Below are 57,671 nucleotides of genomic sequence, written 5' to 3'. Positions count from 1 at the left end.
CCTGGCCTCATCTCACCGAGGTGGCGAATATTTTGGGATCCCAAGATTCTCGAAAGCGCGTTACCCCGGTATTGCGCCGAGCTTTCCGCCGGTATCCGGATCGAGAAGATCATGTTGCGGGCCCGGTCCGCTGTCGGCTCGGCCGCGACGATGATCGACTCCGATTAGGATGGTGGCGTGGGGTTCACCGGATTCGGTCCAGGCGATGTGGTGTATTTCCCGGAGGGGCCGTTCAGCGGCGTCTGCGGAGTCGTACGGGAGGTGGATGATCGACAATCCCGGCTACGCCTGGATTTCGGGGAGGGAATCGTCCATCGCGAGGGGGGTGTGCTGCGGCAACGCTGGCACAGTCTGATCGTCGGATTCGACGAGGTCGAACTGGCATAGCGGCCGATGGCTCACTTCGCGTCGCCGTAGTTCTCGACCACCGCGGTGGTGAACGGGAACCGCACCGGCGTCGGCCCGAAGGCCAGCCGGCCCGCGGTGTCCGCCGCCTCGGTGATCGTCGCGGCGACGGTCGCGGCCTCCTCTGCCGGGCAGTGCACGATCACCTCGTCGTGCTGGAAGAAGACCATTTCGGCGCGCAGTCCGGCGCCGTACATGGCCTGCCGCAGCCCGGCCAGTACCAGCAGCGCCCATTCGGCGGCGCTGCCCTGGACGACGAAGTTACGGGTGAAACGGCCGCGCGCCCTGGCCTTCGGCGAACTGCCGGCCCGCGGTTCCTCGTCGTCGGCGCGTTCGAAGGCGGCGGCCGGTGGACAGGTGCGGCCCAGCCAGGTGCGCACGAGCCGGCCCTCCTCACCCGCGGCGGCGGCATCGTCGACGTAGGCGATCGCGGCGGGGTAGCGGCGGCGCAGTTCCGCCATATGGGTGAGCGCGTCCCCGGAGGTCTGGCCGTAGACGGCGCCCAGCAGTGCCACTTTGGCGCGGTCGCGGTCGCCACCGAAGGCGCGGGCCGCCAGATCGGCGTACAGATCCTCGGCGCGGCCGGCCACCTCCATCAGGCCCGGATCGCGGGAGATGGCCGCGAGCACCCGGGGTTCCATCTGATCCGCGTCGGCGACCACCAGCCGCCAGCCCGGATCCGCGCGGACCGCCTGCCGGACGATCTTCGGAATCTGCAGGGCGCCACCGCCGTTGGTGGTCCAGCGGCCGGTGACCGTGCCGCCGGGCAGGTATTCGGGCCGGAAACGGCCCTCGTGCACCCACTGGTCGATCCAGGCCCAGCCGTTGGCGGTGTGCAGACGATACAGCGATTTGTAGGCCAGCAGCGGCGCCACCGCGGGGTGATCGATCTTCTGCAGTTCCCATTTCCTGGTGGAGGACAACGCGATTCCGGCGCGCGCGAACGCCTTGACGATGTCCTGGGGCAGATCGGGCCGCACCCGGATGCCCGGCCCGAACGCGCGCGACACCTCGTCCGCCAGTTCGGCCATCCGGCGCGGTTCGCCGCCGCCGGGAATGCGTTCGCCCAGAAGGGAATCGAGCAGTTCGCGATGGATGTCGGCGCGCCACGGCACTCCCGCGCGCGACATCTCGGCGGCGACCAGCATGCCCGCCGACTCGGCCGCGATCAGCATCCGCATGCGTTCGGGATGCGCGGTGGCGGCGGTGCGGGCCACCTGTCCGGCGTAGACCTCCAGCAGCGCGGTCAACTCGTCGGTGCCGGGTGGCAGCGGCACCGGGCCCGAATCGAACAGGGCCGGCTCGGTGTCGGCGGCGCGCAGGGGAGCGTCCGGCGGGACGGGACGGCCGTGCAGCCGGGCCCAGGCGGCGGGCAGGGACCGCGCCTGCCCGGACTGGCCCTCCTCGTGCCCGATCAGCAACGCCTCGGCGGCCTCCACGTCGTAACAGCGTTCCACCCGCACCCCGGCCGCGAGAAGCCGCCGATAGACGGCGGTGGACCGCCAGACCCACCGCTCGACCTCCGGCCGCGACCGCACCGCCTCCTCGAACGAGGATTCGCGGACCACCGGCCCCGCGGCACGGCCGTCGCCGCCGAGCGGGCACAACCGCGCTCCGCCCTGCCCTGCCTCCGCCACCGCCCATCGCATACCCGTCAGTCTGGCAGTGGGGACCGACAGGATCCGCGAGGACCGCCCCGGCCGCGGGTCAGGGTGCCGCCGCGTCCGGCGGAGTCAGCGACAGTCGGCGGCACTCGTCGCCGCAGCGCTGGCCGGGTGGCCGTAACGGGTTGTCGCGGTGCAGGATTGCCGCCGTCGGCGTCACCGTCACGGTGTCGCCGTGATATTCGGCCTTGCCGTCGATGATGAGGCTGCGGGCGCCGGCGCGCGGCGGTGGGCACAGCAGTGTGACGGCCGGATTGACGTCGATGTTGCGGCGCGTGGTGGGGCCGGTGTGGTCGATACGCAGCGCGTATCCGTCCGGCACGACGACGGCCCCGACCACGTGCGGCTGTGCGTCCGGATTCGTGGTGATCAGGTAGGTGAACGCGAAGGTGGTCAGCAGGTCACCGAGTTCGGTGTGTGGCTCCCCACTCATGTGATCCAGGCTACAACCCCGTCGCGCGACGGGACCGCGAATCCGTACTGCCCGATCGCCGGAGCGCGGGGTCGCCGGAAGTGGTTGTCCCCGTTCAGAGCTTCTTGCCGACGGCGCCGTACAGCGAGACGCGCTTGTCGTGGCTCGGCGGATGCTCGATGCCCTCGTTGCGCCAGCGGTGGATGACCTCGACACCCGGGGGGAGCAGTTCCAGGTCGTCGAAGAACCGGGAAACCTGTTCGCGGGTGCGGGGAGTGACCGGGATGCCGCGGTCCACGTAGACCTGCAGCAGGCGGGCCATCCCGTCGGGATCGTCTGCGCCGTCGTCGAATTCGGTGGTGACGTGTGACATCGCCAGATACGAGCCCGGGACCAGCGGCTGCATCAGCCGCTGCACGATGTCGTAGACGTCGCCGGGTACGAAGTGCAGCAGCGCCATCATCGACACCGCCACCGGCCGACTCAGGTCCAGAGTGCTCGTCAATTCCGGGGAGGCGAGGATCTCTTCGGGATCGCCCGCATTCGCCTGCACGTAGGAGGTGCGGCCTTCCGGCGTGCTGACCAGCAACGCCCGCGCGTGTGCGTACACGATCGGGTCGTTGTCGACGTACACCACCCGCGCGTCCGGCGCGAGTTCCTGCGCCACCTGGTGCAGATTCGGCTCGGTGGGAATGCCGGTGCCGATGTCGAGGAACTGCCGGATACCTTGGCCCACCAGATATTTGGTGGCGTGGTGCATGAATTCACGATTGGTGCGCGCGGTCAGCCGGACCGACGGGAAATCGTGCAACGCCTGCTCGGCGGCCGCCCGGTCGGCTTCGTACGAGTCCTTCCCACCGAGGAAGTAGTCGTACATCCGAGCCGGGTGCGCCACATCGGTATGCAGGTCGATAGGGCCGTCGAACACGGCAACGTCTCCTTGCGACGTGGGGATCTGTACTACGCAGATATACCGTATCCGGACGTGCGGCCCGATCAAATCCGGCAGACTGCCCGGTTCCGGCGCATTCGGGCCCGGATTGTCCGAACCGGGTTCGGGACCAGGCGATTTCGCCGTTCCGGCCGGCGAGGCGACCGCGGCCGGCGCCGGTGGATTCGGTGACCGGGCCGACGATCGCGTCCGTACCCGGTGGCCGCCGCGCCGGTTCCGGGGTGTTCAGTCGTCGATTCCGGCCCGGCCGAGCAGCAGTGCGCGTTCGGCCGCGTTGGCGGTGAGCGCTGCGGCCGTGGCGAATTCGGTGCGGGCCTCGTCGGCGCGGCCGAGGCGGGTCAGCAGGTCGGCGCGGACGGCGTGCAGGAGATGGTAGCCGTCGAGCGTGCCGGACTTCGCGAGCACGTCCACCACCTCCAGTCCGGCGGCCGGGCCGTGCACCATCGAAACCGCCACGGCCCGATTGAGTTCCACCACCGGCGACGGAAACCGTTCGGCCAGAATCGCGTACAGGCCGGCGATGCGCCGCCAATCCGTCTCGGCCGCGGTCGGGGCCATCGCGTGCGCGGCGGCGATCGCGGCCTGGAGGGTGTAGCGGCCCGGTAGCCGGGCCTGTGCGGTGTCGAGTGATCGCGCCCGGCCCAGCGCGGCGAAACCGCGGCGGATGTACAGCCGGCTCCAGCGGGTGCGATCCTGATCGGCCAGCAGGACCGGATGCGGGCCGGCGCCGCGGGCGCGCAGCCGCGACGCCTGGAGTTCCAGCAGCGCCGCGAGGCCGTGCACCTCCGGTTCGCGTGGCAGCAGTCCGGCCAGGATCCGGGCCAGGCGCACGGCGTCCTCGCACAGTTCGGTGCGCATCCACGCCGCACCCGAGGTCGCGGTGTACCCCTCGTTGAAGATCAGGTAGAGCACCTCGAGGACGGCATCCAGCCGCACCGCCAGTTCCGGTCCCGCCGGCACCTCGTAGGGCACCCGTTTCGCCGCGATGGTGCGCTTGGCGCGCACGATCCGTTGTGCCACAGTCGATTCCGACACCAGATAGGCGCGGGCGATCTCGTCGGTGCTCAGGCCGCCGACCATCCGCAGCGTGAGCGCCACCTGGGCCGGACGCGACAGCACCGGATGGCAGGCGGTGAACATCATCCGCAGCAGATCGTCCTGGGGCGGCTGCTCGGGTGGCGTGCGCTGGTCGATCACCAGATCGTGGCCGAGCAGCGCCAGTTTGCGATCGAGGGTGCCGCGGCGGCGGATCCGGTCGATACCCCGATGTTTGGCGGTCAGCATCAGCCAGCCACCCGGATTCGGCGGAACCCCCTCGCGCGGCCACTGTTCCAGGGCCGCGACGAGGGCGTCCTGCGCGAGTTCCTCGGCGGTGCCGATATCGCCCACGATCCGGGTCAGACCCGCCACCAGGCGCGGCCATTCGATCCGCCACGCGGTCTCGACCGCGCGCCGGGCCGCGGCGTCGCCGGATCCCGATCCGTTCACCGAATTCCGCTCACTCCGGCTCGACGACCTGCCGGACCTCGACCTCGATATCCCACTCCGGGCCGTGGACGCGCAGGAAACGCCGCGACCACTCCACCGCCTCCTCCTGGGACCGGGTCTGCAACAGGCAATAACCGCCGATGATCTCCTTCGACTCGGTATAGGGGCCGTCCAGGACGGTCTGCACACCGTTGGTCTGCCGGATCCGGGTGGCCTCCTCGATCGGCCGCAGCCCGGCGGTGTCGAGCAGCACGCCCGCCTTCGTCATCTCCTCCAGCAGCGTGCCCATGTCCGCCATCAGTTTCTCGTCCGGCCCGTCGGAGGGGGCGGCGGTGGGATCGAGGCGAATCAGGGTCAGGTAGCGCATGTGCGGCATCCTCTCGTGTCGATGTGGCGGGCCGGGTATCGGCTCACCCATCCACACCTCGAACGGGAGGCGACCCGGATCGACACCGCGTCGGTGTGATGCCGGTCACCATACTCACACCATTCGGTGCAGGAGTTCCTCGGTGAGGTCGGCGAGGCGGCGGGCGTCGCCGGGATCGAGGGTCGGCAGCGCGGGATCGACCGGATCACCGCGGTCGATCGCGGTGAGCGGTTGCGCCGGCGGATGGTCGATGAAGCCGTCGATCGGCGCGATCGACTCCGCGATCGGCCGCGCCTTCAGCGCGGCGGCCACGCGCAGCAGGATCCGCACCGGCAGCGGCAGGGGCGAACTGTCCCCGCTGCGGGTGAAACCGGGGTGGTACATGACGAACCGGGCCCGCCCGGCCCGCTGTTGTGCGAAGCCGACGCCGAGCAGGTCGTTGGCCCGCGCGCCCTGGATCATCGCCCGGACCGGCCGGTAGCCGCGGGTGGACTGCGGGTCGTCCCAGTCGATCGCACCGGCGGTGGTGCCGACGCCGGCGACCGTCACGATCACCGGATTCGCCGCCGCGTCCAGCTGCGGGCCCAGCCCGCGCGACAGCAGATAGCGGCTCAGGTAGTAGAGCGCGAAGGTGTACTCGAGGCCGTCGACGGTCTCGCGGCGGCGCGGACTGTGCCGGTTCGCGAACAGCAGCAGCGCGTCGACGGCCGGGTACCGCGCGGCGATCTCATCGATCACCCGCCGGTTCTCGGCGATGGAACTGAGGTCCGCGCGCACGGTGTGCAGCCGGTCGGCCGCGCCGAGCCGCTCGGCCTCGGCGATCAGCGCGGTGAACTTCGCCGGATTGCTGCCGACGGCGACGAGCCGGTCGCCGCGGGCCAGCCGGGACAGGGTCACCGCCTTACCCATGCCGTCGGTGGCGCCACTGACGACAATGGTCTTGCCCGGATCGGATGTGGAATCTGCCATGTGCCGATCATCGATTCCCGCGCGGATCAGCGAAAGAAGGCAGTTCGATGTCAGGTACGCACACCGATGTGCCCTCGATGCTCGCATTCCGGCTGCCGGTGCCGATACCGGCGGCCGAGCACGAGCAGTGCCCGGTGACCGAGGTACTGCGCCGGGTCGGCGACAAATGGTCGGTGCTGGTACTGGTGCAATTGGGCAGTCGCCGGCACCGTTTCAACGAACTGCATCGTTCGATCGAGAACATCAGCCAGCGCATGCTCACCCGCACGCTGCGAATCCTGGAGCAGGACGGCCTGATCGAGCGTGAGGTGTATCCGACCGTGCCGCCCAGCGTCGAATACGGGCTCACACCGCTGGGCCGCGGGCTGCTGGTACCGCTGTCCGCGCTGGCGGACTGGGCGGTCGAGAATCATCGGCACATCGCCGCCGCCCGCGACCGGACCGATCGGCGGTGGGACGGGGAACGGTGACGGTTCAGTCGTGCAGCAGGTCGAACAGCGCGGTCTCGTCGAGTTCGCCGCGGCCCGCGTCGACCGGGCGGGCGAGCAGGTCGCGGGCGGCCCGGCCCAGTGCGGCCGGACCACCCACGCTGTCGGCCAATTCGACCCCGACGCGGGTGTCCTTCAGCCGGAGGGCGGCGGTGAAGGCGATGTTGCGGTCGTAGTGCCCGTCGAGCATCCGGCGGCTCGCGCGGATCACGCTGGGGCTGGCGGCGCCACCGCGGCCGAGGGTGTCGACGACCGTCGCGAGGTCCAGGCCCGCGAGTTCGGCGGTGCGCAATGCCTCGGCGGTGGCCGCGATCTGGATCGATCCCATGAGGTTCTGGATCAGTTTGTAGCTGGTGCCCGCGCCGATCCCACCGAAGTGGACGATGTTGTCGCACAACGGTTCCAGCAGCGGCCGCAGTTGCTCGAGCCGGTCCGCGCCGGCGCCGACGAACAGGGTGAGCCGGCCCGCCGCGGCGGCGTCCGGCAGTCCGGTCACCGGGCAATCGACGTAGCGGAAGCCCTGTGCGGCAGCATGTTCCGCGAGCTCCAGCACCCAGGAGCGGGACAGCGTGGAACATTCCACGGCGAAGGCGCCGGGCGCGGCGGCGGCCAGTGCGCCGGTGTCGCCGAGCCAGACGGCGTGCGAGGCGGCGTCGTCGGCGACCATCGAGAACACCGCTTCGGCGCCCTCGGCGGCGGCGCGCGGTGAGTCGGCGAGGACGGCGCCGGCGGCGACCGCCTTCGCGGCCTTCGCCGCGGACCGGTTGAACACCCGCACTTCGTGTCCCGCGGCCAGCAACCGCGCCGCCATCCCGGAACCCATCCGGCTGCCCGCACCGAGGAATGCAATCGTCGCCATTACCCGGACCCTACCTGCGGGCTCCGAGGCGGGCCGAAAGCGGGAGCGGGGTGGTGCGAGTTGGGGAGCGGCGGCCCTGAACCTGAGAGCGGGGTGGCCGAACTGGGGTGCGCCAGCCCCGAATCTGGGCGTGGGACGCCCCGAATCTGGGAGCGGGCAGCCCAAGTCTGAATGTGGGACTGCCCGAGTCCGGGTGCGGGCAGCCTGAAGGACGGCCTGAGTCTGGGGGCGGGCAGCCCAAGTCTGAATGTGGGACTGCCCGAGTCCGGGTGCGGGCAGCCTGAAGGACGGCCTGAGTCTGGGGGCGGGCAGCCCAAGTCTGAATGTGGGACTGCCCGAGTCCGGGTGCGGGGCAGCCTGAAACTGGGGGCGGGACGGCCTGAAACTGGGTGCGGAGCGGTCTGAACCCAGGAGCGGGGTGGCCCGAGTCGTGGAAGGGGCGGCTGGAATCCGAGTGCGGGGACATGGGCGTGGGGCGGCTCGAACTTGGGAGCAGGTGGCCCGAATCTGGGAGGGGGCGGCCCGAACCTGGGAGCGGGGTGGCTCGAAACGCTGTTTCTCCCAGTCGGTTTTGAGAAACCTGGCATTTCCGTCACAGTTACGCCCGGTTCGATTCCAGTAGGCCACGTGGACGTGGCCGGGAACCGATAGAAAGGCTTCACAGTGGGTTCCACAACACACGCCAGGCGCCGGCGCGGCGCGGTGGGAGTCGCAGCGGTCGGCGTCATGCTGGCCGCTCCGCTCACCGCGCTCGCGAGCCCGGCGTTCGCAAGCCCTGTGTTCATCGGGAACAGTTGCGCCAGCGGATCCGGTTGCGGCGGACCGGGAATCCTCCCGAGCGACCCCGATCAGCCGCCGGGTCCGCCTGCCGGCGATCCGAATTGGCCGGGTGACAACGACGGTATGCCCAACCCCGGTGCGCCGGGATGGCCGGGAGGCCCGGGTGGTCCCGGGGGACCTGGTGGTGGCATTGGGAATCCGGGCGGTCCGGGTGGTTGGCCCGGCGGGGGCGGTCCGGGCGACCCGGGACATGGACCCGGTGGTCCGGGCGGCGGACCTGGTGGCGGTGGTCCGGGTGGTTGGCCCGGCGGGGGCGGCCCAGGACATGGACCCGGTGATCCGGGTGGTGGACCCGGCGGTCCAGGTGGCGGTCCGGGTGGTTGGCCCGGCGGCGGTGGGCCCGGCGGCGGTCCGGCCGGCGGCGGTCCTGGTGGGGGACAGGGCAGTCCGGGTGGACCCGGTGGTCCGGGAGGCGGACCCGGTGGGGGACAGGGCAACCCGGGTGGGCCGGGTGATTCCGGACCTAGCGGTCCCGGTGGCGGATTCGGCAATCCCGGTGGCGGCATGGGTGGCGGCCCAGGTGGACCCGGCGGCGGTATGGGCGGTCCCGGTGATCCAGGTGGACCCGGCGGCGGTGGTATGGGAGGTCCTGGTGGGCCGGGCAACTCCGGTGGCCCGGGTGGAACTTGCACTACTGGTCCGACCTGCTGATCCGGCGCAGCGCAACGGTCACATCGCGAAAGGCGTTGTGGCCGTGTGGATGACGGACGAGGCAGCACACGCACGAGGGGTCGTGTGCTGCCCGCCGGTTACCGTTCGACCCAACGCGGAGCCCGCGCTACGGTTCGCTGTCGCTGTCGCTGTCGCTGTCGCTGTCGCTGTCGCTGTCGCTGTCGCTGTCGCTGTCGCTGTCGCTGTCGCTGTCGCTGTCGCTGCCGCTGCCGCTGCCGCTGCCGTGAGCGGCGTGGCGGGCTTGGTGCGCGCGGCCGAATGCGGGCCATTGTGGATGTGGTGCCGCAGGCGGGAGAGAGACGGGGGGAGGAATCCACGGCCAGTGCGGATGTGTACTGTCGCAGGTGGGGGAGAGACGGGGGAGGGGCCTGCGGCCATTGCGGATGTGTGCTGCCGCAGGCGATTTCGGTGGCTCTAGTTGTGGTCGGCGGCCAGGTGTTCGTGGAGGGTGACGGGTGGGTGGCCGGTGAAGCGTTCGATCGAGTCCGTGACCTGGTACAGGTCGTGTCCGGAGCCGATGTCGCGGAACAGTTTCCAGAGGTTCGTGAGGTGTTCCACGGTGACGGGGTCGCGGTAGAGGGTGGTGGCGGTCTGCTGCCATCGGTCCGGATCCACGTCTACGTAGCGGACGCCGAATGCCTCGGCTGCTTGTGCCGCGGTGAGGATTTCGCCTGCCAGCCAGTGGATCGGTTCGATGGGGTCGGGGTTGAGCAGGATGCCGGTGGCGACGTCGGCGACATCGGTGGCGGCGATCAACGGGAGGACCGTGTCCGGGGATCCGAGGGGGAGGGCCAGTTCGCCGCTGTGTGCGATGACGACGCGCAGGTTTTCGAAGAAGACGGCGGCGCGCAGGTGGACGGCGCCGATGCCGGCACGGTCGAGGGCCTGTTCGGCCACCCAGTGCCGGCGCATGTGTGGGGTGCCCGCGTGCGGATCGGAACCCAGTTGTGAGACCGCCACCACTCGTTCGAGGCCCTCGTCGTGTGCGGCGGCGGCGAAAACCGCTGCGGCGTCGAGCATTCCGGCGGTGACCGGATAGGTGAAATAGGCGCGGCGGACGCCTCGGACGGCGGGTAGTACGGTGGTGATCTCGCGCAGGTCGCCCACGATCACGTCCGCGCCGAGATCCTTCAGTTCGGCGGCGCGCGCGTCGTCGGCGCGGACGAATGCCCGGACCGGGTGGTCGTCGTCGCGCAGGGTCTCGGTGACGCGGCGGCCGGTGGCGCCCTGCAGTCCACCGGCGGCGCCGGTGACCAGGATCGGTTCCATGGTGGTTGTCTCCTCAGGGCCGGGTGGGCAGTTCGAGGGTGAAGACGTCGCGATCGGCAAGGGCGGTCAGGAATTCCACGGGGTCGAACGCCTCGCCGGGGCTCACCACGCCGCTCTTGACGCCGCCTTCGGCGATGCGGATCGCCGCTTCGGCCGCGATGAGCGCGCTGACCCGCCACAGGTCGCGGCCGCGCACATGTCCGGCCGCCGACCCGTGTGCGCCGAGAACCTGGACGGCGACGGTGTATTCGCTGTCGGCCCGCTCCTCGGCGGGCAGGTGTTCGCTGGTGAAGGCCCGTTCCTCCTCGAAGGTGCGGGCGGTCAGTTGCGCCTCGACCGCGCGGGTGCGGACGTGCCGGGGCACCGTGAGCGGCTCCGGGAACGGCACCGGGGCGATCATCGTCCGCGGGCCGACCGGCGGCGGGAACGCGAAGACCGCGTTGCGTGGCTCGACGAATCCGAATTGCAGTGCGCCGTCGGCGAATCCGATGCGTTCGGTGTCGGCGAACAGCAGCCGGGCGGTGGCCATCGCGCCGGTGGTCAGTTTCCAGTTGGCGACCGAGTAGGCGACGGTCACGCGCTCGATGTCGGCCATCCCGCGCGCGACGGCGCCGGCCAGGAGGTCGCCGAGTCCGCCGTAGAAGCTGGCGTCGGGCAGCATCGTGAAACCGCCGCGTTCCGCCGGGCCGCCGAAGTCGTCGAAAAGCTTTCGGACGTGGTGTATTTCGAGTGCGTGGTCGACGTAGTGCCGGCCGGCGGCGGCCGCCGCGGCGGCGACGGGCAGGCCGGTGGTGGCGAACGGGCCCGCGCAGTTCACGACGATGTCCGCCGAATCGGCAAGTGCGCGTAACGATTCCGGATCGTCGACGGTGGCGGGCAGGATCCGCGGATGGCCGAGTGCCGCGAGCCGATCCGGGTCGCGGCCGGACAGGAGGACGTCCTTGCCGCGGGAGAGGAGTTCGGAGGTGACGAGGCGGCCGGTATGGCCAGAGGCCCCGTAAATGGCGTAGATCGTCATGGTGATCAACTTCCATACTGTGGGTATGTAAGAGATTTACATACCCACAGTATGGAAGTCAAGGCGCACAACCGGTTACATTTGGCTGGTGAGTACCCGCCGCACCCAGGCCGAGCGGACCGACTCGACCACGGGCCGGCTCGTCGACGCGGGGCGCGCGCTGTTCGGCCGCAACGGCTACGCGGCCACCTCCATCGAGGCGATCACCACCGAGGCGGGCCTCACCAAAGGGGCCGTCTACCACCACTTCGGCGACAAGGCCGCGCTGTTCCGCGCCGTCTTCGTGGCCGAACAACAATGGATGGCCAGCGAACTGGAACAGGTCGCGCAGCGCGCGCCGGATACCTGGACCGCCCTGTTGCAGGGCTGCGCCACCTTCCTGAACCTGTGCCTGAATCCGCGGTGCAACCGCATCGTCATGCTCGACGGGCCCGCGGTGCTCGGCTGGGACGCCGTGCGCGAGATCGAGGCCGACCACGTCCTGCGGGTGCTGTCGGACGGGCTCGCCCGAGCCGCCGCCGACGGCGAACTGTCCGAGGGCGACCTGCGCATCCGCTGCCACCTGCTGTTCGGCGCGCTCTGCGAAGCCGGAATGTTGCTGGCGCGCACCGGCGATCCCGCCGCCGCACTGCCCACGGTGGTCGTGGAGGCGACCCGCATGCTGGAGGCACTGCGGGCCTGAGCGTCAGGGCCGGAGGCGGTGGTGGAGTGTCACCACGTGGCCCGTTCCTACCCGGATCATCGCAGCCTCAGCCTCAGCCTCAGCCTCAGCGTCGGCGTCGGGGCCGGAGGCGGTGAACCGCGGGTCCCCGGGTTCATGCCGGGGTCGTCGATGCGTGCGCGGACTCAGGCCGGGCGGGGCCGGGTCTCGGGTACAGCGCCGTGGTAGAAGTACCGGCCGAGCCCGACGGTGAAGACCAGGATCCCGTAGACCGAATGTTCGACCGAGGCGGTGAACAGGGATCGAGTGCGCGCGTAGCGGGTCGCGAAGATCCACCCGCCTGCTCCGCTGGCCGCCACCGAGAACCAGCTGCCGAACAGGATGTGCGCGTAGCCGAATGCGGCCGCACTGGCCGCGACCAGTCCGCGTCCCTCACCGAAGACCGGCGCGTACCGGTGGAACAGGAACGATCGGTAGATCAGTTCCTGCGGGTACACGCTCAGCGCCGGATACAGGACCATCACCGCGAGCCAGATCAGCGGATTGCGCCGGGGCAGATCGAACAGATCCTCGCGGTGCCGGGCCGCCACCATGGCGGTCAGCGCCAGCGCGCTGGACCCGGCGAGCGCCGCCATCGGACGCGCCTGTCCGGGCAGTGCCTCACTGCGCCACAGCGCGTCCCGATCGAAATCCGGTGAGCGCCGCAGGTACCAGGCGGCCCCCGAGGCGAGTGCGAGCAGCGCCGGAATCGGCGACTTTCCGCGCAGCAGTGCGTTGTAGGCCGTGGTGCCACCGAAGAACAGCGCCGCGTACTCGGCACCCAGATACAGCCGCCGCCACGGTCGAACTCGCATGCGCACCACCCTAGCCGGTCGGCGCGCGGTCGGCCGGTGTGCCCGTGCGCCGATGACGGCCCTCCGGCCCGCGGTCGGCGCGGCTGTGCCCGGTCACGCGACTGGGATCTGTGCCACGCGATCCGGCCGGCGCGGGGGCGGATTCAGCCGCGCCACCCCCGCGCCGGTGCGGTGACCAGCTTCACCCGGACGGGAGCGGGCACGGTGGTGAACAGGTCGCGCATGGTCGCGGCGATCGCGAACAGGTTGCGGCGATCGGAGAGGTAGGCGCGCTGGCGCTCCGGCGAGAGGGTGAAGAAGCCGTCGAAGAACAGCGGAATCTCGGTGGGGGACAGGGTGAGCAGAGCGCGCAGTCCGGTGTTGCGCAGTGCGTGGACGGCTCGGGCCTGCCACGGCCAGATCGACGCGCCGGTGGCGACCGCGTCGGCCTCGGCCAGTGCGGTGGCGACGCTGTAACCCGTTGCGGGATGCAGTAATCCGCCGGCGGCGCCGAAATGCTCGTCGCCGGGGCGGCCGCCCTCCACCGGGAACCGGACCCGCTCGGTCGGCTCGGTGCCGTCGAGTTCGATACCGCGGCCGCGCAATCGGGTGTGCAGCCGATCCCGCAGCACCGCGAGATCGAGTGCGGGCCGGCCGGCCAGGCAGGTCTCCTCCAACAGGACGGTGTCGTCGTTCAGCGGGATCGCGTACAGGAACGAGCGTGGTTCCGCCGGTCCGGCACCGTTGTCCGGCCGCCAGTCCATGAAAAGCGGCTCGTCCCAGCGCTGCCGGGGCACCATGACGCCGAAGGCGGTCTGCTCGGCCAACTCCGGCGCTCGGCGCACGCCCCGGGCGTCGACGACCCGGCGCGCGGTGTACGTCTCGCCGGATTCCAGCCGCACGGTGGCGGGACCGCCGTCGGCGCGGCGGATCTCGGCCACCGTGCCCGCGACCACGCGCACGCCGTCCAGGTCCAGCGAATCCCGCAGGGCCGCATTGTCGAAGACCACGTACCGCCGGTCGATCTCGAACCGCCGGGTGCCCCAGGCGACCGGCCGCGGAAGCTGCGCCGCGAGGGTCCGCGGCGCGATCCACGGCGGAAGCTCGTCGGCCCATGCGGCATACGTGGCGGTCCAGTGCCGGTCCGGATGCGGATCGATCGCCAGCACCGATATACCGTGTGCCCGCGCGCGATGCGCGAGCGCTCGCCCGGCCGGGCCGAGCCCGCAGACGATGAGATCGGTCACGATGAAGATTGCAGCAGACGAGTCCACCATGGGTGGTCACCGGCCCGGACGGGTGCGGTACTGTCGAAAACACAGCCCGGGGGGACGACCGCTCGAGGGCGCCACGGCGACCCCGGCTGCGGAAGGTTGGCAGCGATGACGAATCCCCCCGGTCCCTCCGGCTCCGAGCCGAGCGACGAGGCCGAATGGTGGTCGCAGCCCGACGCCAATCAGTCCGGTTGGAATGCGCCGCAACCCGGTTGGGGTTCCAACCAGCCGACCCCCGCTCAGACGGTACCGGCATCGTCCCCGGCGCCGCCGACCCAGGCCTGGGCCGCCCCGCCTCCGCCGCCGCCACCCACCCAGCCGCCGACCTGGCAGCCGGCCCCGCCGCCGTATCAGGGTGGCTACCCCACTCCGCCGCCGCGTAAATCCAATGGCGGCATCGTGATCGGGGTCGTCGTGGGTGTGGTGCTGTTGCTGATCGTCGGGATCGGCGTGGCCGCGCTGATCGCCAACAGCGGTGGCGGTACGAACAACAACGCCGTGTCGACCTCGACGGTCACCTCGTCGGCGGTCGCGCGCAGCAGCGCGAGTTCGTCGGTGGCCCGGCCGACCACGAGCAGTGTCGCGACCTCCCGGCGCTTCAGCTACAACGAGGCGGCCAAGGACTGGAACTTCAAGCTGGGCAACATCTCCTTCCACGCGGACTGGGTCGAGGGCCGGGACCACACCACGTGCGCCGACTTCGAGGCCGACGGTGCGCTCACCGACGCGGGCTGCAAATACGCCGCGGAGATGGTGTACAAGTCCGAGGGCGGCGCGCTGATGCTGACCGAGTACGTGCTCGGCATGCAGGACGCCGACCACGCCACCACCGCCGCCGAGACGATCAGCGACAGCGACTTCAAGCTGCGTCCCGGTAGCTACATCAGCAACTTCGCGGTCGGCAAGTGGGTGGCCGACGCCGAGAAGGACTTCGTGGTCGTCACCTTCGTGACCACCACGCCGGCGGTCACCGAGGACCGGGCGAAGGATTATCTGCACTACAAGCAGACCGATATGACCGGCGCCCTGAGCTTCCGCTGATCCGATCAGACGCCGCCGGTGGCGAGCAGGCCACCGTCGACCCGGACCACCTCGCCGGTGATCCAGGCCGCCCGGTCGGAGACCAGGAAGCCGACCAGCGCGGCCACGTCCTCGGGAGTGCCCAGGCGCTTCATCGGGTACGCGGCCGCCGCGGTCTCCTCGCCGGCGGAGTAGAGCGGACCGGCGAACGTGGTCTTCACCACACCCGGCGCGACCGCGTTGACCCGGATCGACGGGCCCAGCTGCCAGGCCAGTTCCTCGGTGAGGCGGATCAGCGCCGCCTTGGAGGCGCCGTAGGCGGCGATCACCCCGGTGGACCGCAGCCCGGCCACGCTGGCGATGTTGACGATCGCGCCGCCGTGGGTCTGCATCCAGGACCGGTACGCCTCCTGGATGTAGCCGAGGGTGGCGACGACGTTGACGTCGAAGATCTTGCGGACCGCGTCCAGGTCGGCGTCCATCAGCGCGCCGAACACCGGATTGATCCCGGTGTTGTTGATCAGGATGTCCAGCGAGCCGAACTCGGCCACCGCCGTCATCACGGCGTCGCCGCGGGCGGTGGCGTCGCCGGCGTTGCCCGCCTGGGTGAGCACCCGGCCCGGATGGCCGAGGGATCGCAGTTCCTCGGCGGCCGCCGCGAGCGGTTCGGGCTTGCGCGCGGTGATCAGTACGTGCGCGCCGCGGGCCAGCAGTTCCGCCGCGATGGCCTTGCCGATGCCCCGGCTCGCGCCGGTGACCAGTGCGCCCCTGCCCGCCACGTCGTCGGTCATGGCAGGGACGCTACCGGAGCCCGAGGCCGCCTCGGGAGGCTCGTCACGGCCTCGTTACCGGCGCGATGCGGTCGTTGCGCGGGACACCGGTAAACTGAGTGGTCGGCGTGCGGGTATCGGGAGCACACTCTGCACGAGCCGCCATCCCGTACACATCAGCTCGAGGAGACCTTTGTGATCACCGCGACCGACCTGGAGGTCCGGGCCGGAGTCCGCACCCTGCTGACGGCGCCCGGCTCGGCGCTGCGGGTGCAGGCCGGCGACCGGATCGGACTGGTGGGCCGCAACGGCGCCGGCAAGACCACCACCCTGCGCATCCTGGCCGGTGAGGGCGAGCCGTACGCCGGTCAGGTGATCCGGTCCGGTGAGGTCGGTTACCTTCCGCAGGATCCGCGCGAGGGCGATCTGAACGTGCTGGCCCGCGACCGGGTGCTGTCCGCGCGCGGCCTCGATTCGCTGATCCGGGAGATGGAGAAGCAGCAGGCGCTGATGGCCGAGGTGGCCGACGACGCCGAGCGGGAGAAGGCCGTGCGCAAGTACGGCCGGTTGGAGGAGCGGTTCTCGGCCCTCGGCGGATACGTCGCCGAGAGCGAGGCGGCCCGGATCTGTCACAGCCTCGGCCTGCCCGACCGGGTGCTCGGCCAGTCGCTGCGCACGCTCTCCGGCGGTCAGCGCCGCCGGATCGAGCTGGCCCGCATCCTGTTCGCCGCCTCCGACGGCAGCGGCGGCAAATCCGGCACCACCCTGCTGCTCGACGAGCCCACCAACCACCTCGACGCCGACTCCATCACCTGGCTGCGCGGTTTCCTGCAGAGCCACGACGGCGGCCTCATCGTCATCAGCCACGATGTGGAACTGCTCGAGGCCGTGGTCAACAAGGTGTGGTTCCTGGACGCGGTGCGCGGCGAGGCCGACCTCTACAACATGGGCTGGAAGAAGTACCTCGACGCGCGCGCCACCGACGAGCAGCGCCGCCGCCGCGAGCGCGCCAATGCCGAGAAGAAGGCGTCGGCGCTGAAGCAGCAGGCCGCGAAGCTCGGCGCGAAGGCGACGAAAGCCGTTGCGGCGCAGAACATGCTCAAGCGCGCCGAGCGAATGCTCGCCGACGCGGACGAGATTCGCCTGTCCGACAAGGTGGCCCGGATCAGGTTCCCGGAGCCCGCGGCCTGCGGTAAGACCCCGTTGATGGCGAGCAATCTCACCAAGATGTACGGCTCGCTGGAGATCTTCACCGGTGTCGACCTCGCCATCGATCGCGGCAGCCGGGTGGTCGTGCTGGGCCTCAACGGCGCCGGCAAGACCACGCTGCTGCGGCTGCTCGCCGGTGTCGAACAGCCCTCGGCGGGGCAGCTGGAACCCGGGCACGGCCTGAAGATCGGCTATTTCGCGCAGGAGCACGACACCCTCGACGACACCGCGACGGTGTGGGAGAACATCCGCCACGCGGCTCCCGATGCGGGCGAACAGGATCTGCGCGGCCTGCTGGGTGCGTTCATGTTCTCCGGGCCGCAGCTGGAGCAGCCGGCGGGCACCCTGTCCGGCGGTGAGAAGACCCGGCTCGCGCTGGCGGGCCTGGTGTCCTCGGCGGCCAACGTGCTGCTGCTCGACGAGCCGACCAACAACCTCGACCCGATCTCCCGCGAACAGGTGCTGGATGCGTTGCGCAGCTACGCCGGTGCGGTCGTGCTGGTCACGCACGATCCCGGTGCGGCCGAGGCGCTCAATCCGGAGCGGGTGATCATGCTGCCCGACGGCACCGAGGATCACTGGTCACAGGACTATCTGGAGCTCATCCAACTCGCTTGACGCCCTTGGCCGCTCGGGCCTCGGATGCCTTTTGTCGAGATTTCGTGATCCGAATCACATCAAAGCGTTGATCACGGACGCCGGAGTGTCTAGCCTTGAATAAGGCTGCAGGGCGACCGGAGGAAGCCATGAGTGACAGGCCCGCACAGGGGAAATCTGCATTGGGTAAGGGCACGCGCGTCACCGGGAAGTCGCGAGACCGACTGCAAACCCAGTTGAAGAAGCAATACGAGGCGGGTGCCAGCATCCGCTCATTGGCCCGGGAGACCGGTCGCTCGTACGGCTTCATCCACAACGTGCTCGTGGAGTCGCATGTGCAACTCCGCAGCCGTGGTGGCGCGAATCGCCGCAAGGCGACCAGTAAGTAGAACGACCGCCTCGGCGGCGCCGGGCCCGATCAGCGACCGGGCACGGCGGCATCGCCGGTGACGAGATAGTTGGCCAGGCTCGCGAACAGCGGCAAGCCGGTCTTGATCTCCAGATAGGCGAACTGCCCCTGTGGGTTCACCTCCAGGAAGTAGTACTCGCCGTCGAGACCGAGCCGGATGTCCAGCACGCCGAATGCCAATCCCAGCGCACCCATCAGGGTGGTGAGGGATTTGCTGACCGCGGCGGGCAATCGCTCGGGCCGGAAGTCGACCGAGGTGTCCAGGCGCGAATCGACCCGTCCCACACCGGATTGCGAGTCGATGCGCACGGTCCACTCGACCCCGTCGATCCAGACCACGCGCAGATCGCAGTCGGCGTCGACGTAGTCCTGGAACGTGGTCGGCGCCCATCGGATGCTGTCGAGGCGGGCCAGATCGGCCGCGGTGACCAGACGGGTCTCGGAGAATTCCGCGCGGCCGGTGCCGGTGCGTTTGTAAACCACCGGGCCGGAACGGGATTCGACGAAACTGCGGGCCTCGTCCGGGTCGGTGGTGACCAGTGTCTCCGGAATGGTGAAACCGGATCGGCGCGCGGTCTCGAGCTGGACGAGTTTGCGGCTCGCGGTGCGCTCGGCGCCGGGATCGTTGACCCACAGCGCCGGAATCGACCACAGCAGGCCCTGGAGGAAGCCGTCGCATTCGGCCTGGCGGTATTCGTCGTCGGCGCGGCGCATCCCGGGCGGCACCTCGGCGCCGCGCGGACGCCGCCACCATACGGCGCCGACCTCGTCGAGGCCGGGCAGATTTCCGAGGCTGCGGCCGGCGCCGGCCCGGTCGAGCCGGAAACTGCCGCCCTCCCTGGGGAAGTCGCGCATGTCCAGGCGTAGCGGGGACATCCGGTGGTCGCGCAGCAGGGTGGCGGCCAGCGCGTCGGCGTGCAGATCGTCGGATTCGGTGACGATCAGCACCGCGCTCGCCGTTCGAGCGGGCATCGGGCGCCTAGTCGAGACTGTCGCAGGCGATGCCGTCGTCGCTACGGGCGAAGGATCGGGTCTGGCAGCAGGTCAGGGTGGCGCCACCGACGCCGGGACGGGTACTGAGATGCAATGTGCCGGCCCACTTCTCGGTGAGCTGCTGCAACTGCTCGTCACCGCGGGCGGGGGATTGACTGCCGGGCAACGTCATCGGGCGTTCGGCGAGGGCTATGCGCCGCCGCTGCGTGAAATCGGCGGTGGCGCCGGGCCGCACCCGGACCATCGCCGAACCGGTCTCGGAACCGGCTGTGGCGCCGAATGTTTCGATCTGGATGACATCGGCCGGATCGAAAGTCCATGTGCCCTCGGCGGATCGGAGGACCACCGCGCGGTCGGACGCGGAAAGTAGCTGCCCGGACAGGGTTGCCGCGCCGGCGGCGGTCACCGGCGGCGGCGCCGCCGTATCCGGATCGGACGAGGAAACGGCCTCGGTCATGAGCTGGTCTCCGATCTGCTCGCGGTTTGCTACGGGACCTGAACGAGAACCGATCATAGCGTGACGGCGGCATCGATCGACCGGCATCGGAGGATTTCGGGACCGTCCGGCAATCTTCCGGTACCGGCCCGGAATGGCCTATCGCCGTGAGTTTTTCGTATGCGATATCAATGACGGCAACCCGCGGGCCGGGTGTCCGCGGCGCGGGTGCGCCTAGGGCTTGCGCCGCACCGACGCCTCGACCAGGTCGAGTACGGCCCCGAGGTTGTCACCGGCATGTCCCGAGGCGATCCGGGCGATGAGCCCGTCCAGGACCAGGTCCAGATAGCCCAGCAGCACGTCCGTGGGTACGTCGTCGCGCAGCGCGCCCGCGGCCTTGCGCCGTTCCAACCGGGCCAGGGTGGCGGCGGTGAGTTCGGCCGAGCGCTGGGTCCAGCCTGCGGCGAACTCGGGATCGGTGCGCAACCGGCGGGCGATCTCGAGCCGGGTGCCCAGCCAGTTGTACTGCTCCGGATTGGCGAGCATATCCCGCATCACCTGCACCAGGCCCTGATTGGCCGCGACGTCGGCCATTCGCTCGGCGTCCTCCTGCGCCAGCGCGAGGAACAGCGCGTCCTTGTCCCGGAAGTGGTGGAAGATCGCACCACGGGACAGTCCGATCGCCTCCTCGAGACGCCGTACCGTGGCGCCCTCGTAGCCGTATTCGGCGAAACAGCTGCGCGCTCCGTCGAGAATCTGGCTGCGGCGGGCCGCGAGATGGTCATCACTGACCTTGGGCATGGCTCCTCCAAACGGGAAGGGCCCGGGCCCCGAGGATCTCGGGGCCCGGACCGTGGCGCCCGCAGTGTCAGCTGCGAATCATGTTGCGCAGCACGAACTGCAGGATGCCACCGTTGCGGTAGTAGTCGGCCTCACCGGGTGTGTCGATCCGGACGACCGCATCGAACACGACCTGCTCGCCGTTCTCCTTCGTGGCGGTCACCCGCAGAGTCTTCGGAGTCACCCCCTCGTTCAGCTTGGTGATGCCCGCGATGTCGAACGTCTCGGTGCCGTCCAGCTTCAGCGACGCGGCCGACTCACCCGCCGGGAACTGCAGCGGGATGACGCCCATGCCGATGAGATTGGACCGGTGGATCCGCTCGAAGGACTCGGTGATCACCGCGCGCACCCCCAGCAGGCGGGTGCCCTTGGCCGCCCAGTCCCGCGACGAACCGGAACCGTACTCCTTGCCGCCCAGGACCACCAGCGGGATACCCGCGGCCTGGTAGTTCTGCGAGGCGTCGTAGATGAACGCCTGCGGGCCGCCGTCCTGGGTGAAGTCGCGGGTGTAGCCGCCGGTGACGTCGTCCTTGCCGATGGTGTCCAACACCATGTTCCGCAGCCGGATGTTGGCGAAGGTGCCGCGGATCATCACCTCGTGGTTGCCGCGCCGCGAGCCCAGCGAGTTGTAGTCCTTGCGCGCGACGCCGTGTGCGTCGAGGTACTGCGCGGCCGGGGTGCCCGGCTTGATGCTGCCGGCCGGGGAGATGTGGTCGGTGGTGACCGAATCGCCGAGCAGCGCCAGCACCCGCGCGCCGGTGATGTCGGCGACCGGCGCCGGCTCCACCTGCATACCGTCGAAGTACGGGGGCTTGCGCACGTAGGTGGACTCGCCGGCCCATTCGAAGGTGTCACCGGCCGGGGTGGGCAGGTTCCGCCAGCGCTCGTCGCCCTTGAAGACGTCGGCGTAGGACTTGCGGAACATGTCCTGGTTGATCGCGGCCTTGATGGTGTCGTCGATCTCCTGGGCCGCGGGCCAGATGTCGCGCAGGAACACGTCGTTGCCGTCGTGGTCCCGGCCCAGCGCGTCGTTCTCGAAGTCGAAGTCCATGCTGCCCGCGAGCGCGTACGCGATGACCAGCGGCGGTGAGGCCAGGTAGTTCATCTTCACGTCGGGGGAGATGCGGCCCTCGAAGTTGCGGTTGCCCGACAGCACCGCGGCGACCGACAGGTCGTTGTCGTTGACCGCCTTGGAGATCGCGTCCGGCAGCGGGCCGGTGTTGCCGATGCAGGTGGTGCAGCCGTAGCCGCCGAGGTAGAAGCCCAGCTTCTCCAGATAGGGCCAGAGACCGGCCTTCTCGTAATAGTCGGAGACGACCTGCGAGCCCGGCGCCATGTTGGTCTTCACCCACGGCTTGGAGGTCAGGCCCTTCTCGACCGCGTTGCGGGCCAGCAGGGCCGCGCCGATCATCACCGTCGGGTTGGAGGTGTTGGTGCAGGAGGTGATGCCCGCGACCACGACCGCGCCGTGGTCGATGACGAAATCGCCGCGGGCCTCGTCGCGCACCCGGATCGGCTTGGTCGGCCGGCCGGCACTGCCGTTGGCGGCGGTCGGCACCACGGCGCCGTCCTCGGCGAAGCTCAGCTCGGCCGGATCGCTGGCGGGGAAGGACTCCTCGAGCGCCTCGTCCAGCTTGGTGTGCGGGGCGCCCTCGGGATCGCTGGTGTAGTTGTGAATGTCCTTGCGGAAGGCCACCTTCGACTCCGACAGCAGGATGCGGTCCTGCGGGCGCTTGGGGCCCGCGATGGACGGCACCACGGTGCCCAGGTCCAGCTCCAGGTACTCGGAGTAGGCGGGCTCGTGCGCGGCGTCGTGCCACATGCCCTGCTCCTTGGCGTACGCCTCGACGAGCGCGAGCTCCTCGTCGGTGCGGCCGGTCAGGCGCAGGTAGTTGATGGTCTCCCCGTCGATCGGGAAAATGGCTGCGGTGGAACCGAATTCGGGGCTCATATTGCCGAGGGTGGCGCGGTTGGCCAGCGGCACCTCGGCCACGCCCTCGCCGTAGAACTCGACGAACTTGCCGACCACGCCGTGCTTGCGCAGCATCTCGGTGACGGTCAGCACCACGTCGGTGGCGGTCACGCCCGGCTGGATCTCGCCGGTCAGCCGGAAACCGACCACCCGCGGAATGAGCATGGAGACCGGCTGGCCCAGCATGGCCGCCTCGGCCTCGATGCCGCCGACGCCCCAGCCCAGGACGCCCAGGCCGTTGACCATGGTGGTGTGCGAATCGGTGCCGACGCAGGTGTCGGGGTAGGCCTGCCCGTTGCGGACCATGACCACGCGGGCCAGGTACTCGATGTTGACCTGGTGCACGATGCCGGTGCCCGGCGGCACGACCTTGAAGTCGTCGAACGCGCCCTGGCCCCAGCGCAGGAACTGGTAGCGCTCGCCGTTGCGCTCGTACTCGAGTTCCACGTTGCGCTCGAAGGCGTCGGCGGTGCCGAACACGTCGAGGATGACCGAGTGGTCGATGACCAGCTCGGCGGGGGACAGCGGGTTGACCTTGTTCGGGTCGCCGCCGAGGGCGGCGACCGCCTCGCGCATGGTGGCCAGGTCGACGATGCAGGGAACGCCGGTGAAGTCCTGCATGACGACCCGGGCGGGGGTGAACTGGATCTCGGTGTCCGGATCGGCCGAGGGGTCCCAGCCGGCGATGGCACGGATGTGGTCGGCGGTGATGTTCGCGCCGTCTTCGGTGCGGAGAAGGTTCTCCGCGAGTACCTTCAGTGCGTAGGGCAGCTTCTCGGTGCCGGGCACGGCGGAGAGTCGGAAGATCTCATACGACCGATCTCCGACCTGGAGGGTGCCCTTGGCGCCGAATGTATCGATGCTCGTCATACGTTCAGCTCCACTCGTCGGTGAGGGTGGCCGCCTGCGGGGCTGGTGCCGGCGGCTCGGTCGAGGGCGCAGTCTCGGCTGTGCGCCTCGTGCTTCCAACCGTAACAGTACGCTTGTCCTGTGAAACGCGCGGGGGCCGCCGAGTCGGCCACACCCGCAGCCCACACTCCCCGGTCGCGTACTGTGCACGCAAGCCCCTCGGAGCGTTCGGTGCCGAAGGGCGTCATCAGCGTGCTGATCACCTGCGACACTGTTGGATGCCCGCCGCTCGGCCGAGCGGCTCGACCACCCGGATGGACAATGACCGCCTCGCACACCTCGGTTCTCATTCCCATGGCCGTGGAACTTCCGCCGAACGTGGATCTGAGCACCATCGTGGCGGACCTGGCCGACGACCACGTCTCCGTGCCGGCCGGCAAGGACGACACGCAACTCGTGCAGATCGCCGCCGACGCGCGTGCACACGGCATCCAGCTGAACATCGTCGTGGTGCCCGGCAATCCGGGCCGCGATTCGGACCTGCGCGATCTCGCCACCGAGGTGGGCAAGCAGACCCACGGCACGGTCGTGGTGCTCAGCGACGACTGGGTCGGCACCTACAGCGACGCGATCAACCGCTCGCGGCTGGAATGGGCCGAGGACACCGCGAAGTACCGGGGCGGTCACTCCGCCGACGCCGCGCAGGTCGTCGTCTCCCGGCTGGAGACGCCCGATCACGCCGCCTGGACCGCGTTCACCGGCGTGGTGCTGGCCGGGGCCGTGGTGACCATCGGTGGGTTGTACATCGTCAAGGCCCGGCGCGCGGCGCGCGAGCGCGGCTGATCTCCGCTCCGTCACGGATTCGCCCCGGGCCGGACTCGGGCCGGGGTACGTGGCCGGGCCCGCGCTCGCCCGGATCGCCGGCGACCGACCGGAAGTACGTCCCAATGGCGAGGAATGAACCGCCGGTCTGCTTTCGCGGATGAATTCCTGTGCCGCATCTGGCTATTGATGAGCAATCGTTAAATTACGCTGCCGTCATTCTGCCGACTTCGTTATCGGCGGGGGAGAAGTGTCGTACGGTTGCCCACGACACTCTCGAGGTAGAAGTGTCGGGAGAGTGCAAAGAGGCTCGTTTCACTCAGAGTTGTTGCTGGTGCTCATGTGGCGATGCCGGACCGGGGTCGCCCCAGCGCAGTCCCGGTGATCGCCCCGATCCCGGGAACCGCAGGCGGGATCCAGGGAGGTCTGATGCGAGTGCCGGGAGCGTCGCCGACGCGTCGCCGAAGGATGCATGAGGTCGCTGGAGGATTGCTGGTGTGCGCGATCATCGCGCTGCCCGCGGTCGCCGGCGCGGTGCCCCCGCCGCCACCCAATCCCAGCGACGGTGACATCGCCGCCGCGGGCGCGCAGGTGGACACCGGCGTGGCCGAGGTCGGCGGGCTGATCAACGAGGTCGCCGTCGCGGATCAGCAACTGCAGCAACTGGATGCGGACGTCGCGATCAAACGCGAGGCGGTCAACAAGGCGCTGGTCGATCTGCAGACCGCGCGCGAGGCCGCGGACACGGCGGCCGCCGCGGTCGCCGCCACCCAGCGCGACCTGGCCGACGCGGGGGCGAACGTGGAACGGGCGCGCGCGGAGTTCGACCGGTTCGCCGTGGCGGCCTACACCAGCCCGGCCACCGGCTCGATGACCACCTATCTGTCCGGCGCGACGCCGGATGTGGCCCTGACCCGGTCGCAGCTGCTCAGCGTGGTGTCGAGTTCGCAGCAGTCGGCGCTGGAGGGGCTGCGCCGGGCCCAGATCGACCGGGCCAACAAGGATTCCGTGGCGCGCGAGGCGAAACAGGCCGCCGATGCGGCCGCGGCCGAGGCCGACGCCCGGCGCGCCGACGCGGAATCGGCGGTGTCGGCGGCGCGCGCCGCGCAGGACGCGCAGGCCGGCCGGCGGGCCGGACTGGTCACCCAGCGCGATACCGCCCAGCACCGGCTGGATTTCGCCCGTCAGCAGGTGGCGGGGCTACAGGGCCAGCGCGACGCCTACCTGGCCTGGGACCGGCAACGCCGCGCGGAGGAGGCCGCCGCACAGGCCGCGGCGGCCGCCGCCGCGGCCCGCGCCGCGGCCGACGGGGACGCGCTGGGCCGGGCCGCGCAACTCGGCGCCGGCCGCCGGCCGCACACACAATTGGACAATTCGCCCGCCCCGCATTCCTCGATCAGTCCGCCGGGCCGCCCGATCGGCGACCGCGGTGAGTTGATCGAGACCGTGGTCGACCGGGCGATGTCGCAGCTGGGCGTCATCTATTCCTGGGGTGGCGGCGACGAGAACGGGCCCACCAAGGGCATTCACGACGGCGGCGTCGCCGACAGTTTCGGCGATTACGACAAGGTCGGCTTCGATTGCTCGGGGCTGATGTTGTACGCGTTCGCCGGCGTCGGCATCTCGCTGCCGCACTACAGCGGCTACCAGTACCACATGGGCGCCCGGATCCCGGTCGCCGAGCGGGAGCGCGGCGACATGCTGTTCTGGGGTCCCGGCGGCAGTCAGCACGTGGCGCTGTACCTCGGCGGCGGCCGGATGATCGAGGCGCCGGAGTCCGGCGAGGTGGTTCGCGTGTCGGCGGTACGCGAAGGTGGCATCATGCCGTATGCGGTCCGTTTGATCCCCTGACGGCGGCCGGAGTCTGAGAATCGGCCGAGAACCCGGCCGGAACAAACCCATCCCGGTTGCGGCATCTTTCGTTCGGACCTGGAATAGTTGGGAACACGGCACAGCGTATCCGGGTGCGCACGGCACGAGACCGTGGTGTGCACCGGCAATGAAATGATGTGCACCGCACAGTGGACGACAGCGAAAGCGGGGAGTTTGTGACTTCGACGGACGGTGTGAGCGCGGTGAGTTCGGTAACGGACGCACCGGAGCCTGCTCCCAGCTCTCTCGATCGCGACGTCCAGACCTTGGAAAAGGCGATCTACGAAGTCAAACGCGTCATCGTCGGTCAGGACCGGCTGGTCGAACGGCTGCTCGTCGGTGTGCTCGCGCGCGGTCACGTACTGCTGGAAGGCGTTCCGGGTATCGCGAAGACGCTCGCGGTGGAGACCTTCGCCCGGGTGGTCGGCGGCAGCTTCTCCCGCGTGCAGTTCACCCCCGACCTGGTGCCCACCGATCTCGTCGGCACCCGCATCTATCGGCAGGGCCGCGAGCAGTTCGACACCGAACTGGGCCCGGTGGTGGCCAATTTCGTGCTCGCCGACGAGATCAACCGCGCACCCGCGAAGGTGCAGTCGGCCCTGCTCGAGGTGATGGCCGAGCGGCACGTCTCCATCGGTGGCAAGACCTATCCGATGCCGGATCCGTTCCTGGTCATGGCCACGCAGAACCCGATCGAGAGCGAGGGCGTGTACCCGCTGCCGGAGGCGCAGCGCGACCGCTTCCTGTTCAAGGTGGTCGTCGACTACCCCTCGGTCGAGGAGGAGCGCGAGATCATCTACCGGATGGGTGTCACCCCGCCGGAACCGAAGCAGATCCTCGAGCCCACCGAACTGATCCGCCTGCAGCGGGTGGCCGCCAACACCTTCGTGCACCACGCGCTGGTCGACTACGTCGTGCGCGTGATCGCCGCGACCCGTAAACCCGCCGAATCGGGCATGGACGATGTGGCCGGCTGGATCGCCTACGGTGCCTCGCCGCGTGCCAGCCTCGGCATCATCGCCGCCGCCCGCGCGATCGCGCTGATCCGCGGGCGCGACTACGTGGTGCCGCAGGACGTGGTCGAGGTGATCCCGGACGTGCTGCGGCATCGTCTGGTGCTGTCCTACGACGCGCTCGCCGACGAGGTGAGCCCCGACGACGTGATCCGCCGGGTGTTGCAGACCATCGGCATGCCGCAGGTGTCGCCGCAGGCCAATGTGCCCACCGGTGCGCCCACGTCGTCCGGCGCCGTGCCGGTGCCGCCCGTGCCGCCGGCCAACGGCGGCCAGCCCGTCCCGCAACCGCCCCGTCAGTGAGCGGAGCGTCGGATTCGGTTGCGCCGGTGACGAACCCAGCGAATTCCCCGACACATGCCCCGCCGTCGTTCCGGGCCGGTGAGCTCACCGACCCGAAACTCACTGCCGCCCTGCGGACTCTGGAACTGACGGTCCGGCGCCGCCTGGACGGCGTGCTGCACGGTGACCACCTCGGCCTGATCCCCGGGCCCGGTTCCGAACCCGGCGACGCCCGGCTGTACCAGCCCGGTGACGATGTGCGCCAGATGGATTGGTCGGTCACCGCCCGGACCACGCATCCGCACGTGCGGCAGATGATCGCCGACCGGGAGCTGGAGACCTGGCTGGTGGTCGACCTGTCCGCGAGCCTGGATTTCGGTTCGGCGTTGTGCCAGAAGCGCGATCTGGTCGTCGCGGCGGCCGCCGCGGTCACCCACCTCACCAGTGGCGGCGGTAACCGGATCGGCGCGGTGGTCGCGAACGGCGAACGGCTGTACCGGATTCCGGCCCGCAGCGGGCGGGTGCACGCCCAGGCCATGCTGCGCCGCATCGCCACCACGCCGCACGCCGCCGACGGCGTCCGCGGCGATCTGCGCGGCGCGATCGAGTCGCTGCGCCGGCCGCAGCGCAAACGCGGTCTGGCCGTTGTCCTTTCGGACTTCCTCGGCGCCATCGACTGGCAGCGTTCGCTGCGCGCCATCGCGGGCCGGCACGATCTGCTCGCGGTGGAGGCGATCGATCCGCTGGATCTCGATCTACCGGACGTCGGCGATGTGGTGCTGCACGATCCGGAGACCGGCCGCACCCGCGAGTTCACCGTGACCGCCACGCTGCGAAGCGATTTCGCGCGGGCCGCGCAACGGCACCGGGAGGATGTGGAGCAGGCGCTGCGCGGCGCCGGCGCACCGGTGATGACGTTGCGAACCGATCGGGACTGGATCGCCGACGTGGTCCGTTTCGTCTCCACCCGGCGCCACACCTTCGGCGCCCCGAGCGGGCGGGTGCCCCGACAGTGAACTTCTCCATCTCGAATTTCACCGCCGCCGTCTGGCTGGCGTTCCTCCTGGTGGTCGCGGCGATCGCGCTGCTGTACGTGATCGTGCAGCGCCGCCGCAAGCGGCACATGCTCCGCTTCTCCAATATGGAGGTGCTGGAACAGGTTGCGCCGAAACGCCCGAGCGCGTGGCGGCACGCGCCGGTGGCGCTGATGCTGGTCGGGCTGGTGCTGCTGACCATCGCGGCGGCCGGGCCGCAGGCGGCGAAGCGGGTGCCGCGCAACCGGGCCACGGTCATGCTGGTCATCGACGTCTCGCTGTCGATGGAGGCCACCGATGTGCCGCCGTCGCGGATCCAGGTCGCGAAGAAGGCGGCCAGCGAATTCGTCGACGGCCTCACCCCGGGTATCAACCTCGGGCTGGTCACCTTCGCCGGTACCGCGTCGGTGCAGGTGTCGCCGACCACGAATCGCGAGGCGGTGAAGGCGGCCATCCAGAACATGAAGCTGGCCGAGCGCACCGCCACCGGCGAGGGCATCTTCAGCGGATTACAGGCCATCGACACGCTGGCGTCGGTGCTCGGCGGCGCGGAGACCCCGCCGCCGGCCCGGATCGTGCTGATGTCCGACGGTAAGCAGACTGTGCCGGACGACAAGGACGTGGACAATCCGCGGCACGGCTTCGTCGCGGCCCGGGTGGCCAAACAGAAGGGCATTCCGGTGTCGACGATCTCGTTCGGCACCACGTGGGGCACCGTGGAGATCCCGGACCAGGACGGCAAGGGCACCCAGCGGGTGCGGGTCCCGGTCGACGACGACGCGCTGCGCGAGATCGCCAAGATCTCCGGCGGCGACTTCTTCACCGCCTCCACGCTCGAGGAATTGAGCTCGGTCTACAAGACGCTCGACAAGCAGATCGGTTTCGAGATGCAGATGGGCGATGCCAGTCGGCCCTGGCTGCTGTTGGGACTTCTCATCACGGCGGCCGGTGTCATCAGCGGTCTGGTTTATCGTCAACGCCTGCCATGACTACGCGTGGCACCGACAGCATGGCGACAGGGTCCCGCCGTCGGGCGGCGAACCCGAACAGATAGGTTTGAACGTATGTCGAACATCACTTCCCGATCGGTTCTGGTGACGGGCGGTAACCGCGGTATCGGTCTCGCGGTCGCCCAGCGCCTGGTTGCCGACGGTCACAAGGTTGCTGTCACGCATCGGGGCTCGGGCGTTCCGGACGGAATGTTCGGCGTGAAATGCGATGTGACGGATACGGCTTCGATCGATTCGGCGTTCGCCGAGGTCGAGGCCAAGCAGGGTCCGGTCGAGGTGCTGGTGGCCAACGCCGGCATCGTGGACAACACCCTGCTCATGCGGATGAGCGAGGACCAGTTCTCGTCGGTGCTCGACGCGAACCTCACCGGTGCGTTCCGCTGTGCCAAGCGCGCCACCCGCGCGATGATCCGGGCCAAGTGGGGCCGCATGATCTTCCTCGGTTCCGTGGTCGGCCTCGGCGGCGGCCCGGGTCAGGTGAACTACGCGGCGTCCAAGGCCGGTCTGGTCGGCATCGCGCGGTCCATCACCCGTGAGATCGGTTCGCGCAACATCACCGCCAACGTGGTCGCGCCCGGTTTCATCGATACCGATATGACCCGTAACGATGTCACCGAGGAAATGCGTGAGGTGGTGCTGAAATACGCCATCCCGGCGCAGCGCCCCGGCCAGCCGGAGGAGGTCGCCGCGGCGATCAGTTTCCTCGCCTCCGACGATGCCGACTACATCAGCGGCGCGGTGATCCCCGTCGACGGCGGTATGGGCATGGGCCACTAGTCTCGTCGCGTCCCCGCCCGCTGTCAGCCGTTCCGGCGCAGGCCGGAACCACGAACCCAGCAAGGAGAATCCACCCACAATGAGCGGATTGCTCACAGGCAAGACCGTCCTCATCACCGGCATCATCACCGACTCCTCGATCGCCTTCCACGCGGCCAAGGTCGCGCAGGAGCAGGGTGCGAAGGTGATCATCACCGGGATTCCGGAACGGCTGCGGCTCATCGACCGGATCGCCAAGCGGCTGCCGCAGGAGGTGCCGCCGGCCATCGGGCTCGACGTCACCAGCGAGACCGATCTCGCCGCGCTGGCGGAGAAGGTGCAGGAGCTGGCGCCGGAGGGTCTCGACGGTGTCCTGCACTCGATCGCCTTCGCGCCCCGGACCCTGATGGGCCCCGAGGCATTCGGCTTCCTCGAGGGCCCCGGCGCCGACGCGTCGAAGGCGTTCGAGATCTCCGCGTGGAGCTACGCGTCGCTCGCGCGCGCGGTGCTGCCGGTGATGAATCCGGGCGGATCCATCGTCGGGATGGACTTCGATCCCCGCACGGCGATGCCGTACTACAACTGGATGGGTGTGGCGAAGGCCGCGCTGGAGTCGGTTAACCGGTACGTGGCGCGAGAAGTGGGCTACGCCAAGAAGATTCGCTCCAACCTGGTCGCCGCGGGCCCGATCAAGACACTGGCCGCCAAGGCCATCGCCGGCACCGCCACCGACGACGCCAAGCAGCTGAGCATGCTCAACCGCTACTGGGACGGCGCCTCGCCGATCGGCTGGGACGTGGACGATCCGACCGTGGTCGCGCGGTCGATCGTGACCCTGCTCTCGGATTGGCTGCCCGGCACCACCGGTTCGATCATCTACGTCGACGGTGGCGCCAGCCACAACACCTGGTTCCCGGAGAAGGACCTCACCGAGGGCTGAGTACCGTGTCGCGGGGCGGGCCGGATCACGGTCCGCCCCGGCGTGTTCCGGTCCATCCGGACCGGGGGACGGTCGCGCGTATCCGGATCGGCCGGCTCACGGAGGTAGGCAATGCAATTCGACGCGCTGCTGCTGCTGTCGTTCGGCGGCCCGGAACGGCCCGAGGACGTGATGCCGTTCCTGGAGAACGTGACTCGCGGCCGGGGTGTGCCACCGGAGCGGCTGGCCGAGGTGGCCCGGCACTATCTGCACTTCGGCGGGGTCTCGCCGATCAACGCGTGCAACCGGGCGATCATCGCCGCGGTCGAGACGGAGTTCGCCGCACGGGATCTCGCGCTGCCGGTGTATTTCGGCAACCGCAACTGGCATCCGATGGTGGAGGACACCGTCGCGCGGATGCGGGCCGACGGGGTGCGTTCGGCACTGGTCTTCCCGACCTCGGCGTGGGGCGGATACTCCGGGTGCCGTCAGTACGACGAGGACATCACGCGAGCGCGGGTGGCCGCCGGCCCCGATGCCCCGGATCTGGTGAAACTGCGCCAGTACTTCGACCACCCCCTGTTGATCGACGCCTTCGCCGACGCCGTTCGTACTGCGCGGCAACAACTTCCGGCCGAGCGGCGGGACGCGGCGCGGCTGGTGTTCACCGCCCACTCCATACCCGTGGCCGCCGACGCCGCGGCGGGACCGCCGGCCGACGGCGGCCGGCTCTACAGCCGTCAGGTGACCGAGGCGGCCCGATTGTGCGCCGCGGCAACGGGTTTCGACGACTTCGACGTGGTGTGGCAGTCCCGCTCCGGGCCGCCGCAGGTGCCGTGGCTCGAGCCCGATATCACCGATCACCTGGATGCGTTGTCCGCGAAGGGGATCGAGGCGGTCGTGGTCTGCCCGGTGGGCTTCGTCTCGGACCATCTCGAGGTGGTGTGGGATCTCGACAACGAGGCGGCGGAGAAGGCCGCCGAACTCGGCATCGCGTTCGCCCGCGCCGCCACCCCCGGCACCGATCCGCGATTCGCCGCACTGATCGCCGAACTGGTCGCCGAGCAGCGCGCCGCCGCACCGCCGCGCCGGCTGGGATCGGTACCCGGTTACGGCTGCACCCGCAACGGGGAGCTCTGCGCACCCGGCTGCTGCGCGCCGCCGCGGCGGCCCGGTCGCTAGCCCAGGCTTCCTCGGCATGGTGCCTCTTTCCCAGCTCGCGACCTTCGCGGTGGCGGCGTTCGTCAGCATCGTGATCCCCGGGCCGAACGTGCTGTTCGCGATCGGGCGGGCCCTGGTGCTGGGCCGGCGGCCGGCGGTGCTGGGGACGACCGCGGGGTCGGTGGTGCCGTTGCCGGCGGTCGCGCTGGGTCTCGGGGCGTTGCTGACGGCGTCGGCGGTGGCGTTCGTGATCGTGAAGGTCGTGGGTGCGGTCGCTCATGGTTCGCGCGGTCGCCGCGGCGGCTCGAGGCGGTCGGCAGCGCGGGCGGGCTGATGATCATCGGGGTGGGCGCGGGCGTCGCGCTGGGCGGGACGAACTGAGCCGGACGCGCGCCGACACTCGGCGGCGGTGCCCATCCGGCACACGGCGGCCGGACGGCCAGCGGTTATCGTGGTGGGCGATGGCCGTCGGGGATCGTACCGAGCTCGTCACACAGTGGTGGCAGGCGTTGCGCAACGCCTGCTCGGTGACCATGCCGGAACCGCGTGACCTGCTCGAATCGCTGGCGAGCGAGTTCGCCGCCGGGCTGCGCGCGGGCGACTCCGCCGTCGGCGTCCGCGTCGGCGCGGCGCTGGCCCGGGCCGGGCTCGACGATCCGGCGGTGGCGGTGGTGTCCGCGCAGGTCCTGTGCGGTGCGGCGGAGGGTGCCGACCGGGCCGAGGTCGATCGCCGGGTGGCCGCGCTCGCGGTCGGGATCGGTCAGGGCCATCAGGCGGTACTGGACCGATCGGAATCGGCCGCGGGGCGGGAGGATCGGTTCCGGATGGTCTTCGACAACGCGACGGTCGCCATCGCGATCAGCGACGATCACGGCAATCTGCTCGACGCCAACCAGCCGTTCGCGGACCTGCTCGGCATGCCGCTCGAGGATCTGTATCGCATCCCGGCCAGCAGTTCGCTGCACTTCTCGCACCCGGACGAGCGGGAGGAGATCGCGGCCCGGATCCTCGGCTTGCTGAGCGACAAGCAGGGAACGATCCGCATGGAACGACGGACGATCCGCAGCGACGGCTCGTCGGGCTGGGCCACATTCTCGATCACCTACGTACCGGGCGCCCACGGGCACCGGGACTACCTCATCTCCTTCGGCAAGGACGTCACCGAACGGCACCTGCTCGAGGAGGAGTTGCACCGGCAGGCAAGGCAGGACGCGCTGACCGGGCTGCCCAACCGCTGGCAGCTGCTCGACGCCATCGGCGCGGTGATCGAGGGCGCGCCCGCCGACGACCGGGTCGGCCTGTGCTTCGCCGACCTGGACCGGTTCAAGGAGATCAACGACCGGTACGGGCACGGTTTCGGGGACCGGGTGCTGACCACGGTCGCGACCCGCCTGAGCGAGGCGCTCGCCGATCTGGACTGCCTGCTGGCCCGCCTCGGCGGCGACGAATTCGTGGCGCTGGTCCCGCCGCCGGACGCGGAGACCCGGGTGACCGATGTGGCCGAGCGGATGCTGTCGGCCCTGTCCGAGGCGATCGTGGTCGACGAGCACCGGGTGCAGATGTCGGTCAGCATCGGCGCGGTGATCGAGCCGTGCGCCGGCGCCCAGCCGGAGGAACTGCTCGACGCCGCGGACCGCGGCCTCTACCGCGCGAAGATCGGCGGCCGTGACCAGTGGGTGCTGCACGTCCTCGACGCCGCTCCGGACCAGCCGGCTCCGACCGAGCGTCCGCGGTCGTGAGCGGCGGGCCGGCCGCCGCGCGCTACAGCGCCGCGGACAGGCCGTCGGCGGTGGCGATCGAGCGGTAGTGCGCGGTGATCGCCCGGACCGCGGTGCCCTCGATATGGTCCTCGAGGCCGCGGCGGGCGATCAGCCGGACATCGATCGCGCCGACGTCCGGGAGCGTGGCGATGCGGTCGAGCTCGCACGGGAACACCGACAGGTACGGCAGCAGGGCCACCCCGAGACCTGCCGCGGCGGCGGCGAGCAACCCGTCGAGGTTGCCGGATTCGGCGGTGACCAGCACCTCGTAGCCCTGCTCGCCGAGCGTTCGCACGGCCTGTCTGCGCAGGCCGCAGGGTTCGGCGAACGCCACCAGGGAGATCGGCCCGGGCGGCGGCGGCACCCGCCACCCCCGGGCGGCGAACCAGCGCAGGGTCAGCAGGCCCACCTCCGTCCCCATCGGCTCGGCGGTGTTGCCGCCCAGTACGAGTGCGAGATCCACGGCGCCCTTGAGTACCGCGTCGGTCAGGGCGGCGGATCGGTCGATGCGGAAGTGCAGGTTCGCCTCCGGGTAGGCGGTGCGCAACACGTTCAGCAGGTCGCTCAGCAATCCGGCGGCGGCGTGTTCGGTGGAGCCGATGGTCATCCGCAGTTCGGGTGACCGGGCGAAGCGGGCGAGGACCTCCCCCTGCGCGGCGAGCAGCCGGCGCGCCTCCACCACGAGCCATTCCCCGGAAGGGGTGAATCGTGCGGTGCGGCTTCGCTTTTCGATGAGTACGCAGCCGAGTCGCCGCTCGAGCATGCGGATGTGCTGGCTCACCGTGGGCTGGCTCAGGTGCAGGGCATCGGCGGCGCGGCGGAAGCCCCCGGTCTCCGCGATGGTCACGAGCGTGCGCAAGTGCAGCAAATCCAGCGGGTCCGGCATACGGTACACAGCCACCTTCGGTCGTCCGACACTGGTCATTCATTCAATGGGAACACAAATCGGCGTGCCAGGATTTGAATCTTCAAGATTGGAATGTATTCCGAACTCGGTGCCCGCGCGATCGCTACCCCACCGCGCCGCGGAAAATAGTGGAACCGGCCGGCGATCCGAATTCGAATCGGCGCCTGCCGTGGTGTGCCACACATATGCGGGGCAGTGATCGGACTCGGGAATAGCCCTGTATAGGCAAAGCCAATCACCCGGCAAAAGGCTTGTAGCGCAGGATATTACGTGGTCGTAAACCCGATGTGACGTCGGTCACCTCGAGTTGGCGGCGGCTGCCGGATAATCGCACAATTGTTTGGCTCGGAGCGCCCGGGAGGAGGGCGCGCCAATGTTTCCCGCAGCAAGGGAGATCTGATCTGCTGTGAACGATTTTCGGTATGCAGAGAAACCACTCGCGGTGGCGGTCGTCGGAGTTTCGTGCCGACTTCCCGGCGCTCGTGATCCCGGTGAATTCTGGAATCTCCTGACAACGGGCGGAAATTCGCTGGGTGCGCCGGCGGCCACCCGGTGGCGCGCGGACCCGCGGATCGCCGGCCTGTACGGCGGCTTCCTCGACCGGATCGACGAGTTCGACGCCGGGTTCTTCGGCATCTCGCCGCGGGAGGCGCGCGCGATGGACCCGCAACAACGCCTGCTGCTCGAATTGGCCTGGGAGGCAGCCGAAGACGCGAACATCCCGATGACCGGCCTGCGGGGTACGGGCACGGGTGTGTTCGCCGCGGCGATGGCGGCGGACTACGCCGCGGTCCTGCAGGAAGCCGGCGACGCGGCCGTGACCAGGCACACGCTGACCGGGACGAGTCGCGGCATGCTCGCCAACCGCGTCTCCTACGCGTTCGACCTGCACGGCGTGAGCTTCACCGTCGATTCCGGCCAGTCGTCGGGCCTGACCGCCGTTCATCTGGCGTGCGCGAGCATCGCCGCCGGGGAATCCGATGCCGCCTTCGTCGGCGCGGTGAACCTGAATCTGACCCGTGGCGGCGCGCTGATCGCGGAACGTTTCGGCGGCGTCTCCGAAACCGGGCACGCCTCGGTGTTCGACGCCGCCGGCGACGGATACGTGCGCGGCGAGGGCGCGGTCGTGCTGCTGCTGAAACCGCTGGACCGGGCCGTCGCCGCCGGCGATCGCATCCACGCCGTGCTCCGGTCGACCGCGATCACCAACGACGGTGCCGGCCCCGCGCTGACGGTGCCCGACGCCGCCGGGCAGGCGGCGGCGATCCGGCGGGCTCTGCGCCGCGCCGGAGTGGATCCGGCCGACCTGCAGTACGTGGAGTTGCACGGCACCGGAACCCGCATCGGCGATCCGGTCGAGGCGGCGGCGCTCGGCGACGCCGTGGGCCGGGCGCGCCGGCCGGGCGACCCGCTACCGGTCGGATCGGTGAAGCCGAGCGTCGGTCACCTGGAAGGCGCGGCCGGCCTGGTCGGGCTGCTGAAAGTCGTACTCGGCCTGCGGCATCGGCAGATCCCGGCCACGCTCGGGCACGACAACCCCGCTCCGGCACTGGATCTGACCGGCGCCAACCTGCGTGTGGTGGCCGCGACCGGACCGTGGCCGCATCCGGATCGGCCGCTCGTGGCGGGGGTCAGTTCGTTCGGCATGGGTGGGACGAATGTGCATGTGATCGTCGAGGAGGGACCGGGCGGGCCGGGGGCGCAATCGGCCGTCGGCGGCGAGGGGAACCGCGATGAGGAGGCGAACCGCGACGAGGTGGCGAACCGTGGCGAGCGGGTGATAGGCGACGAGCGGGCGATCGGCGATGACGGGGCGAACCGCGATGGCGGGGAGAACCGCGATGGCGGGGCGAACCGCGATGGCGGGGCGAACCGTGGCGACGGGGTAAACGGCGATGAGGGGGCGAACCGCGACGAGCGGGCGATCGGCGATGAGGGGGCGAGCGGCGACGAGGTGCTCCCGTTCGTGGTGTCGGCGCACACTGTCCCGGCTCTGGTCGCGCAGGCGGCGCGGCTGGCGGACTTCGTCGGCGGGTCCGGGCCAGCGCTGCCGGCGTTGGCTTCCACCCTCGTCCGCGGTCGTGCCGAATTCGGCCATCGCGCAGTAGTATTGGCCGCCGATCACGCAACCTTTGCGGCCCGCGCGGCCGGTCTGCCGGACGGTGCCGCGACGGCCGGCGTGATCACGGGCTCGGGGGCGCGCGGCGGTATCGGGATCGTCTTCGGCGGGCAGGGCAGCCAGCGCGCCGGTGCGGGCCGGCAGTTGTACGAGCGGTTCGCGGTGTTCCGCCAGTCCTTCGACGCCTCGGCCGACCTGCTCGATCGGTATCTCGAAGGGGCGGTGGATCATTCGGTGCGGGACGTGGCCTTCGGCGCGGCGGGCACCGAGGGGCTGATCGACCGGACGGTCTACGCGCAGGCGGTGATCTTCACCGTGGAGGTCGCGCTCTACCGATTGCTCGAATCGTGGGGGCTGCGGATCGCCGCCCTCGCCGGGCATTCCATCGGTGGCGTGGTCGCCGCGCATCTGGCCGGGGTGCTGCCCCTGCCGGATGCCGCGCGCCTGGTCGCGGCGCGCGGGAAACTGATGGACTCGCTGCCCGAGGGCGGCGCCATGCTCGCCGTCGAAGCCGACGAGACCGAGATCCGCACCGCCGTCGCGCACATCGGATCGCCGCTCTCCGTGGCAGCGGTGAACGGCCCTCGGGCAGTGGTGGTTTCGGGCCCCGAGCCGGAGGTGTCGCAGCTCGCCGGGGAACTGACCGCGGCCGGTCGGCGCGTGAAGCGGCTGACGGTGTCGCATGCGTTCCATTCGGCCGCGATGGAGCCCATCCTCGGTGACTTCGAGGCATCGATCGCCGAATTGTCCTTCACCGCACCGCAATCGGTCGTGATCTCCGACGCAACCGGCGCCCGGCTGACCCCGGCGGAGGCGGTCGATCCGCGGTACTGGTCCGCGCACCTGCGCGGCACGGTCCGCTTCGCCGACGCCGTGCGCACCCTCCGCGCGGAGGGGGTCGGTGTCTTCCTCGAACTGAGTCCCGACGCCGTCCTGACACCGATGGTCGCCGCCACCCTGCGCGATGACACCGAGGTGGCAGTCGGCGCGACTCTCCGCACGGGCCGCGACGAGATCGCCGGGGTTCTGACCGCGGCGGCCGTGGCCTACACCAACGGTCATCACGTCGACTGGACCGCAATCGTGCCGCCATCGGCCCGCCTGGACCTGCCCACCTACGCCTTCCAGCGGGAGCGGTTGTGGATCGAGACCCCGAGCCGCCCGGACGGTCAGACCCCGATCAACCCGGCCGGGCCGCCGATCCCGCCCTGGTCGGCCGGGTCGCCGGTCGCGCCCCGGTCGGACGGGTTGCCGGTCCCAGCCGGACCGGACGGGTCGCCGATCGCACTCGGGTTGACCGAGCCGACGATCCCACCCCGGTCGGCCGAGCCGCCGATCGCACTCGGGTTGGATGAATCGGTGATCCCACCTCGGCCGGACGGGCCGCCGATCGCATCCCGGTCGAACGAGTCGGGTATCCCGCCCCGGTTGGACGGGTCTCACGTCTCACCCCGGCCGGGCGAGTCGGTAGCCGAGATCCCCTCGGCTGCAGCGCGTCCCGGGGCTCTTCCGGAGGTCGTGCGGGCCGTGACTGCGGCCGTGCTGGGTCATTCCGATCCGCGGCAACTCGACTTCGGTAGTACCTATCGCGATCTCGGGCTGGACTCGCTCGGTGCGAGTGAGCTCGCCACTGCGTTGACCCGTCGGCTGGGTGTCGCGGTCGCGGCGACCGTGGTCTACGACCATCCGACCCCGGCGGCGCTCGCGGCTCATCTCGCCGATCTGCTGGGGGTGGGGCCGGGTTCGGAAGACTCTGTGCTGGAGGGGGATTCGGTTGCGGTTGCCGCGCGGTTGTCCGGTTCCGCTGCGGAACCGATCGCAATCGTGGCCATGAGCGGGCGTTTCCCGGGTGGGCACGATTCGCCGGAGCGGCTGTGGGATCTGCTCGTCGCCGGTGGAGAGGCGATCGGCGCGCTGCCGGTCGATCGGGGCTGGGACCTCGGTGCGCTGCTGGACTCGGCCGGTGGGTTGACGTATGGCGGTGGATTCCTCAGCGAGGCAGCGGATTTCGATGCCGAGTTCTTCGGCATCTCGCCTCGGGAAGCGGCGGCGATGGATCCCCAGCAGCGGTTGGTGCTGGAATCGGCGTGGGAGCTGTTCGAGCGTGCCGGTATCGTCGCGACCTCGCTCGCCGGCAGTCGCACGGCGGTGTATCTGGGTGCGGGGCCTTCGGAGTACGGGCCCCGCTTGCACGAGTTGGGCGCTGCCGCTGCGGGATTCGGGCTGACCGGTACCTCGCCGAGTGTGCTGTCCGGGCGGATCGCCTATACGTTCGGATTGTCCGGGCCGGCGCTGACCGTGGACACCGCCTGCTCGTCGTCGCTGGTGGCGCTGCATCTGGCGGTGCGGGCGCTGCGGTCGGGGGAGGCCGATCTCGCGGTCGCCGGAGGTGTGACGGTGATGGCGAACCCCGGCATGTTCACCGAGTTCGCGCGGCAGGGCGGGCTGGCGGGGGACGGGCGGTGCAAGGCGTTCGGCGCCGCCGCCGACGGCACCGGCTGGTCGGAGGCCGTGAGTCTGCTGCTGGTGGAGAGATTGTCGGATGCGCGCCGGCTCGGGCACGAGGTGCTGGCTGTGGTGCGCGGTACCGCCGTCAACCAGGACGGCGCGTCCAACGGGCTGACCGCGCCCAACGGCCTCGCGCAGCGGCGGGTCATCCGGGAGGCCCTCGCCGACGCCGGGCTGGACGCCACGGCGGTGGACGCGATCGAGGCGCACGGCACCGGGACCGCGCTCGGGGATCCGATCGAGGCGCAGGCCTTGCAGGACATCTACGGACGCGACCGCGCCGAACCGGTATGGCTGGGGTCGCTGAAATCGAACATCGGCCACACCCAGGCCGCTGCCGGGGCTGCCGGTATCACGAAAGTCGTTCTCGCCCTGCGTCATCAGCTCATCCCGGCCACGCTGTACGCGGAACCGCCCTCGCCACACGTGGATTGGTCCGCGGGCGCGCTGCGTCCGGTCACCGCGCCGCAGCGATGGGTAGGGGAGGCTCGGCCTCGGCGTGCCGCCGTCTCGTCGTTCGGGATCAGTGGGACCAACGCGCACGTGATCATCGAGGAGGCGCCGCCGCTGATCCCGGCGGTGCGGGCGCTGGGGGATCCGGCCGAGCAGGTCCCGGGGGACGCGGCCGGGCAGGTACCGGCGGGTTCTGCCGGGCAGGTGCTGGGAGATCTGGCCGGGCAGGTGCCGCTGGGTCAGGCCGTGCAGCTGCCGGTGGGTCGGGCCGTGCAGCTGCCGCCGGGCCGGGCCAGGCAGGTGCCGCCGGGGCGAGCCGAGCAGCTGCCGGGAGGTCGGGCCGAGCAGCTGTCGGTGGGTCGGGCTGAGCAGGTGTCGGTGGGTCGGGCCGAGCGGGTGCCGGGGGGTCCGGCCGAGCAGGTTTCGGGGGAGCTGGTCGCGCTGGTGTCGGCGGATCCGGTCGGCCCGGTGCCGTACGTGCTGTCTGGCCGCACGCCGGCCGCGTTGCGCGCTCAGGCCGACCGGCTGGCCGGTCATCCGGCGACAGGCGCCGCTCCGGCGGCCGTCGCCTCGGCGCTGGTTCGTGATCGCGCGAGCTTCGCCACCCGCGCGGTGGTGATCGCGGAGGACGCGGCGGCGCTGAGCGCCGGATTGCGAACATTGGCCGCGGGGGGTGCGGCGGCGAACATTGTCAGCGCCGCGGCGCCCCGATCCGGCAGCGTGGGTGTGGTTTTCGGGGGGCAGGGCAGTCAGCGGGCCGGTGCCGGGCGCCGGTTGTACGAGCGCTTCACGGTGTTCCGGGAATCGTTCGACGCAACGGTCGCACTCCTGGATCGGCAGTTGGGGGATACGACCCGGTTCTCGGTGCGGGACATCGCCTTCGGCGTGGCGGGCACCGAGGGGCTGATCGACCGGACGCTCTACACCCAGCCGGTGATCTTCGCGGTGGGGGTGGCGCTGTACCGGCTGCTGGAGTCCTGGGGTATCGAGATCGCCGCGGTCGCAGGTCATTCGATCGGTGGTGTGGTGGCCGCGCATGTGGCCGGGGCACTTCCGCTGGCGGAGGCTGCGCGTCTGGTCGCCGCCCGCGGACGGTTGATGGATTCGCTGCCCGCGGGTGGGGCGATGACGGCCGTCGAGGCCACCGAGGACGAGGTGCGCGCGGCGATCATCGCCGGTGGATCGGCGGATACAGTGTCCGTCGCGGCGGTGAACGGTCCACGGGCAGTGGTGATCTCGGGTCCCGATGCTGCCGTGGCGGCGGTGTCCGACGCACTGTCGGCGGCGGGCCGGCGGACGCGGCGGCTGACCGTCTCGCATGCCTTCCATTCCGCGGCGATGGATCCGATTCTCGACGAATTCCGTTCCATCGCAGCGGAATCGGCCTTCAGTGATGTCGGTGGTCCGCGGATCTTCTCCGATCACACCGGTCGCGAGACGACCGGTGTGGAACTGGCCGACCCCGACCATTGGGTGCGCCACCTGCGTGGGACTGTTCGGTTCGCCGACGCCGCCCGCGCGATGGCGGATGCGGGGGTCGGCACATTCGTCGAACTGAGCGCCGACGCCGTGCTGGCTCCCGCGTTGTCCGGCACGCTCGACGGGAGTGCCGTCGTCGTGACCCTGCGCCGCGACCGCGACGAGGTCACGGGCCTGATCGCGGCCGCCGCCACCTTGTTCACCCACGGGCACCATGTGGACTGGACCGCGCTCGTGCCCGCGGCGCCCCGGACCGACCTGCCCACCTATGCCTTTCAGCGCCAACGGTATTGGGTGCACGCACCCGCCGCCGAACGGCGTACGGACGGGTGGATCCACCGCGCGCACTGGGAGCCGCGTGCGCTCGCCGACCCCGCCTCCGAGGACGGTCGGTCCTGGGTGCTGGTGGTGCCCGACGGCGCCGGCGAATGGGCGGCGGCCCTGCGCACCGAACTCACCCGCCGCGGCGCGGTCGTGCGCGATCTGAGTGTCGATCCCGCGACCGTCACCGGAGCGGCACTGGCCGCCGGGCTGGCCGGGGTGCCCGGCGATGCGAGCACGGTGGTCTCCCTGCTGCCGCTCGCAGTAGGGGCGGCGGACGCCGACCTGCGGGCTGCCACTGCGGCACTCACCCGGGCGGTCGCGGCCGCACCGCGAGTCGCCGCCCTGGGTGTGCTGACCACCGGTACGGAAGTCCCCGGCGACGCACCGGTGGACGGCGACGATCCCGTCGCGGTCCGGGGCGCCTGGCACGCGGCGTTCACCGGCGCGGCCGTCACCGAAGGGGGCCTCGGGCCGGGCATCGTCGTGGACGTAGCCGCCCAGCCCGACGGCAGTGCCGCCGAACGGGTTCTGTCGGCCTTGCGTGCGCCGGACGGTGAGCGCGAATTCGCGGTACGCGCCGCCCGGATCTGGACCCGGCGGCTGCGGCCGGGCGATCTGCCGGCGGTCGCCGGCCGGTGGCGGCCGGCCGGGACGGTGCTCGTCACCGGCGGCACCGGTGCGCTCGGGGCGCGGATCGCTCGCCGGCTGGCCGGCAACGGCGTCACGGATCTGCTGCTGCTCAGCCGTCGGGGGCCGGACGCGCCGGGTGCGACGGAGCTGATCGCCGAGTTGTCCGCTGCCGGGGCGCGCCCGGTCGTGGTCGCCTGCGATGTGGGGGACCGGGCCGCGCTCGCGGCGGTGCTGGCCGATATTCCGGTCGACCGGCCGCTGACGGATGTGGTGCATGCCGCCGCGATACTGGACGACGACCTGGTCGGCGGTCTCGATCGGGACCGGATCGAGCGGGTGTACCGGGTGAAAACCGGTGCCGCGCTACACCTGCACGAGCTGACCCGGGACCGCGCGCTGTCCTCGTTCGTGCTGTTCTCCTCCGTCACGGGGGTGATTCCGGCACCGGGACAAACCAATTACGCGCCCGGCAACGCGGCGCTCGACGCGCTCGCCGGGCACCGGCGGCGGCTCGGCCTGCCCGCGACCTCGATCGTCTGGGGTCACTGGGCGGGTGCCGGGATCGCCGGGCACGCGGCGGAACAGTTGCGGCGCAGTGGATTACGGCCGATGGATCCCGAGGCCGCGCTGACCGCACTGGAACGCGCGGTGGTCGGCGGCGAGACACACCTCGTCGTCGCCGACGTGGACTGGACCGCCGCGGACCGCGTCCACGCGCACCTGCTGACCGAGCTGCTGCCGCCGCAGCAGCGGTCCGAGCCGGCCGTGAGCACGGTCGAACAGCTTGCCGCACTGGACGATTCCGAGCGCCGGACCGCGGTGCGCGCGCTCGTCCGGGAGGAGACGGCGGCGGCGCTCGGCCACGCCGACCAGCACGCGGTCGACGACGACCGCGGTCTGCGCGACCAGGGATTCACCTCGCTGTCGTCGGTGGAACTGCGAAATCGACTGCGGCAGCGGACCGGGCTCGAACTGCCCGCCACCCTGGTGTTCGACCGGCCCACGGTCGCCGCGCTGACCGAATTCATCCTCGAACTCGTCACTCCCGCAAGCCGATCCCCGCTTGACGGCCTGCTCGGCGACCTCGAGCGGATCGCCGCCGGACTGGCGGCCGCCGACCTGGCCGACGCCGATCGGGCGGTGGTGCTCGAGCGGCTGCACGAACTCGCCGCCCCCGCACCCGATGAGCCCGCGACCGAGCGCACCGCCGCACTCTCCGACGCCGATCTCATCGAGTTCATCGGCTCCGAATTCGGCATCTCCTGACCCGCGAATCGTGAAAGGCATTGCTGTGAACGCTGTGGACGACACCGCCGGCGAGGACAAGATCCGGCATCTGCTGCGGCGGGTGAGTGAAGAACTCTACCGGACGCGGCAGCAACTGCAGGAGGTGACCGACGCCGGTCGGGAACCGATCGCCGTCGTGGCGCTCGGCTGCCGGTTCCCCGGTGGCGCGGATACCCCGGAACAGTTCTGGGAGTTGCTGTCCGAGGGCCGCGACGTCCTCACCGAATTCCCCGCCGATCGCGGCTGGGACCTCGACGGTCTCTACCATCCCGATCCCGACCATCCGGGAACCACCTACACCCGCCGGGGCGGATTCCTCGACCACGCCGCCGATTTCGATCCCGGCTTCTTCGGCATCTCCCGCCGCGAGGCCCTCGCCATGGATCCGCAGCAGCGACTGCTGCTGCACACCACGTGGGAGGCCTTCGAACGGGCCGGGATCGATCCGGAGACGTTGCGCGGCAGCCGAACCGGGGTGTATGTCGGCACCAACGGTCAGGATTACGTGACCGGTCCCGGTCATGTCCCGCCCGCGGTGGAGGGCTACCTGGTCACGGGTACCGCCGCGAGTGTGCTGTCCGGGCGGATCGCCTACACCTTCGGATTCACCGGTCCCGCGCTGACCGTCGACACGGCCTGCTCGTCGTCACTGGTTTCGCTGCACCTGGCGGTCCGCGCACTGCGCGCCGGTGAGGTGGACTTCGCGATCGCCGGGGGCGCGACCGTCCTGTCCGGACCCCGCATCTTCGTCGAGTTCTCCCGGCAGCGGGGACTGTCGGTGGACGGGCGCTGCAAGGCGTTCGCGGCCGGCGCCGACGGCACGGGCTGGGGCGAGGGTGCGGGAGTGATTCTGCTGGAACGTCTTTCGGACGCGCAGCGCAACGGTCACGAGGTGCTGGCGGTGATCCGCGGGAGCGCGGTCAACCAGGACGGCACCTCCAACGGTCTCACCGCACCGAACGGACCCGCTCAGCAGCGGGTCATCCGGGACGCGCTCGCCGACGCCGGGGTGAGCGCCGCCGAGGTGGACGCGGTCGAAGCGCACGGCACGGGAACCGAATTGGGCGATCCGATCGAGGCGCAGGCGCTGCTGGCCGCCTACGGCGGGAACCGGGCCGAACCGCTGCTGCTCGGCTCGGTGAAATCCAATATCGGGCACACCCAGGCGGCGGCGGGGGTGGCCGGGGTCATCAAGATGGTGCTGGCGCTGCGGCACGGGGTGCTGCCGGCCACCCTGCACGTGGAAAGTCCTACGTCCCTGGTGGATTGGGACGCCGGTCGGGTCGAGCTCCTCACCGAGTCCCGGCCGTGGCCGCGGCCGGGCCGGCCGTTGCGCGCCGGGGTATCGGCGTTCGGGGTGTCCGGCACCAACGCCCATGTGGTTCTCGAACAGGCCCCGGAGCCGGACGCCGGATCGGCGTCGGATTCCGGAGCCGCGCACCCGCCGCGGTCCGAGGCCGTTGTCCCACTGCCGTTTCCGATCTCCGGGGGGTCCGCGGCGGCACTGCGTGGACAGGCCGGCGCGCTGGCGCGGCGGGTATCCGAGGCCGCCGACGCCGATCTCGGCCCGATCGCCTCGGCCCTGATTCGCGATCGGGTCGACTTCGCGGCGCGTGCCGTCGTGGTCGCCGCCGATCGCGCGCACCTGCTCGGGGCACTGTCGAGCCTGGCCGACGGCATCTCCGCGCCCGGTGTCGTCGTCGGGGAGACCGCGGCGCCGGGCACCGTCGGTGTGGTGTTCGGCGGTCAGGGCAGCCAGCGGGCCGGCGCGGGCCGGCAACTGTACGAGCGGTTTCCGGCGTTCCGGGAGTCCTTCGACGCGACGGTCGGGCTGCTGGACGGATATCTCGGTACCGCGGTCCGGCACCCGGTGCGCGAGGTGGCCTTCGGGGCGCCCGGCACCGAGGGGCTGATCGACGAGACCGTGTACACCCAGGCGGTGGTGTTCGCGCTCGAGGTGGCGCTGTTCCGGCTGCTCGAATCGTGGGGCATCGAGATCGCCGTCGTCGCAGGCCATTCCATCGGCGGCGTGACGGCCGCCCATGTGGCCGGTGCGTTGTCACTGGCGGACGCCGCACGGCTGGTGGCCGCCCGCGGCCGCCTGATGGGTGCGCTGCCGCGCGGCGGTGCGATGGTCGCCGTGGAGGCCTCCGAAGCGGAGATTCGCGAGGCGCTCGCCGGGGACGACGAGCCGGCGGTGGCCCTGGCCGCAGTGAACGGCCCACGGGCGGTGGTGATCTCGGGCCCCGAGGACCGCGTACTCGCGGTGGCCGCGCGACTGGCCGGTACCGGGCGGCGGGTGAAGCGCCTGGTGGTCTCCCATGCCTTCCACTCCGCGGCCATGGATCCGGTACTCGGCGAATTCGGGCGCGTGGTCGCGGAATTGACCGTGACGGAGCCGCGGGCGTGCACCCTCGTCTCGGATGCCACCGGGGCCCCGGTGTCGCGGGCGGAGCTCGCCGATCCCGCCTACTGGGTCCGGCACCTGCGCGGCACGGTCCGGTTCGCCGACGCCGTACGCGCCGCGCGCGGCACCGGGGCCGGTATCTTCCTCGAGCTCGGCGCGGATGCCGTTCTCACCCCGATGGTTTCGGCCGTCCTCGCCGACGACCCACAGCCGTCCGTCGCGGTGGCCGCACTGCGGACCGGGCGGGACGAGGTCGCCACCGTACTGGCCGCCGCGGCGGCCGTCCACGTCAACGGTCGCCGAGTGGACTGGGCCGCGATCGTCCCGGAACAGCGGCGAATCGCGTTGCCCACCTACGCGTTCCGATACGAGCCCTTCTGGGCCACGGTCACCGCGGCAACCGAAACCGGCCGCGGCACGCATCCGCTGCTCGGCACGACGGTCCGATTCGCCTCCGGTGACGGCGTGGTCGCGACCGGGCGGCTGTCGACGCGGGCGCATCCGTGGCTGGCCGAACATGTCGTCGCCGGGCGCGTCTACCTGCCCGGTACCGCCCTGGCGGAGCTGGCGGTGCACGTGGCGGACGAGGTGGGAGCCGACACCGTCGAGGAACTGGTGATCGAGACACCGCTCGTGCTCGACGCCGAACCGGCGGCGGAAGTGCAGGTGCGCGCGCATCGTTCGGATGCGCAGTGGCTCGTGGAGGTACACGCGCGATCCGCGGCGGATCCGCAGGCGCCGTGGACGCGCCACGCCACCGGCCGCCTGGTGCGCAGCGCGGCGCCGCCGGTCGCGTCGCGGTCGGCGTGGCCGCCGGCGGGCGCGGTGGCCGCGGATCTCACCGGCGCCTACGAGCGGTTGCGGGCACGAGGGCTGGACTACGGCCCGAATTTCCGGGGCGTGCGGGCGATCTGGCAGGACGGCGAGCGACTGTACGCCGAGGTCGTGCTGCCCGATTCCGCGGCGGTGAGCCCGGCCGGATACGTGGTGCATCCGGCGCTGTTCGACGCCGCGCTGCATCCGGTGGCGATGGCCGATCCGGATGCGGACGCACCGCGAATCCCCTTCGCCTGGAGCGGTATTCGTGCCCACGCCACCGGCGCCGGCGTGCTGCGGGTGTCGGTCACCCGCACCGGCAACGGACTGCGGGATCTGCTCGCCGCCGACACCGCCGGCGCGCCCGTCCTCACCGTCGACACCCTGGTGCTGCGGCCCGCCGCCGGGAGCGGCGCACCGGTCCGGGACGGACTGTACGCACCGGTCTGGGTCGAACACCCCCTGCCCGCGGCCGCCGATACGGTTCCGGTGATCTGGGATTCGGCCGAGGCGGGGGAGCCGGTGACGGCGGCCCTTGCGGCACTGCGGGACTCGGCGGACACCGGCCGGATCCTGCTCACCCACAACGCGATCGGCGTGCTGGACGGCGACCGGCCTGATGTCGGCGCCGCGCCGATCTGGGGGCTGGCCCGGGTGGCCGCGACGGAACGGCCCGGCGAGGTCGTGATCGTCGACACCGACGACGATCCGGCCTCCGCCGCGGTGCTGGGCCGTGCGCTGGCCGCGGCCGAACCGCAGCTGGCCGTGCGGGCCGGCCGCGCCTATGTGCCGCGGCTGGCCGGCGGTGGCCCTGCGGAGGCCGCGCCACGGGCCTGGGATCCCGACGGCACGGTCCTGATCACCGGCGGCACCGGCGGTCTCGGGGCGCTGCTGGCCCGCCATCTGGTTCGCCGGCACGGGGTGCGGCATCTTTTGCTGGCCAGCCGCCGCGGCGCGAGCGCGCCCGGCGCCGCGGAACTGGCCGCGGAACTGCGCGCACTCGATGCCCGGGTACTGCTGGTGTCCGCGGATCTCACCGATCGTGACACGGTCGCGCGCCTGCTCGCGGCCGTCGCGCCGGCGCATCCGCTGACCGCGATCGTGCACACCGCCGGAATCGTCGACGACGGCCTGGTCGACACGCTGACCGAGGACCGGCTGGCCGCGGTGCTGGCACCGAAACTCGGCGCCGCGCGCCTGCTCGACGAGCTGACCCGGGAACTGCCGCTCGCGGAATTCGTGCTGTACTCCTCGATCGCCGGCCTGCTGGGCACGGCGGGACAGGCCGCCTACGCCGCCGCGAACACCGGTCTGGACGCGCTGGCCGCGCGGCGGCGGGCCGAGGGACTGCCCGCGGTATCGCTGGCCTGGGGACTGTGGGCCGAGACCACCGGTGTGACAGCACATCTCACCGCCACCGATCGCGCCCGGCTGGCCCGCCAGGGGGTGCGCGCACTGTCCGCCGAGCACGGCCTGGACCTGTTCGATGCCGCGGTGTTCCATCGGGACCGGGCACTGCTGGCCCCCGCGCCACTGGACCTGGCGGCGTTCACCGAGCCGGGCGCCGTGGTGCCGCCACTGCTGCGCGGCCTGGTCCGGCCCGCGCGGCGGCAGTCGGAAGACGCTGCCCCCGAGGCCGATTCGACGGTGTCCGCCGCGCTGCGCGGCCGGTCGGCCGCGGATCAGGAGGCCGCGCTGCTGGATCTGGTGCGCCGCGAGGCGGCCGCCGCACTGGATCATCCCGACCCGATCGCGATCCCCGCCGATCGCGCGCTGACCGAACTCGGCCTGGATTCGCTCACGGCGGTGGAACTGCGCAACCGCCTGGCGGCCGTGACGGGTGTGCGGCTGCCGGCCACCCTCACCTTCGACCATCCGACGCCGCAGGCCATCGCCGCACTGCTCCGCACCCGGTTGTCCCCGGACACCGCACCCGTGGCGGTGGCGGCCGCCACCGGGAACACCGCCGCGGACGACCCTGTCGTCATCGTGGGGATGTCGCTGCGCCTGCCCGGTGGTATCGAGACACCCGGTGCGCTGTGGCGCCTGCTCGACATCGGCGGGGACGCCATCGGCGAATTCCCGGCCGACCGCGGCTGGGATCTCGCGGCGCTCTACGACGCCGACCCCGACCGGGTGGGAACCTCCTACACCCGACACGGTGGATTCCTCACCAACGCAGCCGATTTCGACGCCGGACTGTTCGGGATCGCACCGCGTGAGGCGCTGGCCACCGATCCACAGCAGCGGTTGCTGCTGGAGACCACCTGGGAGGCGCTCGAGCGGGCGGGCATCGACCCGACCTCGTTGCGCGGCAGCCGAACCGGCGTGTTCGCCGGCACCATGTACCACGACTACGCCCCGCATCTGCAGGACGCCCCGGCCGATCTGGAGGGGTATCTGGTCAACGGCAGCGCCGGCAGCATCGCCAGTGGCCGGATCGCCTACACCTTCGGATTCGAGGGGCCCGCGCTCAGCGTCGACACCGCCTGCTCGTCCTCGCTGGTGGCGCTGCATCTGGCGGCGCAATCGCTGCGCTCGGGCGAGAGCGATCTGGCGCTGGCGGGCGGGGTCGCGATCATGGCCGGACCGGCCACCTTCGTGGAGTTCTCGCGGCAGCGCGCGCTGTCGGCCGACGGCCGGTGCAAGGCGTTCGCGGCGGCCGCGGACGGCACCGGCTGGGCCGAGGGGGTGAGCATGCTTGTGCTGGAACGGCTTTCGGACGCCCGGCGGTCCGGGCACACCGTGCTGGCCGTGGTGCGTGGCACGGCCGTCAACCAGGACGGCGCGTCGAGCGGGCTCACCGCACCGAACGGGCCCGCGCAGCAGCGGGTGATCCGGCAGGCCCTGGCCAACGCGGGCCTGCCCGCGGCGGCCGTCGACGTGGTGGAGGCGCACGGCACCGGCACCCGGCTCGGCGACCCCATCGAGGCCGAGGCGATCATCGCGACCTACGGCGCGGAGCATTCGCCGGATCGGCCGCTGTGGCTGGGATCGCTCAAATCGAACGTGGGTCACACCCAGGCGGCCGCCGGCGGCGCCGGGATCATCAAGATGATTCTGGCACTGCAGAATCGGACGCTGCCGAGGACGTTGCACGTCGACGCGCCGACACCGCACGTGGACTGGTCGGCGGGCACGGTGCGCCTGCTCACCGACGCGCAGCCGTGGGAGCCGAACGGCTCGCCGCGCCGGGCCGGTATCTCCTCCTTCGGTGTCAGCGGCACCAATGCGCACGTCGTCATCGAGGAGCCGCCCGCGGTCGAGGCCGCGGTGGCGCCGGATCCGTCCGGGCCGCTGGCCTGGGTGGTGTCCGGCCGCGATCCGGTGGCACTGCGCGGACAGGCGGTGACGCTGGCGACCTACCTGCGGACCCGTCCCGGGGTCGCGGCCGCGGACGTCGCCCGCACGCTGTGGGCGGGGCGGGCCGCCCTCACCGAGCGTGCCGTGGTGGTCGGCGAGGACGAGGCGCAGCTGCGCGACGGCCTGGAGGCGCTGACCTCCGGCCGTGCGCTGCCCGCGAACATCGTGACGGGTACGGCCGACCTCACCGGCCGGACCGTCCTCGTCTTCCCCGGCCAGGGCGGGCAGTGGGACGGCATGGCCGCCGAGTTGTACGGACCGCACCGGTTTTCGCTCGCCGGCTGACGGAATGCGCGGCGGCGCTGAGCGAATGGGTCGACTGGCCGGTGCTCGACGTGCTGCTCGGCCGTGCCGAGATCGACGCCGAGCGCGTCGACGTCGTACAGCCGACACTGTGGGCCGTCATGGTCGCGCTCGCCGAACTGTGGGCCGCGCACGGCGTGCGACCCGATGCGGTGACCGGGCATTCGCAGGGCGAGATCGCCGCAGCGGTGGTGGCCGGGGCGCTGTCGCTGCGGGACGGCGCCCGTGTTGTCGCTCTGCGCAGCAAGGCGATCGCCGCACATGCCGGTCACGGCGCGATGGCGGCGGTCACGTTGTCCGCCGACGCCGCGGCCGAACTGGTGCGCGGATACGGTGACCGGCTTGCGGTGGCCGTGGTGAACTCGCCCACCTCGGTCGTGTTGTCCGGCGCGGTCGAGGCGATCGAGGAGGTCCTGGCCCGGCTGACGGCGGCGGAGGTACGAAACCGGCGGGTGGCGGTCGACTACGCCTCGCATTCGGCCCAGATGCGCGAACTGCAGGCGGAATTGGCGGTGGCGCTGGAACCGGTGCGGCCGGACCCCGCGGCGGTGCCGATGCTGTCGACGGTCACCGGCGCGTGGCTCGACGGTCCCGAGCTGACCGGGACGTACTGGTTCGAGAACCTCAGCGGGACAGTACGATTCGAGGACGCGACCCGGTCGCTGCTGGACGCGGGATACCGCGCGTTCATCGAGGTCGGTCCCCATCCGGTGCTGACCGCGGCGATCGAGGAGACCATCGCCGCGGTCGCGGCGCCCGCCACGGCGGTCGTCGGCACCCTGCGCCGCGACGAGGGCGGTCTGCAGCGCTTCGCCCTGTCGGTGGCCACCGCGTTCAGCCGCGGCGTCGACGTGGATCCGCAAGCGCTGCTGGGTGATCGCGGCCGCCACATCGACCTGCCCACGTACGCGTTCCAGCGCAGCCGGTACTGGATCGACGCCGACCGTTCGGCGTCGCGGCGCGACGATCGCGCCGGCCGCGCGGTCGCCGTCGTTCCCGAGGCCACGGTCCCGGCGGTGGTGGATCGTTTCGCCGGACTGTCCGCCGGGCAGCGGCAGGCGGCGCTGCTCGAGCTGGTCCGTTCCGAAACCGCGGCGGTGCTCAAACACGGTGGCGCCGAGGATGTTCCGCCGTCGCGGGCCTTCCGTGAACTCGGACTGGACTCGCTCACCGCGGTGGATCTGCGCAACCGGCTGCGGGCGGCGACCGGACTCACGCTGCCCGCGACCCTCATCTTCGACCACCCGGCGCCGGAAGCGGTGGCCGGCTACCTCGCCGCGGCGCTGCCCGGCGACGAAGCGGGCGGCGTCCGCGGCCGGATCGATGCCGACGCGGCCCTCGGGGCGCTCGAGGAGCTGATCACCGGCGACGGCGACCCGGAAACCGACGCGCTCGCGCAGCGATTGCGCGCGCTCGCGGACCGGCTCGCCGGGCCCGAGGCGAGGCCGGACCTCGACGGCGCCTCCGACGACGAATTGTTCGAGCTGGTAGACAGGAACTGACCGATATGGCCACCGAAACGCAACTCCGGGAATATCTGAAACGGTCGATCGCGAAGGAGCAGCGGCTACAGCAGCGCCTCGACGAAGTGCAGGCGCGGGCCCGGGAGCCGATCGCCATCGTCGGCACGGCATGCCTGCTGCCCGGCGGGGTGTCCTCACCGGATGAGCTGTGGGAGTTGGTGTCCCAAGGCCGGGACGCGGTCGGCCCGTTCCCCGGCGACCGCGGCTGGGATCTGGCGGCGCTCTACGATCCGGATCCCGGCGCGCCCGGCACCTCGTATGCGCGCCATGGCGGATTTCTCACCGGCGCAGCCGAATTCGACCCCGACTTCTTCGGGATCTCGCATCGGGAGGCGCTGGCGATGGACCCGCAGCAGCGACTGCTGCTGCGCGTCACCTGGGAGGCCTTCGAACGCGCCGGCCTGGATCCGTACGCGTTCAAGGGCAGTCGCACCGGGGTCTACGCCGGGCTGGCCGGGCACGACTACGGATCCCGGCTCGATCCGATTCCCGAGGAACTCGAGGGGTATCTGGCCATCAACAATCTCGGCAGCGTGGTGTCGGGCCGCGTCGCCTACACCTTCGGGTTCGCGGGACCGGCCGTCACCGTCGACACCGCCTGCTCGTCCTCGCTGGTGGCGCTGCACCTCGCGGTGCGGGCATTGCGCGGGGGCGAGGTGGATTTCGCCGTCGCCGGTGGCGCCTCGGTGATGTCCACGCCGATCGGATTCACCGAATTCTCGCGGCAGCGCGGTCTGGCCCCCGATGGGCGGTGCAAGGCGTTCGCGGACGCGGCCGACGGCACCGGCTGGGCCGAGGGCGTGGGAACCGTACTGCTGGAACGATTGTCGGATGCGCGGCGGCTCGGGCACGAGGTACTGGCGGTGGTGCGCGGCAGCGCGATCAACCAGGACGGCGCCTCCAACGGCCTCACCGCCCCCAACGGTCCCGCCCAGCAGCGGGTGATCCGCGACGCGCTCGCCGATGCGGGGCTGGGTGTGGCGGACGTCGACGCCGTCGAGGGGCACGGCACGGGCACCGTGCTGGGGGATCCGATCGAGGCGCAGGCGATCCTGGCCACCTACGGGTCGCGCACCGAGGGCGAACCGCTGTGGCTCGGTTCGCTCAAATCCAATATCGGTCACGCCCAGGCCGCGGCAGGGGTGGCGGGGGTGATCAAACTCGTCGAAGCGATCCGGCACGGCCGCCTGCCCGCCTCGCTGCATCTGGAAACCCCGTCGGCACTGGTGGATTGGAACTCCGGCCGGGTCGAGTTGCTGACCGAGGCCCGGGACTGGCCGGAGACCGGCCGGCCGCGCCGGGCGGGCGTCTCGGCGTTCGGTGTGTCCGGCACCAACGCGCACGTGATCGTCGAACAGGCCGTTCCCGAGAACGACTCCGCGACAACGGGTTCCGTGGAGCCGATCGCGGCGGCGTCCCCTGTGCATCCGATCGCGGCGGCCTCCTCTGTGGAGTCGATCGTGGCGGCGTCCGATGTGGGGCCGATCGTGGCGGCGTCCCCCGTTGAGTCGATCGCGGCGGCGGACCTTGTGGACCCGATCGTGGCGGCGGGGGTGCGGCCGTTCGTGCTGTCCGGTGCCGGTGCGACCGGGCTGTCGGCACAGGCACAGCGCCTCGCCGAATTCGTCACGGCGACCGGCGCGGACCCGGCGGCAGTCGCTTCGGCACTCGTGCGCACCCGGGTACATCACGACACCCGTGCGGTGATCCTGGCCGCCGATGCCGCCGAGTTGACGGCGGCCCTGGAGTCCGTTGCCGCACAACGACATACGCCCACAGCACATCTGGCGACCTCGCCCGGCGCCGGCGCGGTGGCCGTCGTGTTCGCCGGGCAGGGCAGCCAGCGGGTCGGTGCGGGAGCCGAACTGTACGAACGGTTCCCGGCCTTCGCGGCGGCCTTCGATGCGGCGGCGACGGCCCTGGACCGGAATCTCGGTGCGGCCGTCGCACATCCGGTCCGCGACGTCGCCTTCGGCGCTCCCGGAACCGAGGGGCTGCTCGACGCCACGATCTACACCCAGTCGGTGATCTTCGCCCTGGAGACCGCGCTGTATCGGCTGCTCGTGTCGTGGGGGATCGAAATCGCCGCGGTGGCAGGCCATTCCATCGGCGGGGTGGTGGCCGCGCACGTCGCCGGCGCGTTGTCGCTCGACGATGCGGCCCGGCTCGTCGCCGCCCGCGGGCGATTGATGGGAGCGCTGCCCGCCGGGGGTTCCATGGTCGCCGTCGAGGCCACCGAGGCCGAGGTGCGCGAGGTCATCGACCGGACGAGCGTCGCCGCGGGCAGCACCGGACATCCGGCCGAGGCATCGGTGGTGGCGCTGGAGGATGCGCCGCAGGTGTCGATCGCCGCGGTGAACGCGCCGCGCGCGGTCGTCGTATCCGGCAGCGAGGACGCGGTACTGGTGGTGACTGCTGAGCTGGCGGGCCTCGGCCGACGAGTGAAGCGGCTCACGGTATCCCACGCCTTCCACTCACCGTTGATGGAACCCGTGACCACCGAATTCGAGAGTGTCGTCGCCGACCTCGCCTTCGCCGAACCCGACGGGCCGATCCTGGTGTCCGACACCACAGGTGCCGTGGTGAACGGGCGGGAACTGGCCGACCCCGGCTACTGGGTACGTCATCTGCTCGGCACGGTCCGGTTCGCCGATACCGTACGGACACTGCGCGACCGGGGCGCCGGGGTATTCGTCGAGATCGGCGCGGATGCCGTACTCGCCCCGATGATCTCGGCGACCCTGGCATCGGACGAGGTGACCGTGGCACCCGTACTGCGCGCCGGGCGATCCGAGACCGTTACGGCCCTCGCCGCAGCGGCGGCGGTCTTCACCCGCGGCCACAGCGTCGACTGGCCCGCGATCGTGCCCCCGGCCCCGCACCTGGCCCTCCCCACGTATGCCTTTCGACCGCAACGTTTCTGGGCCGAACCCGTCGGCCGCCGGACCTCGGCCGCCGGTGCGACATCGATCGACCACCCCCTGCTCACCGCGGTGACCGCCGCAGCCGAGGGTGGTCACCTTCTACTCAGCGGGCAATGGTCACTGCGCACACATCCGTGGCTCGCCGATCACGCCGTGCTGGGCACGGTGATCGTGCCCGGCACGGCCCTGCTGGAACTGGCGGCCCGCGCGGGCGCCGAGGCGGGCCTGCCCGTGTTGGAGGAGTTGATCGTCGAGTCACCACTGGTGCTCGGCGACAACACGGTCGACATTCAGGTCGCTGTCACCGCGAACGAGGACGGGACCAGTACGGCGACAATCCATTCGCGCCCGGCGAATACCGCCGACGCGGTGTGGACCCGGCACGCACGCGCGGTCCTCGGCCCCGAGACCGACGCACCGGCAGCCGATTTCACCACTTGGCCGCCCCCCGGCGCCGAGCCCGTGGACATCGACGACGTCTACCCCGCGCTGCTGGCGACGGGCCTCACGTACGGCCCCGCGTTCCAGGGCCTGCGCCGCGCCTGGCAGCGCGCGGAGGACCTGTTCGTCGAAGTGGCCTTGTCCGACCCCGAAGCACAACGAGCCGCCGAATACACCGTGCACCCGGCATTGCTCGACGCCGCCGTACACCTCCCGGCCCTGCGCGCCCTGGCCGACGTACCGGCGGGCCAGAACCGGCTACCGTTCGCCTGGAGCGGAGTCCGGCTCTCCACGGGCGGCGCGTCCGCACTGCGCGTACGCATTCGCCCCAGCGGCCCGGACACCGTCACCATCGACGCCACTGACCCCTCCGGCACCCCGGTTCTCACCATCGACAGCCTCGTCGCCCGCCGCGTATCGAGCACCCAATTACAGTCGGCCCGACCGGAATTGCGCGACGCCCTGTTCACGGTGGATTGGACCGAGTCCGCCGCACCGACCGACCCGGCCGAATGGGCCGTCATCACCACCAACCCACACGACCCGCTCATTGACGCATTGCGCGCGGCCGGCCACCGAGCAATCCGTGCCGACGAAGTATTCACCGCGAGCACAATCCAGCCGAGCACAGGCGACACCGTCTCCGCCACAGCCGAAGTCGCGGCCACCACAGCCGATGTCCCGGCCGCCGCAGCGGAGTATCTGCCCACCGCAGACGTTGTCCCGGTCACCGCAGACGCGTCCTCGACCGGCGCGAACGGGCTGCCCTCCAGCGCGAGCAAAGTCTTCGGCGCTGCTGCCTCACCCGATGCCGGCGGCGTCTCGCCTGCCGCGGCCATCGTTTCGGCTACCTCGGTCGGCGACCTGCTTCCGGTGTTGCAGCGCTGGCTGGCGGAACCGGCGGTGGAGACGGTGCCGCTGGTGGTGTGCACCCGGGGAGCGGTCGCCGTGGGCGATGGCGAGGTGCCCGACCCGGTCGCGGCGGCGGTGTGGGGGCTGGTCCGTTCGGTGCAGGCCGAGCAGCCGGATCGGTTGCTGCTCACTGATGTCGACGATCACCCGGAGTCCTGGGCGGCCGTCGCGGGGGTGCTCGTCGCCGCCGCGAACGGGGACATTCAGACGGCCGTGCGGGCAGGGCGGGTGTCGGTACCCCGGCTGCGGCGTTGGGATCCGCCCGCTGATGCGGAAAGCCCTTGGGACACGGTGGGTACGACGCTGATCACCGGGGGGCTGGGTGGGCTGGGCGCGGAGGTGGCCCGGCATCTGGTGCACACGCACGGGGTACGGTCGCTGGTGCTGGCCGGCCGTCGTGGTGCCACGACACCCGGCACCGCGGAACTGGCCGCCGAGCTCGAATCCGCCGGTGCCACAGTTGCTCTCGTCGCGGCCGATGTCGCGGACCGGGCCGCGCTGGCGGGTGCGCTCGAAGTCGTGCCGGTGGATCGGCCGCTGACCACGGTGATCCACGCCGCGGCGCTGGTCGACGACGGCCTGTTCGGCACGGTCACCGCCGAACGTGTCGCCGCGGTGGCGCGACCGAAGTCCGGTGGGGCACGGGCACTGGACGAACTCGCCGATGCCGCAGGCACTGTGACCCGGTTCGTGCTGTTCTCCTCCGTGTCCGCGCAGCTCGGCGGGCCGGGGCAGACCACCTACACGGCGGCCAATGCGGAGCTGGATGCCATTGCGGCACAACGGCATGCGCGAGGGCTACCGGCGGTCTCGATCTCCTGGGGCCTGTGGGAACGCGAGAGCGGCACGACCGCCGGGCTGTCCGGCGCGGACCGCGCCCGCATCGCCAGGACCGGGTTGCGCTCGCTGCCTACGAAAACCGCGCTCGCGCTGCTCGATACCGCCGTGGCCGGGGGACCGGTGATCGTGGCCGCCGGATTCGATCCCCGGGCGCTGGGCCGGCGCACCGATGCGCTGCCGCCGGTACTGCGCTCGCTGGTGCCCCCACCGCGGCGCACCGCGACCGGTGAGGCGCCGGGCTCGGCGCTGCGCGATATCGCGGGCCTCGAAGGCGCCGATCGCCGCACGGCACTGCTGGATCTGGTGCGCACCGCGGTCGGTGTGGCGCTGGCGCATCCCGCGGCCGACACCATCGCCGGTGATCGGGCACTGATCGAACTCGGCCTCGATTCGCTCAGCGCGGTGGAACTGCGCAACGGGCTGGGCCGGGCCACGGGGCTGCGGTTGCCCGCCACGCTCACCTTCGATCACCCCACGCCGGACGCGATCGCGGAATTCCTCGACGGGCTGATCGGTGCCGCGGCACCGGCGGCCGCCGCG

Annotated in this window: 37 protein-coding genes and 2 pseudogenes (1 of these 39 running past the window's edge); 22 read left to right on the top strand and 17 right to left on the bottom strand. The window is 71.0% G+C overall.

Going from position 1 to position 57,671, the window contains the following annotated elements; genetic code table 11:
* Nucleotides 1–177 precede the first annotated feature (177 nt).
* Nucleotides 178–387 carry a hypothetical protein gene (locus tag G361_RS0109150; RefSeq protein WP_019926768.1) on the top strand — a complete coding sequence of 70 codons (210 nt, stop codon included), beginning with the start codon at nt 178–180 and terminating at the stop codon, nt 385–387.
* 11 nt (nt 388–398) lie between these two features.
* Here G361_RS0109150 and G361_RS0109145 read toward each other — a convergent pair whose 3' ends face one another.
* From G361_RS0109145 to G361_RS0109115, 6 genes are all read right to left on the bottom strand, one after another.
* A complete protein-coding gene (locus tag G361_RS0109145) occupies nt 399–2,054 on the bottom strand; it encodes a bifunctional 3'-5' exonuclease/DNA polymerase (protein ID WP_019926767.1) in 1,656 nt (551 codons plus the stop codon).
* 58 nt (nt 2,055–2,112) lie between these two features.
* Nucleotides 2,113–2,502 (bottom strand): pyridoxamine 5'-phosphate oxidase family protein, encoded by a 390-nt coding sequence (locus G361_RS42940; protein ID WP_019926766.1) that lies wholly within the window; start codon nt 2,500–2,502, stop codon nt 2,113–2,115.
* Between the two features lie 94 nt (nt 2,503–2,596).
* Nucleotides 2,597–3,409, bottom strand: coding sequence for an SAM-dependent methyltransferase (locus G361_RS0109135; protein ID WP_231386821.1), 813 nt, complete (start codon nt 3,407–3,409; stop codon nt 2,597–2,599).
* Between the two features lie 249 nt (nt 3,410–3,658).
* Entirely contained in the window at nt 3,659–4,921 is a 1,263-nt protein-coding gene (locus tag G361_RS0109130) for an RNA polymerase sigma factor (protein ID WP_019926764.1), read from the bottom strand.
* A gap of 10 nt (nt 4,922–4,931) precedes the next feature.
* Nucleotides 4,932–5,288 (bottom strand): YciI family protein, encoded by a 357-nt coding sequence (locus G361_RS0109125; protein WP_019926763.1) that lies wholly within the window; start codon nt 5,286–5,288, stop codon nt 4,932–4,934.
* 114 nt (nt 5,289–5,402) lie between these two features.
* A complete protein-coding gene (locus tag G361_RS0109115) occupies nt 5,403–6,257 on the bottom strand; it encodes an SDR family NAD(P)-dependent oxidoreductase (protein ID WP_019926761.1) in 855 nt (284 codons plus the stop codon).
* Nucleotides 6,258–6,304: 47 nt separating this feature from the next.
* On the opposite strand from G361_RS0109115, the gene G361_RS0109110 reads away from it, so the two are divergent.
* Nucleotides 6,305–6,727 (top strand): helix-turn-helix domain-containing protein, encoded by a 423-nt coding sequence (locus tag G361_RS0109110; RefSeq protein WP_019926760.1) that lies wholly within the window; start codon nt 6,305–6,307, stop codon nt 6,725–6,727.
* A 4-nt stretch (nt 6,728–6,731) separates the two neighbouring features.
* On the opposite strand, the gene G361_RS0109105 is transcribed toward G361_RS0109110, so the two are convergent.
* From G361_RS0109105 to G361_RS0109090, 3 genes are all read right to left on the bottom strand, one after another.
* Nucleotides 6,732–7,604 (bottom strand): NAD(P)-dependent oxidoreductase, encoded by an 873-nt coding sequence (locus G361_RS0109105; protein ID WP_019926759.1) that lies wholly within the window; start codon nt 7,602–7,604, stop codon nt 6,732–6,734.
* 1,926 nt (nt 7,605–9,530) lie between these two features.
* The gene (locus tag G361_RS42930) at nt 9,531–10,385 is read right to left on the bottom strand and encodes an NAD(P)H-binding protein (RefSeq protein ID WP_019926758.1); all 855 of its coding nucleotides are present in this window, start codon (nt 10,383–10,385) and stop codon (nt 9,531–9,533) included.
* Nucleotides 10,386–10,398: 13 nt separating this feature from the next.
* On the bottom strand, nt 10,399–11,403 hold the full coding sequence (locus tag G361_RS0109090) for an NAD(P)H-binding protein (RefSeq protein WP_019926757.1): 1,005 nt from the start codon (nt 11,401–11,403) through the stop codon (nt 10,399–10,401).
* An 88-nt stretch (nt 11,404–11,491) separates the two neighbouring features.
* On the opposite strand from G361_RS0109090, the gene G361_RS0109085 reads away from it, so the two are divergent.
* Nucleotides 11,492–12,085: a TetR/AcrR family transcriptional regulator gene (locus tag G361_RS0109085; protein ID WP_019926756.1), complete on the top strand. Its 594-nt coding sequence runs from the start codon at nt 11,492–11,494 to the stop codon at nt 12,083–12,085.
* Between the two features lie 164 nt (nt 12,086–12,249).
* Here G361_RS0109085 and G361_RS0109080 read toward each other — a convergent pair whose 3' ends face one another.
* Together G361_RS0109080 and G361_RS0109075 are read right to left on the bottom strand one after the other, a co-directional pair.
* A complete protein-coding gene (locus G361_RS0109080) occupies nt 12,250–12,918 on the bottom strand; it encodes a CPBP family intramembrane glutamic endopeptidase (RefSeq protein WP_019926755.1) in 669 nt (222 codons plus the stop codon).
* Between the two features lie 143 nt (nt 12,919–13,061).
* A complete protein-coding gene (locus tag G361_RS0109075; protein WP_019926754.1) occupies nt 13,062–14,174 on the bottom strand; it encodes a lycopene cyclase family protein in 1,113 nt (370 codons plus the stop codon).
* Nucleotides 14,175–14,279: 105 nt separating this feature from the next.
* Here G361_RS0109075 and G361_RS42925 point away from each other — a divergent pair, with 105 nt between their 5' ends.
* A complete protein-coding gene (locus G361_RS42925; RefSeq protein ID WP_026342842.1) occupies nt 14,280–15,212 on the top strand; it encodes a hypothetical protein in 933 nt (310 codons plus the stop codon).
* Nucleotides 15,213–15,217: 5 nt separating this feature from the next.
* On the opposite strand, the gene G361_RS0109065 is transcribed toward G361_RS42925, so the two are convergent.
* Entirely contained in the window at nt 15,218–15,982 is a 765-nt protein-coding gene (locus G361_RS0109065) for an SDR family oxidoreductase (protein WP_019926752.1), read from the bottom strand.
* 174 nt (nt 15,983–16,156) lie between these two features.
* On the opposite strand from G361_RS0109065, the gene G361_RS0109060 reads away from it, so the two are divergent.
* Together G361_RS0109060 and G361_RS0109055 are read left to right on the top strand one after the other, a co-directional pair.
* Nucleotides 16,157–17,788, top strand: a complete 1,632-nt coding sequence (locus tag G361_RS0109060) for an ABC-F family ATP-binding cassette domain-containing protein (protein WP_019926751.1) — start codon at nt 16,157–16,159, stop codon at nt 17,786–17,788.
* 128 nt (nt 17,789–17,916) lie between these two features.
* Nucleotides 17,917–18,156, top strand: coding sequence for a helix-turn-helix domain-containing protein (locus tag G361_RS0109055; RefSeq protein WP_026342841.1), 240 nt, complete (start codon nt 17,917–17,919; stop codon nt 18,154–18,156).
* A gap of 29 nt (nt 18,157–18,185) precedes the next feature.
* Here the strand turns inward: G361_RS0109055 and G361_RS0109050 are convergent, their stop codons facing one another.
* The 4 genes from G361_RS0109050 to acnA all read right to left on the bottom strand — a co-directional run bounded on the left by G361_RS0109050 (nt 18,186) and on the right by acnA (nt 23,287).
* Nucleotides 18,186–19,148 carry an MvdC/MvdD family ATP grasp protein gene (locus tag G361_RS0109050; RefSeq protein WP_026342840.1) on the bottom strand — a complete coding sequence of 321 codons (963 nt, stop codon included), beginning with the start codon at nt 19,146–19,148 and terminating at the stop codon, nt 18,186–18,188.
* 7 nt (nt 19,149–19,155) lie between these two features.
* Nucleotides 19,156–19,626 (bottom strand): hypothetical protein, encoded by a 471-nt coding sequence (locus G361_RS0109045; RefSeq protein ID WP_019926748.1) that lies wholly within the window; start codon nt 19,624–19,626, stop codon nt 19,156–19,158.
* Nucleotides 19,627–19,839: 213 nt separating this feature from the next.
* Nucleotides 19,840–20,406 carry a TetR/AcrR family transcriptional regulator gene (locus G361_RS0109040; RefSeq protein WP_019926747.1) on the bottom strand — a complete coding sequence of 189 codons (567 nt, stop codon included), beginning with the start codon at nt 20,404–20,406 and terminating at the stop codon, nt 19,840–19,842.
* A gap of 67 nt (nt 20,407–20,473) precedes the next feature.
* Nucleotides 20,474–23,287: an aconitate hydratase AcnA gene (gene acnA / locus G361_RS0109035; RefSeq protein WP_019926746.1), complete on the bottom strand. Its 2,814-nt coding sequence runs from the start codon at nt 23,285–23,287 to the stop codon at nt 20,474–20,476.
* 300 nt (nt 23,288–23,587) lie between these two features.
* Here acnA and G361_RS0109030 point away from each other — a divergent pair, with 300 nt between their 5' ends.
* From G361_RS0109030 to G361_RS42910, 10 genes are all read left to right on the top strand, one after another.
* On the top strand, nt 23,588–24,109 hold the full coding sequence (locus G361_RS0109030; RefSeq protein WP_019926745.1) for a DUF6676 family protein: 522 nt from the start codon (nt 23,588–23,590) through the stop codon (nt 24,107–24,109).
* Between the two features lie 474 nt (nt 24,110–24,583).
* The gene (locus G361_RS0109025) at nt 24,584–25,939 is read left to right on the top strand and encodes an NlpC/P60 family protein (protein ID WP_304412506.1); all 1,356 of its coding nucleotides are present in this window, start codon (nt 24,584–24,586) and stop codon (nt 25,937–25,939) included.
* Between the two features lie 215 nt (nt 25,940–26,154).
* Complete coding sequence (locus G361_RS42920; protein WP_052172638.1) at nt 26,155–27,276, top strand: MoxR family ATPase; 1,122 nt, start codon at nt 26,155–26,157, stop codon at nt 27,274–27,276.
* A 26-nt stretch (nt 27,277–27,302) separates the two neighbouring features.
* Entirely contained in the window at nt 27,303–28,271 is a 969-nt protein-coding gene (locus tag G361_RS0109015; RefSeq protein WP_019926742.1) for a DUF58 domain-containing protein, read from the top strand.
* On the top strand, nt 28,268–29,278 hold the full coding sequence (locus tag G361_RS0109010) for a VWA domain-containing protein (protein ID WP_019926741.1): 1,011 nt from the start codon (nt 28,268–28,270) through the stop codon (nt 29,276–29,278). Before G361_RS0109015 ends, G361_RS0109010 begins: the two co-directional genes overlap by 4 nt.
* Before the next feature lie 75 nt (nt 29,279–29,353).
* Nucleotides 29,354–30,076, top strand: a complete 723-nt coding sequence (fabG1, locus tag G361_RS0109005) for a 3-oxoacyl-ACP reductase FabG1 (RefSeq protein ID WP_019926740.1) — start codon at nt 29,354–29,356, stop codon at nt 30,074–30,076.
* Nucleotides 30,077–30,155: 79 nt separating this feature from the next.
* A complete protein-coding gene (inhA, locus tag G361_RS0109000; RefSeq protein ID WP_019926739.1) occupies nt 30,156–30,995 on the top strand; it encodes an NADH-dependent enoyl-ACP reductase InhA in 840 nt (279 codons plus the stop codon).
* Between the two features lie 111 nt (nt 30,996–31,106).
* A complete protein-coding gene (locus G361_RS0108995; RefSeq protein ID WP_019926738.1) occupies nt 31,107–32,156 on the top strand; it encodes a ferrochelatase in 1,050 nt (349 codons plus the stop codon).
* Nucleotides 32,157–32,172: 16 nt separating this feature from the next.
* A complete protein-coding gene (locus G361_RS42915) occupies nt 32,173–32,469 on the top strand; it encodes a hypothetical protein (protein WP_019926737.1) in 297 nt (98 codons plus the stop codon).
* Between the two features lie 127 nt (nt 32,470–32,596).
* Entirely contained in the window at nt 32,597–33,874 is a 1,278-nt protein-coding gene (locus tag G361_RS42910) for a sensor domain-containing diguanylate cyclase (protein ID WP_019926736.1), read from the top strand.
* A 22-nt stretch (nt 33,875–33,896) separates the two neighbouring features.
* Here G361_RS42910 and G361_RS0108980 read toward each other — a convergent pair whose 3' ends face one another.
* A complete protein-coding gene (locus tag G361_RS0108980; protein WP_019926735.1) occupies nt 33,897–34,781 on the bottom strand; it encodes a LysR family transcriptional regulator in 885 nt (294 codons plus the stop codon).
* A 427-nt stretch (nt 34,782–35,208) separates the two neighbouring features.
* Between G361_RS0108980 and G361_RS51755 the strand changes: the two are divergent.
* The 6 genes and pseudogenes from G361_RS51755 to G361_RS50240 all read left to right on the top strand — a co-directional run.
* Nucleotides 35,209–37,968: pseudogene (locus G361_RS51755) on the top strand (beta-ketoacyl synthase N-terminal-like domain-containing protein); the annotation flags it as partial.
* A 471-nt stretch (nt 37,969–38,439) separates the two neighbouring features.
* Nucleotides 38,440–39,996: pseudogene (locus tag G361_RS51750) on the top strand (beta-ketoacyl synthase N-terminal-like domain-containing protein); the annotation flags it as partial.
* Entirely contained in the window at nt 39,973–43,581 is a 3,609-nt protein-coding gene (locus G361_RS51745) for a type I polyketide synthase (protein WP_231387007.1), read from the top strand. The pseudogene G361_RS51750 and the gene G361_RS51745, both read left to right, overlap by 24 nt.
* 25 nt (nt 43,582–43,606) lie before the next feature.
* Nucleotides 43,607–50,473, top strand: a complete 6,867-nt coding sequence (locus G361_RS42900; protein WP_196814447.1) for a type I polyketide synthase — start codon at nt 43,607–43,609, stop codon at nt 50,471–50,473.
* On the top strand, nt 50,416–51,993 hold the full coding sequence (locus tag G361_RS49260) for an acyltransferase domain-containing protein (protein ID WP_155981375.1): 1,578 nt from the start codon (nt 50,416–50,418) through the stop codon (nt 51,991–51,993). Before G361_RS42900 ends, G361_RS49260 begins: the two co-directional genes overlap by 58 nt.
* On the top strand, nt 51,990–57,671 hold the 5' portion of the coding sequence (locus G361_RS50240; RefSeq protein WP_369797912.1) for a type I polyketide synthase. The gene runs 858 nt beyond the window's last position; the window shows 5,682 of its 6,540 coding nt (coding positions 1–5,682); it begins with the start codon at nt 51,990–51,992; its stop codon lies off the right edge, out of view. Before G361_RS49260 ends, G361_RS50240 begins: the two co-directional genes overlap by 4 nt.

Origin of the sequence: Nocardia sp. BMG111209, assembly GCF_000381925.1 — a bacterium.
In the GTDB taxonomy this organism is placed as follows: Bacteria; Actinomycetota; Actinomycetes; order Mycobacteriales; family Mycobacteriaceae; genus Nocardia.
The sequence above is the reverse complement of the archived record's forward strand: the minus strand, read 5'-3'. Positions and strand labels throughout refer to the sequence as shown.

Bases quoted from the DNA above. Each gene is read 5' to 3' on its own strand.
- G361_RS0109090 (WP_019926757.1), bottom strand. From the start codon at position 11,403: ATGACGATCTACGCCATTTACGGGGCCTCTGGCCATACCGGCCGCCTC.
- G361_RS0108995 (WP_019926738.1), top strand. From the start codon at position 31,107: ATGCAATTCGACGCGCTGCTGCTGCTGTCGTTCGGCGGCCCGGAACGG.
- G361_RS42915 (WP_019926737.1), top strand. From the start codon at position 32,173: ATGGTGCCTCTTTCCCAGCTCGCGACCTTCGCGGTGGCGGCGTTCGTC.
- acnA (WP_019926746.1), bottom strand. From the start codon at position 23,287: ATGACGAGCATCGATACATTCGGCGCCAAGGGCACCCTCCAGGTCGGA.
- G361_RS0109065 (WP_019926752.1), bottom strand. From the start codon at position 15,982: ATGACCGACGACGTGGCGGGCAGGGGCGCACTGGTCACCGGCGCGAGC.
- G361_RS0109080 (WP_019926755.1), bottom strand. From the start codon at position 12,918: ATGCGAGTTCGACCGTGGCGGCGGCTGTATCTGGGTGCCGAGTACGCG.
- G361_RS0109105 (WP_019926759.1), bottom strand. From the start codon at position 7,604: ATGGCGACGATTGCATTCCTCGGTGCGGGCAGCCGGATGGGTTCCGGG.
- G361_RS0109040 (WP_019926747.1), bottom strand. From the start codon at position 20,406: ATGCCCAAGGTCAGTGATGACCATCTCGCGGCCCGCCGCAGCCAGATT.
- G361_RS0109030 (WP_019926745.1), top strand. From the start codon at position 23,588: ATGACCGCCTCGCACACCTCGGTTCTCATTCCCATGGCCGTGGAACTT.
- G361_RS42940 (WP_019926766.1), bottom strand. From the start codon at position 2,502: ATGAGTGGGGAGCCACACACCGAACTCGGTGACCTGCTGACCACCTTC.
- G361_RS42910 (WP_019926736.1), top strand. From the start codon at position 32,597: ATGGCCGTCGGGGATCGTACCGAGCTCGTCACACAGTGGTGGCAGGCG.
- G361_RS0109050 (WP_026342840.1), bottom strand. From the start codon at position 19,148: ATGCCCGCTCGAACGGCGAGCGCGGTGCTGATCGTCACCGAATCCGAC.
- fabG1 (WP_019926740.1), top strand. From the start codon at position 29,354: ATGTCGAACATCACTTCCCGATCGGTTCTGGTGACGGGCGGTAACCGC.
- G361_RS0109055 (WP_026342841.1), top strand. From the start codon at position 17,917: ATGAGTGACAGGCCCGCACAGGGGAAATCTGCATTGGGTAAGGGCACG.
- inhA (WP_019926739.1), top strand. From the start codon at position 30,156: ATGAGCGGATTGCTCACAGGCAAGACCGTCCTCATCACCGGCATCATC.
- G361_RS42925 (WP_026342842.1), top strand. From the start codon at position 14,280: ATGACGAATCCCCCCGGTCCCTCCGGCTCCGAGCCGAGCGACGAGGCC.
- G361_RS0109045 (WP_019926748.1), bottom strand. From the start codon at position 19,626: ATGACCGAGGCCGTTTCCTCGTCCGATCCGGATACGGCGGCGCCGCCG.
- G361_RS42930 (WP_019926758.1), bottom strand. From the start codon at position 10,385: ATGGAACCGATCCTGGTCACCGGCGCCGCCGGTGGACTGCAGGGCGCC.
- G361_RS0109075 (WP_019926754.1), bottom strand. From the start codon at position 14,174: ATGGTGGACTCGTCTGCTGCAATCTTCATCGTGACCGATCTCATCGTC.
- G361_RS0109145 (WP_019926767.1), bottom strand. From the start codon at position 2,054: ATGCGATGGGCGGTGGCGGAGGCAGGGCAGGGCGGAGCGCGGTTGTGC.
- G361_RS0108980 (WP_019926735.1), bottom strand. From the start codon at position 34,781: ATGCCGGACCCGCTGGATTTGCTGCACTTGCGCACGCTCGTGACCATC.
- G361_RS0109110 (WP_019926760.1), top strand. From the start codon at position 6,305: ATGTCAGGTACGCACACCGATGTGCCCTCGATGCTCGCATTCCGGCTG.
- G361_RS0109125 (WP_019926763.1), bottom strand. From the start codon at position 5,288: ATGCGCTACCTGACCCTGATTCGCCTCGATCCCACCGCCGCCCCCTCC.
- G361_RS0109115 (WP_019926761.1), bottom strand. From the start codon at position 6,257: ATGGCAGATTCCACATCCGATCCGGGCAAGACCATTGTCGTCAGTGGC.